This is a genomic window from Nocardioides aestuarii, from assembly GCF_039527245.1.
GTDB classification, from domain to species: Bacteria; Actinomycetota; Actinomycetes; order Propionibacteriales; family Nocardioidaceae; genus Nocardioides; species Nocardioides aestuarii.
The window spans coordinates 487,682-543,998 of record NZ_BAAAJT010000002.1 but is presented as its reverse complement, the minus strand read 5'-3'; the positions used below and the strand labels follow the sequence as shown (position 1 = coordinate 543,998).

Annotated in this window: 58 protein-coding genes (2 of these 58 cut by a window edge); 49 read left to right on the top strand and 9 right to left on the bottom strand. The window is 71.7% G+C overall.

Annotated elements, in window-relative coordinates:
• Positions 1-678, bottom strand: partial view of an IclR family transcriptional regulator gene (locus ABD091_RS02760; RefSeq protein WP_343915600.1) — the 5' portion only. Its footprint begins 48 nt before the window's first position; the window shows 678 of its 726 coding nt (coding positions 1-678); it begins with the start codon at positions 676-678; the stop codon falls past the left edge of the window.
• A 77-nt stretch (positions 679-755) separates the two neighbouring features.
• Here ABD091_RS02760 and leuC point away from each other — a divergent pair, with 77 nt between their 5' ends.
• The 3 genes from leuC to ABD091_RS02745 all read left to right on the top strand — a co-directional run bounded on the left by leuC (position 756) and on the right by ABD091_RS02745 (position 3,647).
• Entirely contained in the window at positions 756-2,162 is a 1,407-nt protein-coding gene (gene leuC, locus ABD091_RS02755) for a 3-isopropylmalate dehydratase large subunit (protein WP_343915599.1), read from the top strand.
• Between the two features lies 1 nt (position 2,163).
• The gene (gene leuD / locus ABD091_RS02750; protein WP_343915598.1) at positions 2,164-2,763 is read left to right on the top strand and encodes a 3-isopropylmalate dehydratase small subunit; all 600 of its coding nucleotides are present in this window, start codon (positions 2,164-2,166) and stop codon (positions 2,761-2,763) included.
• A 209-nt stretch (positions 2,764-2,972) separates the two neighbouring features.
• The gene (locus ABD091_RS02745; RefSeq protein ID WP_465264491.1) at positions 2,973-3,647 is read left to right on the top strand and encodes an HU family DNA-binding protein; all 675 of its coding nucleotides are present in this window, start codon (positions 2,973-2,975) and stop codon (positions 3,645-3,647) included.
• Positions 3,648-3,701: 54 nt separating this feature from the next.
• On the opposite strand, the gene cofC is transcribed toward ABD091_RS02745, so the two are convergent.
• Complete coding sequence (gene cofC / locus ABD091_RS02740; protein ID WP_343915596.1) at positions 3,702-4,319, bottom strand: 2-phospho-L-lactate guanylyltransferase; 618 nt, start codon at positions 4,317-4,319, stop codon at positions 3,702-3,704.
• 97 nt (positions 4,320-4,416) lie between these two features.
• On the opposite strand from cofC, the gene ABD091_RS02735 reads away from it, so the two are divergent.
• Positions 4,417-5,175, top strand: a complete 759-nt coding sequence (locus tag ABD091_RS02735; RefSeq protein ID WP_343915595.1) for a lysophospholipid acyltransferase family protein — start codon at positions 4,417-4,419, stop codon at positions 5,173-5,175.
• A complete protein-coding gene (locus tag ABD091_RS02730; protein ID WP_343915594.1) occupies positions 5,172-6,179 on the top strand; it encodes an NAD(P)H-dependent glycerol-3-phosphate dehydrogenase in 1,008 nt (335 codons plus the stop codon). The genes ABD091_RS02735 and ABD091_RS02730 overlap by 4 nt, the downstream gene beginning before the upstream one ends.
• Before the next feature lie 20 nt (positions 6,180-6,199).
• On the opposite strand, the gene ABD091_RS02725 is transcribed toward ABD091_RS02730, so the two are convergent.
• A complete protein-coding gene (locus tag ABD091_RS02725; protein ID WP_343915593.1) occupies positions 6,200-7,273 on the bottom strand; it encodes a trans-sulfuration enzyme family protein in 1,074 nt (357 codons plus the stop codon).
• 33 nt (positions 7,274-7,306) lie between these two features.
• Between ABD091_RS02725 and ABD091_RS02720 the strand changes: the two genes are divergently transcribed.
• Positions 7,307-8,431, top strand: a complete 1,125-nt coding sequence (locus ABD091_RS02720) for a D-alanine--D-alanine ligase family protein (RefSeq protein ID WP_343915592.1) — start codon at positions 7,307-7,309, stop codon at positions 8,429-8,431.
• A gap of 94 nt (positions 8,432-8,525) precedes the next feature.
• On the opposite strand, the gene ABD091_RS02715 is transcribed toward ABD091_RS02720, so the two are convergent.
• Both ABD091_RS02715 and ABD091_RS02710 read right to left on the bottom strand, forming a co-directional pair.
• On the bottom strand, positions 8,526-9,032 hold the full coding sequence (locus ABD091_RS02715) for a DUF3515 domain-containing protein (RefSeq protein ID WP_343915591.1): 507 nt from the start codon (positions 9,030-9,032) through the stop codon (positions 8,526-8,528).
• A gap of 11 nt (positions 9,033-9,043) precedes the next feature.
• Entirely contained in the window at positions 9,044-9,280 is a 237-nt protein-coding gene (locus tag ABD091_RS02710) for an Lrp/AsnC family transcriptional regulator (RefSeq protein WP_135080071.1), read from the bottom strand.
• A gap of 138 nt (positions 9,281-9,418) precedes the next feature.
• Here ABD091_RS02710 and ABD091_RS02705 point away from each other — a divergent pair, with 138 nt between their 5' ends.
• Complete coding sequence (locus tag ABD091_RS02705; protein ID WP_343915590.1) at positions 9,419-10,366, top strand: thiamine-phosphate kinase; 948 nt, start codon at positions 9,419-9,421, stop codon at positions 10,364-10,366.
• A gap of 60 nt (positions 10,367-10,426) precedes the next feature.
• On the opposite strand, the gene rpmB is transcribed toward ABD091_RS02705, so the two are convergent.
• Entirely contained in the window at positions 10,427-10,612 is a 186-nt protein-coding gene (rpmB, locus tag ABD091_RS02700) for a 50S ribosomal protein L28 (protein ID WP_011756723.1), read from the bottom strand.
• A 173-nt stretch (positions 10,613-10,785) separates the two neighbouring features.
• Here rpmB and ABD091_RS02695 point away from each other — a divergent pair, with 173 nt between their 5' ends.
• From ABD091_RS02695 to ABD091_RS02645, 11 genes are all read left to right on the top strand, one after another.
• Entirely contained in the window at positions 10,786-12,414 is a 1,629-nt protein-coding gene (locus ABD091_RS02695; RefSeq protein WP_343915589.1) for a DAK2 domain-containing protein, read from the top strand.
• Between the two features lie 4 nt (positions 12,415-12,418).
• Positions 12,419-14,635, top strand: coding sequence for an ATP-dependent DNA helicase RecG (locus tag ABD091_RS02690; protein ID WP_343915588.1), 2,217 nt, complete (start codon positions 12,419-12,421; stop codon positions 14,633-14,635).
• Between the two features lie 46 nt (positions 14,636-14,681).
• The gene (gene rsmD, locus ABD091_RS02685; RefSeq protein WP_343915587.1) at positions 14,682-15,287 is read left to right on the top strand and encodes a 16S rRNA (guanine(966)-N(2))-methyltransferase RsmD; all 606 of its coding nucleotides are present in this window, start codon (positions 14,682-14,684) and stop codon (positions 15,285-15,287) included.
• A 4-nt stretch (positions 15,288-15,291) separates the two neighbouring features.
• On the top strand, positions 15,292-15,780 hold the full coding sequence (gene coaD, locus ABD091_RS02680) for a pantetheine-phosphate adenylyltransferase (RefSeq protein WP_343915586.1): 489 nt from the start codon (positions 15,292-15,294) through the stop codon (positions 15,778-15,780).
• Positions 15,781-15,854: 74 nt separating this feature from the next.
• Positions 15,855-16,430 (top strand): YceD family protein, encoded by a 576-nt coding sequence (locus ABD091_RS02675; protein ID WP_343920875.1) that lies wholly within the window; start codon positions 15,855-15,857, stop codon positions 16,428-16,430.
• 89 nt (positions 16,431-16,519) lie between these two features.
• Positions 16,520-16,705, top strand: a complete 186-nt coding sequence (rpmF, locus tag ABD091_RS02670) for a 50S ribosomal protein L32 (protein ID WP_110181743.1) — start codon at positions 16,520-16,522, stop codon at positions 16,703-16,705.
• A 16-nt stretch (positions 16,706-16,721) separates the two neighbouring features.
• Positions 16,722-17,450, top strand: coding sequence for a ribonuclease III (gene rnc / locus ABD091_RS02665; RefSeq protein WP_343915585.1), 729 nt, complete (start codon positions 16,722-16,724; stop codon positions 17,448-17,450).
• A 19-nt stretch (positions 17,451-17,469) separates the two neighbouring features.
• Positions 17,470-18,351 carry a bifunctional DNA-formamidopyrimidine glycosylase/DNA-(apurinic or apyrimidinic site) lyase gene (mutM, locus tag ABD091_RS02660; protein WP_343915584.1) on the top strand — a complete coding sequence of 294 codons (882 nt, stop codon included), beginning with the start codon at positions 17,470-17,472 and terminating at the stop codon, positions 18,349-18,351.
• A gap of 93 nt (positions 18,352-18,444) precedes the next feature.
• The gene (locus tag ABD091_RS02655; protein ID WP_343915583.1) at positions 18,445-18,642 is read left to right on the top strand and encodes a hypothetical protein; all 198 of its coding nucleotides are present in this window, start codon (positions 18,445-18,447) and stop codon (positions 18,640-18,642) included.
• 51 nt (positions 18,643-18,693) lie between these two features.
• Positions 18,694-20,196, top strand: a complete 1,503-nt coding sequence (locus tag ABD091_RS02650) for an LVIVD repeat-containing protein (RefSeq protein WP_343915582.1) — start codon at positions 18,694-18,696, stop codon at positions 20,194-20,196.
• Positions 20,197-20,231: 35 nt separating this feature from the next.
• A complete protein-coding gene (locus tag ABD091_RS02645; protein WP_343915581.1) occupies positions 20,232-21,470 on the top strand; it encodes an MFS transporter in 1,239 nt (412 codons plus the stop codon).
• Positions 21,471-21,474: 4 nt separating this feature from the next.
• Here the strand turns inward: ABD091_RS02645 and ABD091_RS02640 are convergent, their stop codons facing one another.
• On the bottom strand, positions 21,475-21,951 hold the full coding sequence (locus ABD091_RS02640; RefSeq protein ID WP_343915580.1) for an SRPBCC family protein: 477 nt from the start codon (positions 21,949-21,951) through the stop codon (positions 21,475-21,477).
• A gap of 124 nt (positions 21,952-22,075) precedes the next feature.
• Between ABD091_RS02640 and smc the strand changes: the two genes are divergently transcribed.
• From smc to ABD091_RS02590, 10 genes are all read left to right on the top strand, one after another.
• Positions 22,076-25,627, top strand: coding sequence for a chromosome segregation protein SMC (smc, locus tag ABD091_RS02635; protein ID WP_343915579.1), 3,552 nt, complete (start codon positions 22,076-22,078; stop codon positions 25,625-25,627).
• Between the two features lie 10 nt (positions 25,628-25,637).
• Complete coding sequence (locus ABD091_RS02630) at positions 25,638-26,084, top strand: acyl-CoA thioesterase (RefSeq protein ID WP_343915578.1); 447 nt, start codon at positions 25,638-25,640, stop codon at positions 26,082-26,084.
• Between the two features lie 53 nt (positions 26,085-26,137).
• Positions 26,138-26,344 (top strand): hypothetical protein, encoded by a 207-nt coding sequence (locus tag ABD091_RS02625; protein ID WP_343915577.1) that lies wholly within the window; start codon positions 26,138-26,140, stop codon positions 26,342-26,344.
• Positions 26,345-26,440: 96 nt separating this feature from the next.
• Positions 26,441-27,574 carry a signal recognition particle-docking protein FtsY gene (gene ftsY / locus ABD091_RS02620; protein ID WP_343915576.1) on the top strand — a complete coding sequence of 378 codons (1,134 nt, stop codon included), beginning with the start codon at positions 26,441-26,443 and terminating at the stop codon, positions 27,572-27,574.
• A 182-nt stretch (positions 27,575-27,756) separates the two neighbouring features.
• Positions 27,757-29,079 (top strand): ammonium transporter, encoded by a 1,323-nt coding sequence (locus ABD091_RS02615; RefSeq protein ID WP_343915575.1) that lies wholly within the window; start codon positions 27,757-27,759, stop codon positions 29,077-29,079.
• Entirely contained in the window at positions 29,076-29,414 is a 339-nt protein-coding gene (locus ABD091_RS02610; protein ID WP_343915574.1) for a P-II family nitrogen regulator, read from the top strand. The genes ABD091_RS02615 and ABD091_RS02610 overlap by 4 nt, the downstream gene beginning before the upstream one ends.
• A 21-nt stretch (positions 29,415-29,435) precedes the next feature.
• Entirely contained in the window at positions 29,436-31,655 is a 2,220-nt protein-coding gene (locus ABD091_RS02605; protein ID WP_343915573.1) for a [protein-PII] uridylyltransferase, read from the top strand.
• 64 nt (positions 31,656-31,719) lie between these two features.
• Positions 31,720-33,297 carry a signal recognition particle protein gene (gene ffh, locus ABD091_RS02600; protein WP_343915572.1) on the top strand — a complete coding sequence of 526 codons (1,578 nt, stop codon included), beginning with the start codon at positions 31,720-31,722 and terminating at the stop codon, positions 33,295-33,297.
• Positions 33,294-33,656 (top strand): PIN domain-containing protein, encoded by a 363-nt coding sequence (locus tag ABD091_RS02595; RefSeq protein ID WP_343915571.1) that lies wholly within the window; start codon positions 33,294-33,296, stop codon positions 33,654-33,656. Before ffh ends, ABD091_RS02595 begins: the two co-directional genes overlap by 4 nt.
• A gap of 117 nt (positions 33,657-33,773) precedes the next feature.
• Positions 33,774-34,844 (top strand): amidohydrolase family protein, encoded by a 1,071-nt coding sequence (locus ABD091_RS02590; protein ID WP_343915570.1) that lies wholly within the window; start codon positions 33,774-33,776, stop codon positions 34,842-34,844.
• Positions 34,845-34,851: 7 nt separating this feature from the next.
• Here ABD091_RS02590 and ABD091_RS02585 read toward each other — a convergent pair whose 3' ends face one another.
• The gene (locus ABD091_RS02585) at positions 34,852-35,412 is read right to left on the bottom strand and encodes a hypothetical protein (RefSeq protein WP_343915569.1); all 561 of its coding nucleotides are present in this window, start codon (positions 35,410-35,412) and stop codon (positions 34,852-34,854) included.
• Positions 35,413-35,618: 206 nt separating this feature from the next.
• Here ABD091_RS02585 and rpsP point away from each other — a divergent pair, with 206 nt between their 5' ends.
• The 20 genes from rpsP (at position 35,619) to ABD091_RS02485 (ending at position 54,191) form a co-directional block, all read left to right on the top strand.
• Positions 35,619-36,140, top strand: coding sequence for a 30S ribosomal protein S16 (gene rpsP, locus ABD091_RS02580; protein ID WP_343915568.1), 522 nt, complete (start codon positions 35,619-35,621; stop codon positions 36,138-36,140).
• A gap of 4 nt (positions 36,141-36,144) precedes the next feature.
• Positions 36,145-36,387 (top strand): RNA-binding protein, encoded by a 243-nt coding sequence (locus ABD091_RS02575; protein ID WP_343915567.1) that lies wholly within the window; start codon positions 36,145-36,147, stop codon positions 36,385-36,387.
• Positions 36,388-36,512: 125 nt separating this feature from the next.
• Complete coding sequence (gene rimM / locus ABD091_RS02570) at positions 36,513-37,064, top strand: ribosome maturation factor RimM (protein WP_343915566.1); 552 nt, start codon at positions 36,513-36,515, stop codon at positions 37,062-37,064.
• A 168-nt stretch (positions 37,065-37,232) separates the two neighbouring features.
• On the top strand, positions 37,233-38,813 hold the full coding sequence (locus tag ABD091_RS02565) for a peptide ABC transporter substrate-binding protein (protein WP_343915565.1): 1,581 nt from the start codon (positions 37,233-37,235) through the stop codon (positions 38,811-38,813).
• Positions 38,814-38,939: 126 nt separating this feature from the next.
• Positions 38,940-39,944: an ABC transporter permease gene (locus ABD091_RS02560; RefSeq protein WP_343915564.1), complete on the top strand. Its 1,005-nt coding sequence runs from the start codon at positions 38,940-38,942 to the stop codon at positions 39,942-39,944.
• Complete coding sequence (locus ABD091_RS02555) at positions 39,937-40,863, top strand: ABC transporter permease (RefSeq protein ID WP_343915563.1); 927 nt, start codon at positions 39,937-39,939, stop codon at positions 40,861-40,863. Before ABD091_RS02560 ends, ABD091_RS02555 begins: the two co-directional genes overlap by 8 nt.
• Before the next feature lie 8 nt (positions 40,864-40,871).
• Complete coding sequence (locus ABD091_RS02550; RefSeq protein WP_343915562.1) at positions 40,872-41,936, top strand: ABC transporter ATP-binding protein; 1,065 nt, start codon at positions 40,872-40,874, stop codon at positions 41,934-41,936.
• The gene (locus tag ABD091_RS02545; RefSeq protein WP_343915561.1) at positions 41,933-43,000 is read left to right on the top strand and encodes an ABC transporter ATP-binding protein; all 1,068 of its coding nucleotides are present in this window, start codon (positions 41,933-41,935) and stop codon (positions 42,998-43,000) included. Before ABD091_RS02550 ends, ABD091_RS02545 begins: the two co-directional genes overlap by 4 nt.
• 2 nt (positions 43,001-43,002) lie before the next feature.
• Positions 43,003-44,043: a Kelch repeat-containing protein gene (locus ABD091_RS02540; protein WP_343915560.1), complete on the top strand. Its 1,041-nt coding sequence runs from the start codon at positions 43,003-43,005 to the stop codon at positions 44,041-44,043.
• Positions 44,043-45,134, top strand: coding sequence for a tRNA (guanosine(37)-N1)-methyltransferase TrmD (trmD, locus tag ABD091_RS02535; protein ID WP_343915559.1), 1,092 nt, complete (start codon positions 44,043-44,045; stop codon positions 45,132-45,134). The genes ABD091_RS02540 and trmD overlap by 1 nt, the downstream gene beginning before the upstream one ends.
• Positions 45,135-45,338: 204 nt before the next feature.
• Positions 45,339-45,689 carry a 50S ribosomal protein L19 gene (rplS, locus tag ABD091_RS02530; protein WP_343915558.1) on the top strand — a complete coding sequence of 117 codons (351 nt, stop codon included), beginning with the start codon at positions 45,339-45,341 and terminating at the stop codon, positions 45,687-45,689.
• Positions 45,690-45,726: 37 nt separating this feature from the next.
• Positions 45,727-46,527: a signal peptidase I gene (gene lepB, locus ABD091_RS02525; RefSeq protein ID WP_343915557.1), complete on the top strand. Its 801-nt coding sequence runs from the start codon at positions 45,727-45,729 to the stop codon at positions 46,525-46,527.
• A 2-nt stretch (positions 46,528-46,529) separates the two neighbouring features.
• Entirely contained in the window at positions 46,530-47,228 is a 699-nt protein-coding gene (locus ABD091_RS02520; protein ID WP_343915556.1) for a ribonuclease HII, read from the top strand.
• Positions 47,225-47,533, top strand: a complete 309-nt coding sequence (locus ABD091_RS02515; RefSeq protein WP_343915555.1) for a DUF2469 domain-containing protein — start codon at positions 47,225-47,227, stop codon at positions 47,531-47,533. Before ABD091_RS02520 ends, ABD091_RS02515 begins: the two co-directional genes overlap by 4 nt.
• 119 nt (positions 47,534-47,652) lie before the next feature.
• Complete coding sequence (locus tag ABD091_RS02510) at positions 47,653-48,111, top strand: TadE/TadG family type IV pilus assembly protein (protein ID WP_343915554.1); 459 nt, start codon at positions 47,653-47,655, stop codon at positions 48,109-48,111.
• Between the two features lie 14 nt (positions 48,112-48,125).
• Positions 48,126-50,003: a TadE/TadG family type IV pilus assembly protein gene (locus ABD091_RS02505; protein WP_343915553.1), complete on the top strand. Its 1,878-nt coding sequence runs from the start codon at positions 48,126-48,128 to the stop codon at positions 50,001-50,003.
• 113 nt (positions 50,004-50,116) lie between these two features.
• Positions 50,117-50,494, top strand: a complete 378-nt coding sequence (locus ABD091_RS02500) for a YraN family protein (RefSeq protein WP_343915552.1) — start codon at positions 50,117-50,119, stop codon at positions 50,492-50,494.
• Entirely contained in the window at positions 50,494-52,086 is a 1,593-nt protein-coding gene (locus ABD091_RS02495; RefSeq protein WP_343915551.1) for a YifB family Mg chelatase-like AAA ATPase, read from the top strand. The genes ABD091_RS02500 and ABD091_RS02495 overlap by 1 nt, the downstream gene beginning before the upstream one ends.
• The gene (gene dprA / locus ABD091_RS02490; RefSeq protein ID WP_343915550.1) at positions 52,083-53,237 is read left to right on the top strand and encodes a DNA-processing protein DprA; all 1,155 of its coding nucleotides are present in this window, start codon (positions 52,083-52,085) and stop codon (positions 53,235-53,237) included. Before ABD091_RS02495 ends, dprA begins: the two co-directional genes overlap by 4 nt.
• A 9-nt stretch (positions 53,238-53,246) precedes the next feature.
• Entirely contained in the window at positions 53,247-54,191 is a 945-nt protein-coding gene (locus ABD091_RS02485; protein ID WP_343915549.1) for a tyrosine recombinase XerC, read from the top strand.
• 1 nt (position 54,192) lies between these two features.
• On the opposite strand, the gene ABD091_RS02480 is transcribed toward ABD091_RS02485, so the two are convergent.
• A complete protein-coding gene (locus ABD091_RS02480) occupies positions 54,193-54,753 on the bottom strand; it encodes a M23 family metallopeptidase (protein WP_343915548.1) in 561 nt (186 codons plus the stop codon).
• Positions 54,754-55,163: 410 nt separating this feature from the next.
• On the opposite strand from ABD091_RS02480, the gene rpsB reads away from it, so the two are divergent.
• Positions 55,164-56,317, top strand: the 5' portion of a protein-coding gene (gene rpsB / locus ABD091_RS02475) for a 30S ribosomal protein S2, sunset domain variant (RefSeq protein WP_343915547.1). It continues 25 nt past the right edge of the window; only the first 1,154 of its 1,179 coding nucleotides appear in the window; its start codon is at positions 55,164-55,166; the stop codon falls past the right edge of the window.

The window sequence follows — 56,317 nt, the reverse complement described above, 5'->3', positions numbered from 1 at the left end:
CGCGGCGAGGACGGCGGGGGCGTGCATCCGGCCGGGTTGACGGGAGAGTCGCTCGAGCGGACCCGACACCGAGACCGCGGCGATGATCTTGCCGCCGGGGGAGCGGACGGGAGCCGAGACCGACGCGACGCCCTGCTCGCGCTCACCGACCGACTGGGACCAGCCGCGCCGGCGGATGCCCGAGAGGGCGGCAGCGGAGAAGGCCGCGTTCTGGAGGCCGCGCTGCATGCGGTCGGGGTCCTCCCACGCCAGCAGCACCTGGGCGGCCGAGCCGGCGTTCATCGTCAGCTGGGTGCCGACCGGGATCGTGTCGCGCAGGCCCGACGGCCGTTCGGCGGCGGCGACGCAGATGCGGTGGTCGCCCTGGCGTCGCCACAGCTGGGCGGACTCGCCCGTGATGTCGCGCAGCCGCGCGAGCACCGGACCCGCCGTGGCGAGCAGCCGGTCCTCGCCCGCGGCCGCCGAGAGCTCGGCGAGGCGTGGCCCGAGCACGAAGCGGCCCTGCAAGTCGCGGGCGACGAGGCGGTGGTGCTCGAGGGCGACGGCGAGGCGGTGGGCGGTCGGTCGGGCGAGGCCGGTGCTGGCGACCAGGCCGGCGAGGGTGGCCGGTCCGGACTCGAGGGCGGTGAGGACGAGGGCGGCCTTGTCGAGGACGCCGACTCCACTTGACGTGTCCATATGGCAATACTGCCGTCTCGAATGATGGATGGCAAGGCGTAGAGTGTCGCGAACCCGTTGACGAGGAGGAGTGAGTGATGGCCAGGACCCTGGCGGAGAAGGTGTGGGACGAGCACGTCGTCCGGTCGCAACCGGGCGAGCCGGACCTGCTGTTCATCGACCTCCACCTCATCCACGAGGTCACCAGCCCGCAGGCCTTCGACGGGCTGCGTCTCGCCGGCCGCGCCGTACGCCGCCCCGACCTCACCCTCGCCACCGAGGACCACAACGTCCCCACGGTCGACTGGGACAAGCCGATCGCCGACCCGGTGAGTCGCACCCAGGTCGAGACGCTGCGCCGGAACGCCGAGGAGTTCGGCGTGAGGCTCCACCCGCTCGGCGACGTCGAGCAGGGCATCGTGCACGTCGTCGGCCCGCAGCTCGGGCTGACCCAGCCCGGCATGACGATCGTCTGCGGCGACTCCCACACCAGCACCCACGGGGCCTTCGGTGCCATCGCCTTCGGCATCGGCACCTCCGAGGTCGAGCACGTGCTCGCGACCCAGACGCTGCCGCAGGCGAAGCCGCGGACCATGGCGGTGACCGTCAACGGCTCGCTGCCGGCCGGCGTCACCGCCAAGGACCTCGTCCTCACCCTGATCGCGCACACCGGCACCGGGGGCGGCCAGGGCTACATCGTCGAGTATCGCGGCCCCGCCATCGAGGAGCTCTCGATGGAGGGCCGCATGACCGTCTGCAACATGTCGATCGAGTGGGGCGCCAAGGCCGGCCTCATCGCACCCGACCAGACGACCTTCGACTACATCGACGGCCGACCGGGAGCGCCGAAGGGCGACGACTGGGACGCGGCGGTCGAGCACTGGAAGAGCCTGCGCACCGACGACGACGCCGAGTTCGACAAGGAGATCGTCCTCGACGCCGCGGAGATGACGCCGTTCGTCACCTGGGGCACCAACCCTGGCCAGGGGGTGCCGCTCGGCGCGCACGTCCCTGCCCCGGCGGACTTCGACGACGCGGACGACGCCCTCGCGGCCGAGAAGGCGCTGACCTACATGGGTCTCGAGGCCGGTACGCCGATGCGCGAGATCGCCGTCGACACCGTGTTCGTGGGCTCGTGCACCAACGGCCGCATCGAGGACCTCCGGCTCGCGGCCGAGGTCGTCAAGGGCCGCAAGGTCGCCGACGGCACGCGGCTGCTGGTCGTGCCCGGCTCGGTCCGGGTGCGGCTCCAGGCCGAGGACGAGGGCCTCGACGTGATCTTCAAGGAGGCGGGCGGCGAGTGGCGTGGCGCCGGCTGCTCGATGTGCCTCGGCATGAACCCCGACCAGCTCGCACCTCAGGAGCGCAGCGCCTCCACGTCCAACCGCAACTTCGAGGGCCGGCAGGGCGTCGGCGGCCGCACCCACCTGGTGTCGGTCCCCGTCGCGGCGGCCACGGCGATCCGCGGCACCCTGTCGTCGCCCGTCGACCTGGAGGAGAACTGAGATGGACGCGTTCACCAGCCACACCGGCGTCGGCGTGCCCCTGCGCCGCAGCAACGTCGACACCGACCAGATCATCCCGGCCTCCTACCTCAAGCGGGTGACGCGGACCGGGTTCGAGGACGGGCTCTTCGCGGCCTGGCGCAAGGACCCCGCGTTCGTGCTCAACACCGTGCCCTACGACGCGGGCTCGGTCCTGGTGGCCGGTCCCGACTTCGGCACCGGCTCCTCGCGCGAGCACGCCGTGTGGGCCCTGCAGAACTACGGCTTCAAGGCTGTCATCTCGCCGCGTTTCGCCGACATCTTCCGCGGCAACTCCGGCAAGGCCGGGCTGGTCGCGGCGCAGGTCGACGAGAAGGTCGTCCAGCGACTCTGGGACCTGCTCGAGCGCGAGCCCGGCACCGAGGTGACCGTCGATCTCGAGGCCCGGACGGTCGTGGCGGGCGAGGGCCCCGACCGGGTCGAGGACAGCTTCGACATCGACGACTACACGCGGTGGCGCCTGCTCGAGGGCCTCGACGACATCGGCATCACGCTGTCCCACGAGGACGACATCGCGGCCTACGAGGCGCAGCGACCGCGATGGAAGCCGGTCACCGCCTGAGGAGCGCCTCACACCGCGAAACCCCCTACGTCGTAGGGGGTTTCGTCGTCTCGGGCCACCTGGAAGGGGTCTGGACCGCTCATGCGAGGACGCGAAAAACCTCTGCGGATCGCGGCGTGGTGATTGTGAGGCGCGCCACTAGTCCCTAGTTTGCAGGGGAGTGGAGGGGTCAAGTGCCCCGCCTACAAGCGTTCATTGAAGGGAAGACAGTGAACAAGTCACAGCTCATCGACAAGCTTTCGGCGCGTTTCGAGGGGAACAAGAAGCAGGCCGCGCACGCCCTGGAGTCCGTCCTCGACACCATCACCCGCGAGGTCGCTCGCGGCGAGAAGGTCGCCATCACGGGCTTCGGCTCGTTCGAGCGGAAGGTGCGCAAGGCCGGCACGGCCCGCAACCCCTCGACCGGCGAGACCATCCGGACGAAGAAGAAGAACGTCCCGAAGTTCACGCCCGGCCAGGACCTGAAGAACGTCGTCTCCGGGGCCAAGAAGCTGCCGAAGCTGACGGTCTCGGCGGCGTCGCCGGCGGCGAAGAAGGTGGCGGCGCCGGCCAAGAAGGCCGCCGCCGCTGCGAAGTCCGCGACCAAGAAGGCGCCGGCGAAGAAGGCGCCGGCGAAGAAGGCTCCGGCGGCGAAGAAGTCGGCACCCGCCAAGAAGGCGCCGGCGAAGAAGACGACGACGGCGAAGAAGGCGCCGGCCAAGAAGGCTCCGGCGGCGAAGAAGTCGGCACCCGCCAAGAAGGCGCCGGCGAAGAAGACGACGACCGCCAAGAAGGCCCCCGCCAAGAAGACGGCGGCCAAGAAGGCGCCGGCGAAGAAGACGACGACCGCCAAGAAGGCCCCTGCCAAGAAGGCGCCGGCCAAGAAGGCCGCCAAGAAGTCCTGACCGCCCGTCGACAGGGACCGTCCGGCTCCGGACGGTCCCTGTCGCACGTCCGGATCAGGGCAGCAGCGCCACCGCGTCCGCGGTGAAGGCGCCGACGCCGAGCCGGAGCGCTGCCGCCAGCGCGTGCTCGTCGTCGACGTCGCGTCGCAGGGTCGCCAGGTCACCGGTGACCTCGAGGGCGCCAGCTGCAAGGTGCACCGCCCGGGACTCGACGCCGAACTGCGGCGCGAACGCGTCGTAGGGCGCCGCGTAGGTCGTCGTGCCGTGCCCGTCGGCGTCGGCCACGAACCAGCTGCCGTCGGCGCCGCCCTCGTCCAGGGCGGCTGCGAGGTCCGCGGGACGCAGGCAGGGGAGGTCGGCGCAGAGGGCGACCGGGAGCCCGTCGGGGTGCCGGAGCCTCGTTGACCGCGCCGCCGCCACGAGGGAGCCGTTGAGACCGTGAGCGTCCGGCTCGGTGGCCAACCCGTGCCGCCTCGCGTGGGCGGTCACCTCGGGATCGGCGGTCACGACGACCACCTCGGCGACGCCCGGCGTACGCCGCGCCGCGGCGACGGTGTCGCGAGCGAAGGCTGCGGCGAGCCCGGGCCGGAGGTGGTCGGGCACCTGCAGCCGGGACTTGCCGAGGGCCGGCGACTTCACCGGGACCAGGACCACGAACGGGGGGCGTTTCATCGCCGACGATCCTGCCATCCGAGGGAGTAGCCTTCTGCGAGCCTCCGGCCTGCGGACCGGGGCGGACCACGCGGACGACGACGACGAGGGATGGCCAGTGCCGGTACGCAAGCTGCAGCAGAAACGTGGCTGGACCTTCAACGTCGCCGTCCCGATCGTGAAGCCGACGCTGCTCGCCGTGACCGACCGGGAGTGGGTCGACGGTGAGAAGATCCCGGCGACCGGCGGGTGCATCGTCGCGTTCAACCACATCTCCCACGTCGACCCGCTGCTGTCCGCCCACTTCCTCTACGACCACGGCCGCCTCCCGCGTTACCTGGCGAAGTCGGGGCTCTTCAAGAACCGGTTCCTCGGCGGGTTCCTGCGCTCGGCCGGCCAGATCCCCGTGGAGCGGCTCAGCCGCAACGCGGTCGGTGCCTTCGACGCCGCCGTCGAGGCGGTCCGTGCGGGTGAGTGCGTCGTCGTCTACCCCGAGGGAACGCTGACCCGCGACCCGGCGCTGTGGCCGATGACCGGCAAGTCGGGCGCCGCGCGCATCGCCCTCGAGACAGGCTGCCCGGTGATCCCGGTCGGTCAGTGGGGCGCCCAGGAGCTGCTCCCGCCCTACACCGCGAAGCCGAGGCTGTTCCCGCGCACGACGATCCGGATGCGGGCGGGCGACCCCGTCGACCTGTCCGACCTGCTGACGGCGCCGCGCAACACCGCCACCATCAACGCCGCCACCGACCGGATCATGGATGCCATCACGGGGCTGGTCGCCGGGCTGCGCGGCGAGGAGCCGCCCGCCGAGCGCTACGACCCGCGCACCTCCGGCGTACGCCAGACCGGCAACCCCCACAAGAAGGAGCGCCCGTGAGCCCCAGCAGCAAGGTCGCGGTCTTCGGTGCGGGCTCGTGGGGGACGGCGTTCTCCATCGTGCTCGCCGACGCCGGCAACGACGTGACGATCTGGGGTCGACGCGAGGAGGTCTGCGAGTCGATCCGCGAACGCCACGAGAACCCGGACTACCTCCCCGACGTGAAGCTCCCCGAGGCGATCACGGCCACCCACGACCCCGAGCGGGCCGTGCACGACGCCGACGCCATCGTCTTCGCCGTGCCCTCGCAGAGCTTCCGCGAGAACCTCACCGAGTGGGCGCCGGTCCTCCCCGAGGTCCCGATGATCTCGTTGATGAAGGGCGTCGAGCTCGGCAGCCTCAAGCGGATGAGCGAGGTGATCGCCGAGGTGACGGGCGCCGGCGACGACCGGATCGCGGTCGTCAGCGGGCCCAACCTCTCGCGTGAGATCGCCAACCGCGAGCCGGCCGCCTCGGTCGTCGCCTGCGCCGACGAGTCCGTCGCCCGCCGGATCCAGGACATGTGCCACTCCACGGCGTTCCGGCCCTACACGTCGGTCGACGTGCTCGGATGCGAGCTCGGCGGTGCCTACAAGAACGTCGTGGGCATCGCGGTCGGCATGGCCGTCGGCCTCGGTTTCGGCGACAACACGACCGCGTCGGTGATCACTCGCGGCCTCGCCGAGACCGCCCGACTCGCCACTGCGCTGGGTGCCAACCCGCTGACGCTGATGGGTCTCGCAGGCCTGGGCGACCTCGTCGCCACCTGCTCCTCGCCGCTCTCGCGCAACCGCACCTTCGGCGAGAAGCTCGGTCGAGGGATGACCACCGACGACATCTACGCCTCCACCCGCCAGGTCGCCGAGGGTGCGAAGTCGTGCGCCTCGCTCCACGCCCTCGCGAAGCACACCGGGGTCGACGCGCCGATCGCCGAGCACGTCGAGGAGGTCGTGGCCGGCCGCAGCACTGCCGCCGACATGATGCAGGCCTTCATCGACCGCGACACGAAGGCCGAGACCGACTGACGGCCACCTCCCGGTGCCGGTCAGCCGACGACGCCGTCGAGCGCCTTCCTGAGGTCGTCCCAGAGGTCGTCGACGTCCTCGATGCCCACGCTCATCCGGACCAGCCCCTCGGGGATGGTGGCGGCCTCGGTCTTCCAGCGGCGCCGCCTCTCGAAGGTCGACTCGACGCCGCCCAACGAGGTGGCGTGCACCCACAGGGCCGTCTTGCGGACCAGCAGGTCGGCCGCCACGGCCCCCTGCGCCAGCACGATCGCCACGATCGCGCCGAACCCGGGATAGCGGACCTCGCCGACGGCGGGGTGCTCCCCGAGCCGACGGACGAGCTCCTGGGCGTTGGCCTGGGCGCGCTCCACCCGGAGGTGGAGGGTGCGCAGGCCCCGCAGCGCCAGCCACGCCTCCATCGTCCCGGGGGTGGCGCCCACGAGGTCGCGGCGGCCCTTGAGCACCTGCTGCAGCTGGTCGTCGCGCGTGACGATCGCCCCGAGCAGGGCGTCGCTGTGGCCGGCGAGGAACTTCGTCGCGGAGTGGACCACGAGGTCGGCGCCGAGGTCGAGGGGTGTCTGCAGCAGGGGAGTGGCGAAGGTGTTGTCGACGACCACGTAGGCGCCCGCGTCGTGGGCGGCGGCGGTGATGGTCTCGATGTCGGCGATCTCCAGGGCCGGGTTGGTCGGGGACTCCAGCCACACGAGGGCGGCGTCGTCGCACGCGGCGACGACGGCCGCGGTGTCGGTGACGTCGACCAGGCTGACGACCAGGCGTCCGCGTGACTCGAGGTCGGCCAGCTGCATGATGCTGCCCTGGTAGGCGTGGCGCGGCGCCACCACCTTGGCGCCCTGCCCGACGAGGTCGAGCACGGTCGACACGGCCGCGAGGCCCGAGGAGAACGCCAGGCAGCTGCCGCCCTCGAGTGCACCGAGCGCGTCCTCGAAGGCCTGCCAGGTCGGGTTGCCGTAGCGGCCGTACTCGAGGTCGCCTCCCGCGACGTACGTCGACGCCATGACCAGCGGCTGGTTCAGCGGCTGGTCCGGGTCGTGCGGCGGCCGGCCCGCCGTGACGGCGAGGGTCGAGGGCTTGAGGGTCGGGTCCTCACTCATGACCGGAACCCTAGGCCGATAGGTTGGGGCCCGATGACCGCACCCACCCCGCACAGACCCCGCGTCGCCGTCGTGTTCGGCGGCCGCTCGAGCGAGCACGGCGTCTCGTGCGTGACCGCCGGCAGCGTGCTGGCCGCCATCGACCCCGAGAAGTACGACGTGGTGCCGGTCGGCATCGCCACCGACGGCCGGTGGGTGCTCGAGTCCGGCGACACCCAGCGGCTCGCGATCTCCGGCCGCGAGCTGCCCCACGTCGACGGCGAGCGTGCCGCCGTGGCGCTGCTGCGCGACCAGGGCGCCACCGACCTCGTGGTGGCCGATCCCGGATCCGTGCCCGAGGTGATCGGCGCGGTCGACGTCGTCTTCCCGCTCCTCCACGGTCCGTGGGGCGAGGACGGGACCCTCCAGGGGATGCTCGAGATGGCGGGCGTGCGCTACGTCGGGGCCGGCGTCCTCGCCAGCGCGGTCGGGATGGACAAGGCCTACCTCAAGGTGGTCCTGCGCGACGCCGGTCTCCCGGTCCTCCCGGGCGTCGTCGTCACCGCCCGGGAGTGGGAGCGGGACCCGGCCGGTTGCCGCGATCGCGTCGCTGCGCTGGGCTACCCCGTCTTCGCCAAGCCCGCCCGCGGCGGCTCCAGCTTCGGCATCAGCAAGGTCCACGACGCGTCCGAGCTCGACGCGGCGATCGCCCTCGCCCAGGAGCACGATCCCAAGGTGCTCCTCGAGGCTGCCGCCCCGATCGGCTCCCGCGAGGTCGAGTGCGGCGTCCTCGAGGCGTTCGACGGGGGGTGCGACACCTCCGTCCCGGCCGAGATCACCGTGACCGGCGACCACGAGTTCTACGACTTCGAGGCGAAGTACCTCCCCGAGGAGGCCACCCGGCTCGACATCCCCGCCGACGTCCCCGAGGCGACGGCCGTGAGGCTGCGTGAGCTGTCCGCCCGCGCGTTCGAGGCGGTCTCCTGCGAGGGCCTGGCGCGGGTGGACTTCTTCGTGCTGCCCGACGGCGAGCTGGTGATCAACGAGCTCAACACGATGCCGGGCTTCACGCCGCTCTCGATGTATCCCCAGATGTGGGCCGCCACCGGCCTCGACTACCCGGCGCTGGTCGACCGGCTGGTCCAGCTCGCGCTGCGGCGTACGACGGGCCTGCGCTAGCCCTGAGCAGCGCCGACCTCAGGCGTGGGCCCGCGCGTGCGCCTGAGACCTACCGGCAGGTCGTTCTGACGCACACGGGGCATGATGCGCTGCCTCACCGGCAGCGTTGCTCGAGGGAGAGCTCGGCCGAGACCAGCCGGCCGATCGTCCCGATCACGGCCTGGAAGCCGTCGGGCCGGTAGCCGCCCGGGAGCGCGACCTCGACCCGCGGCCGGAACCCGACGGCCGTCATGGTGACGTCGGCCGCCTCGTCGTCGGACTCCAGGACGGAGTCGGGCACGAACCACCCCGTGCCGTTCGCCTCGATGCAGGTGGAGGTGTCGGTGAAGTCGTCCGGGAGCGGGACGTCGCAGGTCAGCACGATCGCGGGGTCGCCCCAGGCCGCGACCCGGCCGTCGCCGCCGGTCACCTCCCGGCGCTCCTCGCCGGCGAGGGTGTCGGGGAGCGACCCCATCAGCCCGGCGCAGGCCGTCGCGTCCTCCGCGGGGGCGGGCGGCGAGGCGGCGTACGGTCCGTCGGCGCAGCCGGCGAGCAGCAGGCCCGGGACCAGGCACAGCACGACGCCCCGTGACCACTCGGTCACGGGGCGTCGCAGCGACACGCGTGGGTGTCTCAGATGTGGACGACCGGGCAGGTCAGGGTGCGGGTGATGCCGTCGAGGTTCTGGACCTTCGACACCACGAGCTTCCCGAGCTCGTCGACGTTGCGCGCCTCGGCCCGGACGATGACGTCGTAGGGACCGGTCACGTCCTCGGCGAGGGTCACGCCCTTGACCTGGGCGATCTCGCGCGCGACCTCGGCCGCCTTGCCCACGTCGGTCTGGATCAGGATGTACGCCTGGACGACCATCGGAACTCCTCGTCTTCGAGTGACTGCTGGGGGGTGGTGCCGGGTCAACCTATCGCGAGGGTCACACGTGCCGGAAGGTGCCCGTGGGACAACCCCCGCACGACGGATGCGTCGGCGCGGGGTGGTGTGATGGCACCTATGGCCCTTCCCCCTGACGCCACCGTCGCCGACGTCGGCGAGTTCGCGCTCATCGATGCCCTCGCGCCGATCTTCGAGCAGGGCGAGCACGTCCTCGTCGGGCCCGGGGACGACGCCGCCGTCCTGCGCGTCCGCAACGGCCACGTGGTGGTCTCCACGGACCTGATGGTCGAGGGGCGTCACTTCCGTCGCGACTGGGCCGAGGCGAGCGACGTCGGCCACCGCGCCGCCGCCCAGAACCTCTCCGACATCAACGCCATGGGTGGGCGCGCCACCTCGCTCACCGTCGGGCTCGCCTGCCCGCCCGACCTGCCGGCCCAGTGGGCGCTCGACTTCGCCCGCGGATTCGCCGAGGAGTGCGCGACGGTCGGTGCGAGCGTGGTCGGCGGCGACCTCACGCGCGCCGACCAGGTGATGATCGCGGTGACCGTCATCGGCAGCTGCACGGTCTCTCCCGTCCTGCGCAGCGGTGCCGAGCCCGGTGACGTCCTCGCGCTCACCGGACGCCAGGGCTGGGCCGCCGGCGGCCTCGCCGTGCTGGGGCGCGGCTTCCGGTCGCCGCGGGTGCTGGTCGAGGCCTACCGCCGCCCCGAACCGCCCTACGCCGCGGGCTCGGTCGCGGCCGAGGCGGGCGCGACCGCGATGATCGACGTCTCCGACGGCCTGCTCGCCGAGGCGCGCCACCTCGCCGAGGCCTCGGGCGTCGCGATCGACGTACGCCGTGACGCGTTCGAGGTGCCCGAGCCGCTCGTCGCCGTGGGAGGTGCGCTGGGTGCCGACCCGCTGGGCTTCATCCTCGGCGGGGGCGACGACCACGCCCTGCTCGCGACGTTCCCGGAGGGTGCGGTGCCCGCGGGGTGGCAGGTGGTCGGCACGGTGACGGCGGGGAGCGGCGTCACCGTCGACGGCGCCGACTACGAGGGACCGACGGGGTGGACCCACTTCTGACAAGCGCGAAGGCCGCCACCCCGGAGGGTGGCGGCCTTCGACGAAGCCTGGTCGTTCAGGTCAGCGGGTGACCTTGCCGGCCTTGAGGCAGCCGGTGCAGACGTTGAGGCGCTTCGGGGTGCCGTTGACGGTCGCACGTACCCGCTGGATGTTGGGGTCGAAGCGACGCTTCGTGATCTTGCGCGACCACGGACGGTTGTTGCCGAAGCCGGGCTTCTTGGCGCAGATGTCACAGACGGCAGCCACCGGAACTCCTGAAACTCGTGAACGTGTAGAGACAGCCCGCCGAGCGGGCAACCGGAAGAGCGTATCCGATCGCGGTCCGGCGCAGCGAATCGTCGGGAGCAGCCACTAACCTGTCCCCTCCACAGCATGCACGACCGCGGGCGCGACGCGTGAACCACCACCGAAGGCAGGCGATGAAGGCACCGACCGGGGGCACGATCACGCTCGACGTGGTGCTGCGTTTCGTCGACGTCGCCACCGACGCGCTGGCCGAGGCCCGCGAGGAGATCGACGCCCTCAACGTGTTCCCGGTGCCCGACGGCGACACCGGCACCAACATGTACCTCACTGTGTCCTCGGCGCGCGACGCCGTGCGCGAGGCGGCCGACGGGGGAGACCTCGTCACGGCGCTGTCGGCGTTCGGTCGCGGTGCCCTGCTCGGCGCCCGCGGCAACTCGGGGGTGATCCTCAGCCAGATGCTCGGCGCCATCGCCGCCCGGATCGCCCGCGCCACCCCGCAGGAGCGCAACGCGGTCGTGATGGCCGAGGCGCTGCGCGAGGCCACGGACGCCAGCTACGCGGCGGTCGGCACACCGGTCGAGGGCACCATGCTCACCGTCGCGAGGGCGGCCTCCGACGCTGCTCTCCGGGAGGCCGAGCGCCCGGGGACCCGGGCACGTGAGGTCTTCACGACCGCGGCCGCGGCCGCGCGCGAGGCCCTCGCCCGCACACCGGACCAGCTGCCCGCACTGCGCGACGCCGGCGTGATCGACGCCGGCGGTCGAGGCGTCAGTGTCGTGCTCGACGCCGCCGAGACCGTCCTGACAGGTCGGCGCCCGAGCCCCGCCACCGCGCCGACCCACCGACGGATCCCGGTGCCGGTGCCGACCGACGAGCTCAGCGAGGACGGGCCCGCCTACGAGGTGATGTTCCTCCTCGACGCCGACGACGCCGCGATCCCGCCGCTGCGCGAGACCCTCGCGGGACTCGGCGACTCGCTCGTGGTGGTCGGCGGGGAGGGGCTCTGGAACGTGCACGTCCACGTCGACGACGTGGGGGCCGCGATCGAGGCTGGCATCGACGCGGGTCGGCCCCACCGGGTCCGCGTCACCCACTTCGCCGAGCAGGTGGCGACCGCGCGGACGACGACGGTGCGCACGGGCCGGGGTGTCGTGGCGGTCGCGGCCGGCGACGGGCTGGCCGCGCTCTTCGCCGAGGCGGGCGCCGAGGTCGTGCAGGGAGGGCCGGGGCGCCGCCCGTCCACCCGCGACGTGCTCGACGCGATCCTCGCGACGGGTGCCGGCGAGGTCGTGGTGCTGCCGAACGACCAGGACTCGGTGCGCGTCGCCCAGATCGCCGCCGGCACCGCCGAGTCCGACGCGGGGGTGCGCGCCGTCGTGGTGCCCACCCAGGCCCAGGTCCAGGGGTTGGCGGCGATCGCCGTCCACGACCCGGGCCGCAGCTTCGAGCACGACGTGCTCGAGATGACCGCCACGGCGCGGCACGCCCGTCACGGCGCCGTGACGATCGCCGCCAGGCAGGCCATCACGATGGCCGGCCCCTGCGAGCCCGGCGACGTGCTGGGGGTGGTCGCGGGTGACTTCGCGGTGGTCGGTGACGACCTCTACGCCGTCACGTGCGACGTCCTCGAGCGGCTCGTCGGCGGCGGCGGGGAGCTGGTCACGATCGTCCGGGGCACGCAGTGCCCGGGCGACCTGGCAGAGCGCGCGGCGGCCTTCGTCGAGGCGGGGCACCCGGCCGTCGACGTCGTCGTCTACGACGGGGGGCAGGACCGCTACCCGCTGCTGGTGGGGGTGGAGTGAGCCGGTGATCACCCCTGACAGCCCGGTCGACGCGGTGTTCGGCAAGTCGACCAACAAGCGCAAGCTCGTCCGGGAGGGCCTCGGCATCGAGACCGTGGAGGAGCTGCTCCACCACTTCCCGCGTCGCTACGTCACGACCTCCGAGGTCAGCGACGCCGACCCCGTCGAGGGTGAGGACATCACCGTCGTCGGCCGGGTCACCTCGTGCGAGGTGAAGTCGTTCCAGGACCGGCGCACCAGGCGCCTGAGCCAGCGGGTCCAGGTCCGGATCGCCACGGGCGGCCCGAGCTTCACGATGTCCTTCTTCACCCCCTACCACGGGGCCGCGGAGAAGGAGGCCGCCCGCATGCAGCCCGGTCGCTACGGCATGTTCGTCGGCAAGGCGAAGCGGTTCAACGGCACCTGGCAGATCGCCGGGCCCCACTCGGTCATGTTCGACGAGGCCGGCGACGGCGGCCTCGCCGACAGCCTCAAGGGCCTGCTCCCGGTCTACCCCCTGACCGCCAAGCTCTACTCGTTCGACGTCCAGAAGGTCGTGCAGACGACCCTCGACCTGGTCGAGGACGTGCCGGACGTCCTCCCCGAACCCCTGCGCCGCGAGCTCGGGCTGCTCGACGTGATGACGGCGCTGCGCTGGATCCACGGACCCGACGACTACCAGCAGGTGGGCGCGGCCCAGAAGCGGTTCCGGTTCCAGGAGGCGCTCGTCGCCCAGCTCGTGCTCGCCCGCCGGCGCTCGGCCCACGCCGCCCGGGGCGCGCGGCCGCGGACCGGCGGCGGCGGTCTGCTGGCTGCCTTCGACGCGCGTCTGCCGTTCGAGCTGACGGCCGGCCAGCGCGAGGTGGGCGTGCAGGTCGAGCGCGACCTCGCCCAGCCCCACCCGATGAACCGGCTGCTCCAGGGCGAGGTCGGCTCCGGCAAGACGCTGGTGGCCCTGCGCGCGATGCTGCGCGTGGTCGACAGCGGGGGACAGGCCGCCCTGCTGGCGCCGACCGAGGTGCTCGCCCAGCAGCACCACCGCTCGATCACCACGATGCTCGGCGACCTCGCGGGAGGCGGCATGCTGGGCGGTGCGGCCGAGGCCACCCGCGTGGTGCTGCTGACCGGCTCGATGAACACCGCCCAGCGACGGGACGCGCTGCTGGCCATGGCCAGCGGGGAGGCCGGCCTGGTGATCGGCACCCACGCCCTCCTGGAGCAGCGGGTGCAGCTCGCCGACCTCGGCCTGGTGGTCGTCGACGAGCAGCACCGGTTCGGTGTCGAGCAGCGTGCGGCGCTGACCGACAAGGCCGGCTCACCGCCCCACGTCCTGGTCATGACCGCGACGCCCATTCCGCGCACCGTGGCGATGACGGTCTTCGGCGACCTCGAGACCTCGGTCCTCGCCGAGCTGCCGGCCGGGCGGGCACCGATCCAGACGAGCGTCGTCCCCGTGGCCGAGCAGCCCTCCTGGCTGGACCGGGCGTGGGAGCGGGTCCGCGAGGAGGTCCAGGCGGGCCACCAGGCCTACGTCGTGTGCCCGCGCATCACCGGCGACGAGCCCGAGCAGGGGGAGCGCGACCAGCTCGACCTCGACGACGAGGGCGAGGTCGTGGCCGCGGAGAAGAAGAAGCTGACGGCCGTCGAGGAGCTGCTCCCGATGCTCGCCGAGGGCCCCCTGGCCGGGCTGCGCCTCGGGCTGCTCCACGGCAGGCTCCCGCCCGAGGAGAAGGACCGGGCGATGCAGGCCTTCGCCGCCGGCGACCTCGACGTGCTGGTGTCGACCACCGTGATCGAGGTCGGCGTCGACGTCGCCAACGCGACGACGATGGTGCTCATGGACGCCGAGCGCTTCGGCGTCTCCCAGCTCCACCAGCTGCGCGGTCGCGTGGGGCGTGGTGGGCTGCCGGGCCTGTGCCTGCTCGTGACCGGTGCCGAGGCCGGCACCCCCGCCCGTGACCGGCTCACCGCCGTCGCCGCGACCACCGACGGCTTCGAGCTGAGCCGGGTCGACCTCGAGCAGCGTCGCGAGGGCGACGTCCTCGGCCGGTCCCAGAGCGGATTCCGTTCGGGACTCAAGTCGCTGCGCGTCCTGCGCGACGAGAAGACGATCGTGGAGGCGCGGTCGGTGGCCGAACGGCTCCTGGCCGACGATCCGACGCTCGAGAGCGCTCCGTTGCTGGCGGACGCAGTGGCGCGGCTGGAGCATTCGCGGCAGTCTGACTTCATGGAGAAGGCATGACCGCCTCCATCCGAGCGTCGAGGCGCGGACGGGAGAACCCCCGCCCATGACGCGGATCATCGGGGGAGCTGCCGGAGGCCGACGGCTGCAGACCAGTCGCGGCTCGACCACGCGACCCACCAGCGACCGGGTGCGCGAGGCCCTCTTCTCGACCATCGAGTCGTGGTGCGGCTCGCTGTCCGGACTCCGGTTCCTCGACCTCTACGCCGGGTCCGGAGCGGTCGGTCTGGAGGCGTGGTCGCGGGGCGCCGGGGTCGTGACGCTCGTGGAGTCCGATCGGCGCGCGGCGTCCCTGATCCGTGACAACGCCCGCACCGTCGGTGCCCGGACGGCGGCCGAGGTCGTGGGGTCGTCCGTGTCCACGACGCTGCGGCGGGTCCCGCGGGCGCCCTACGACGTGGTCTTCCTCGACCCGCCCTACCCGATGTCCGTCGGCGAGGTCGACCAGGCGCTCTCCGACCTCGACGGGCAGGGCTGGCTGGTCCCCGGCGCGATGGTGGTGGTCGAGCGGTCGGCCCGCACTGACGCCCCGAGCTTCCCCGACGGCTTCACCGACGTCCGTGAGCGCCGCTACGGCGAGACCACCCTCTGGTACGGTCACGCCGCCCCGTCGGCCGCGGCCCGCCCGGCGGCCCCCGTCCCCGAGGAGTAGCGCCGTGCGCCGTGCCGTCTGTCCCGGCTCCTTCGACCCGGTGACCCACGGTCACCTCGACGTCATCGGCCGCGCCGCCCGGCTCTTCGACGAGGTCGTCGTGGCGGTCGGGGTCAACCCGTCGAAGAACCGGCTGTTCACGCCCGACGAGCGCCTCGCGATGCTCCGTCGGGCCTGCGGGGAGTGGGACAACGTGCGGGTGGCGGGATTCACCGGCCTCCTCACCGACTTCTGCGCCGCCGAGGGCGTCCACGCCATCGTCAAGGGGCTCCGCGCGGTCAGTGACTTCGACTACGAGCTCCAGATGGCCCAGATGAACGCCTCGCTCACCGACGTCGAGACGGTCTTCATGCCGACCAGCCCCGAGTGGTCGTTCCTCGCCTCCAGCCTCGTCAAGGAGGTCGCGCGATTCGGGGGCGACGTCTCCGGGCTGGTGCCCGACTTCGTCCACGACGCGCTGACCAGCCGATTTGCCGAGGACCCGGGCGCCTGACGCAGTTTGGTGCGCCCACCGGGGGACCGTTACGATTCTCGGGTTCTGTCGTTCCGGACCCGGAAGTGATTCTCCTGAAAAGCCTGGACCCGAGAGCGCCGCTCGTGCTCGACACCCGCGAGCTCGGCCGCCGCCCGGGGTCCCAGCATCAGAAGACGCGGACGGTGCCGGCTCCGGCAGAGCTGGGCATCGAGGTCCTGCGTGTCCCCGAAGGCTCTGAGGTCGAGCTCGACCTGAGGCTGGAGGCGGTCATGGAGGGGGTGCTGGTCACGGGCACGGCCACGGCCGCGCTCGAGGGCGAGTGCGTGCGGTGCCTGGAGCCGATCTCCGACGACGTCGAGGTCACGTTCCAGGAGCTGTACGTCTACGACGACCAGCGCCACGTCCCGACCGATGAGGCGGAGGACGACGGTGTCAGCCGGCTCGAGGACGACCTGGTCGACCTCGAGCCACTGCTGCGGGACGCGGTGGTGCTCGCACTGCCGTTCCAGCCGCTGTGCGAGGACGACTGTCCCGGGTTGTGCCCCGAGTGCGGGGCCCGGCTCAAGGACGACCCCGACCACGCCCACGAGGCTGCGATCGACCCGCGGTGGGCCGGCCTGGCCGCCCTGACCGAGGAGCCCCAGACCGACCAGCAGGACCCCCGGTAGCACCCCGAGACACCCCAGACTGATCCGACCGGCACCCCGGTCGGCACGGCACCACGGCCGGACCACGGCCCAGTACGAGGAGAAGAGACATGGCTGTTCCGAAGCGGAAGATGTCGCGCAGCAACACGCGCCACCGTCGCTCGCAGTGGAAGGCCGTCGCGCCGACCCTGGTCACCTGCGCCAACCCGGCCTGCGGTGCCAAGCACCTCCCGCACCGCGCCTGCGGCGAGTGCGGTCAGTACGGCGCCCGCGCCGACCGTCGTCAGGTCCTCTGACGTCTCCAGACGCACGGTGACCACCGAGGTGACCGACTACGCCGAGCTGCGCGCAGCGCTCGGGGATCCTGTCCTGGACCCCGAGCTGCTGGAGCGCGCGCTCACCCACCGGTCCTACGCCTACGAGAACGGCGGGCTGCCGACCAACGAGCGGCTGGAGTTCCTCGGCGACGCCGTCCTCGGCGTCGTCGTGACCGAGACGCTCTACGTCACCCACCCCGACCTGTCCGAGGGGCGGCTGGCGAAGCTGCGGGCCGCGGTCGTCAACGCCCGGGCCCTGGCCGGCGTGGGGCGCGAGATCGGACTCGGCCAGCACGTCAAGCTCGGCCGCGGCGAGCAGTCGACCGGCGGCCGCAACAAGGCCTCGATCCTCTCCGACACGGTCGAGGCCGTGCTCGGCGCGATCCACCTGTCCGGCGGCTTCGAGGTCTCCGCGGTCGTCGTCCACCGCCTGTTCGACCCGCTGATCGAGGCGGCCTCGGCGATGGGTGCCGGCCTCGACTGGAAGACCTCGCTCCAGGAGCTCTCGGCCGAGCACGGCCTCGGCGTCCCGGAGTACGTCATCGAGGACGAGGGCCCCGACCACATGAAGACGTTCACCGCCCAGGTGCGCGTCGGTGACTCCCTCTACGGCAACGGCGTCGGCCGCTCCAAGAAGGAGGCCGAGCAGGCCGCCGCGGAGACGGCCTACGGCGAGATCGTGGCCGGGCTCGGGGGCGCCGCCGAGTCCGAGCCGGTCGACTGACACCCGATCGGCCGACCCCGTGCCAGAGCTCCCCGAGGTCGAGGTCGTCCGTGCGGGCCTCGAGCGCCACGTCACGGGGGCGACCCTCACGTCCGTCGAGGTGCTCCACGAGCGGCCCGTACGCCGCGACCCGCGCGGTGCTGCCGGCTTCGCCGCCGCCCTGACCGGGAGGCGACTCGGCGCAGCGCGCCGCCGAGGCAAGTACTTCTGGCTGCCGCTCGAGAACGGCGACGCGCTGCTCGGCCACCTCGGCATGAGCGGCCAGATGCTGGTCCAGCCGGTCGGCTCCCCGGACGAGCGTCACCTGCGGGTGCGCTTCGGTCTGGCCGGCGCACCCCACGACGCCATCGAGCTGCGCTTCGTCGACCAGCGCATGTTCGGGGGTCTGGTCTACTCCGAGGGCGGGGCGGGCCTGCCGCCCGAGATCGCCCACATCGCGCGGGACCCGCTCGACCCGGACTTCGACGACGCCGACTTCGTACGCCGCGTGCGGCGGCGTACGGCGGGGGTCAAACGGCTGCTGCTCGACCAGGGACTCATCTCGGGGGTCGGCAACATCTATGCCGACGAGGCCCTCTGGCGGGCGCGGATCCACGGCGACCGACCGGGGGAGCGGCTGACCGCGACCCAGGTCCGGACCCTGCTCGAGGAGGCACGGGCGGTGATGACGTCGGCGCTGGCCCAGGGCGGGACGTCCTTCGACGCGCTCTACGTCAACGTCAACGGGGAGTCCGGCTACTTCGACCGTTCCCTCCACGCCTACGGCCGCGAGGGCGAGCCGTGCGAGCGCTGCGCGACGCCGATCCGGCGGATCGTCTTCACCAACCGGTCGTCCTTCTTCTGCCCGGTCTGCCAGCCGGCCCCACGCCGGACACGGGGACCCCGCCGGACGGCCACCTGAGCGCCATCCCCGTCGGATTGACCCGACCGGTCTTCGGTGGGACTCTTGAAGACAGCCCAGATCCCGGGTGACACCAGTTCGGAAGGCTTCTCCATGGCCAAGGCTCTCATCGGCCACCTGCAGCACACAGACCCCCGGACCCCGGCTCGACTCGCGGCGGAGAACGCGCGGCTCCGCGCTCGGGTCTCCGAGCTCGAGGCGCTCGCGTTGCGCCTGAGCCGCGAGAACGACGCCCTGGTCGCCGACGCGGCCCACGACGTCGTGCCCGAGGCCGACCTGCAGCCTGTGTGACCCCTGCACGACCCCTGCGTGACCGGCAGCGCGCCGCCTCGTTGAGGAGTCATGCGCGCGCTACCCGCCCTCACCTCGGCCTTCCTGCTGGTGGGCGTCCTGTCGTCCACGGCACCGGCCTCGGCCCACGGTGACGACGACCGTAACCACGAGGTCCGTACCGAGCTGCTGGCGGCGGAGGACACCCCGCTGATCAGCAGCCGGGTCGCCCACCTCGCCAGCAACCCCGGGACGCTCGGCATCTCCGGCTGCTTCATGCCGACCGCTCCCCATTTCGTCACGAGCGGCCTGGAGTCCGTGACGGTCTGGGACGTCTCCGACCCCACGGCGCCCACCCGCGCCGGGGCGCTGGCCAACGCGGTGTTCGAGAACGAGGCGATGAACTGTGGCGAGCGGCGTACGGCCGACGGCACGCGGCGGTTCGTGCTCGTGGGCATCGACCTCTACCAGGCGGCTCCGACCGACCCGCTGCACGTGGCCGACTCCAACGTCGGGGGCAACGAGCTGATGCTGGTCGACGTGACCGACCCGGGCGACGTCCACGTCCTCGCACGGGTGCCGGCCACCACCTCGACCCACACCGTCGCCTGCGTCGAGGAGACGAACTGCCGCTACGCCTACAGCGCCGGCGACAGCGGGTCGGGGAGCTTCTCGGTCTTCGACCTGCGCGACCTCGACCACCCGCGGGAGGTCGACGGCGACCGCGACGAGCCCGGCATCCAGCCCTACCGCTCGCCGACGGCGGGCCACAAGTGGAACTTCGACGCCGACGGCATCGGCACCCACACCGGCTTCGACGGCTCCTCGATGTGGGACGTCGACCGGCCGCGCAGGCCACGCCTGCTCGCCACCACCGGCCGGGCGGGGAAGGGAGCGGCCTGGGGCTTCAACGACTTCATCCACCACAACTCCTTCCGTCCCAACGCCGACGCCTTCCGGCCCGGCGTGAAGCCCTCCCTGGCCCACGGCAACGTCCTGCTGGTCACCGAGGAGGACTACGAGCAGACCGACTGCGCCCTCGCCGGCTCCTTCCAGACGTGGTGGGTCAAGCGGCTCGACGGGGGTCGCGGCGGGATCGTCCCGCTGGACAAGGTCGAGCTCGCCGACCTCGGCAACTTCCCGCTGCCGCGCGGGGCCTTCTGCTCCGCCCACTGGTTCGACTACCGCGCCGGCGGCATCGTGGCTGCCGGTTTCTACGGGGGCGGCATGCAGCTGCTCGACGTCCGCGACCCGCGGCGGATCCGGTCCTACGGCTATGCCCACTGGTTCGCGAGCGAGGTCTGGGACGCGATGTGGGTGCCGGACTACGACGCTCGCGGCCGCCAGACCGGCCAGGACACCAACGTCGTCTACTCCGTCGACCTGGTCCGCGGAGTCGACGTCTACAGCGTCGACGTCCCCGGGAAGGTCGGCCTCGAGCCGACCGGAGGTGGCGTGCCGACGGGCACCCTGGGTGAGCGGGTGGCCGGGGGAGCGGTGCCCGCCGGCCTCGTCGGTGGGGCGCTCGTGCTGACCCTCGCCGTACGCCGCCGCGGGCGCCGTCGCTCGACATGACGGGCGGGGTCAGGGGCGCGTAGCCTCCCGACCTCGTGGGGATCCTCGACCGGCTCGTGCCGCCTCGGCTGGGCCGGGAGTTCCGCAAGCTGCTCGGTGCGTTCTACATCGGCCAGCTCGGCGACGGGATCGCCCTGGCCGCCGGGCCGCTGCTCGTGGCCTCGCAGACCGACAGTGCCGTGCTCGTCGCGCTCGCGGCGGCGCTCCAGCGGGTGCCGTGGCTGCTCTTCGGGCTGCACGCCGGGGCGATCGCGGACCGGCTCGACCGGATGCGGGTGGTCGTCGCGGCCAACACGGTCCGGATCGGTGTCCTCGCCGTGCTCGTGGGCTCGATCGCGACCGGGCTGGTGAACGTCTGGTTGGTGCTCGGCACGATGTTCGCGCTCGGGGTCGCCGAGGTCTTCGCCGACTCCGCCCACGCGACGCTGCTGCCGATGCTGGTCGAGAAGCCCGACCTCGGTGCCGCGAACGCCCGCACGATGGGCGGCTTCCTCGTCATCAACCAGCTCGCGGGCGCACCCGTCGGCGCGCTCCTCTACGGCCTCGGCGCGGCGGTGCCGTTCGGCGCCCAGGCGCTCACCCTCGCGCTCGCCGTGGTCCTGGTCCGGCGGGTCTGCCTTCCGCCCATGCCCGCCCGCGGCACGGACACCCACGTCCTGCAGGACGTCCGCGAGGGCCTGGCCTGGCTGTGGCGCAACCCGGCCGTGCGCACGCTGGCGCTCACCATCCTGCTGTTCAACGTCACCTGGGGAGCGGCGTGGGGCGTCCTGGTCCTCTACGCCACCGACCTGCTCGGCATGAGCGAGGTCGGGTTCGGCCTGATGACCACCATGACCGCGATCGGCGGGATCATCTCCACGCTCTCCTACGACCGGATCGAGCGGCGCTTCTCCCTCGCGGCGGTGATGAAGACCTGCCTGGTCTCCGAGACCCTGATGCACCTGGTGCTCGCCGTCAACCGGTCGCAGGTCGTCGCCCTCGTGGTGATGTTCCTCTTCGGCGCCTACGCCTTCGTGTGGGGGACGCTGTCCAACGCGGTGCGACAGCGGGTCACCCCGACCGAGTTCCAGGGCCGGGTGGGTTCGGTCTACCGCGTCGGCCTCTTCGGCGGCCTCGTCGTCGGCCAGCTGCTCGGCGGCGCGATCGCGGACGTGTCGGGGCTGGCGGCGCCGTACTGGTTCGCCTTCGCCGGCTCCGCGCTGGTGCTGGCCCTGCTGTGGCGACAGCTGCCGCTCGTCGTCCACGCCGACGAGGAGGCGCTGGCCGGGTCGTGAGGCCTCAGCCGGCCGCCTCGCAGACGTCGCGGGTCCGGTGCACACCCTCCTGCATGGACGTCTCGACCGCTCCGCGCTCGGCGGCCGTCAGACGCCAGCGGCGGGCCTCCTCCCAGAACCGGTGCTCGTAGAGCGTGCGACCGTCCGGCAGCCGCTGGAGGTTGAACTCCGAGCCCCCTCGGGGTCGTTCCAGCACCGTGTAGGGGTCCTCCCGCACGCAGGACACCCACTCGGTGCGCGCGAAGTGAGGAGGATCCTCCTCCACCACGGCGAACTCGCACCGGTAGCGCACGTCGTCCCAGACGAGGACCTGGACCTGGACCTCGTGCCCGCCGGGACCTGCCGGCATCCGGGTCCAGGCCTCGACGCAGCGCGGGTCCAGCGTCGGCGCATTCTCCGACGGCCGGATCACCGCCCACACGCGCTCGGGCGGGCCATCGATCTTGATCCGGGCCACGTGGTGGAAGCGGCGCAGGAACACGGGAGCCAGTATGTGTCCTCCCGCGACCGCCGTCAGGCGGACGGTAGGGTGAGCCGCACTGAGCTTCCCCGACCCACCTCAGTGCCACCCGCATGAGCCTGCGACACCGGTGAGGAGCCCTGCGTTGTACCTGAAGAGCCTGACCCTCAAGGGGTTCAAGTCCTTCGCCTCCTCCACGACGCTCCAGCTGGAGCCGGGCATCACCTGCATCGTGGGACCCAACGGATCGGGCAAGTCCAACGTCGTCGACGCCCTCGCCTGGGTCATGGGCGAGGCCAGCGCGAAGTCGCTGCGCGGCGGGAAGATGGACGACGTCATCTTCGCCGGCACCTCCGGACGCCCGCCGCTGGGCCGCGCCGAGGTCGTCCTGACCATCGACAACTCCGACGGCGCGCTGCCGATCGAGTACGCCGAGGTGACGATCAGCCGCACCATGTTCCGCTCGGGCGGGTCGGAGTACGCCATCAACGGCACCGGCTGCCGGCTCCTCGACGTCCAGGAGCTGCTGTCCGACTCGGGCATCGGTCGCGAGATGCACGTGATCGTGGGCCAGGGCCAGCTCGACACCATCCTCCACGCGACGCCGGAGGACCGCCGCGGATTCATCGAGGAGGCCGCCGGGGTCCTCAAGCACCGCAAGCGCAAGGAGAAGGCGCTCCGCAAGCTCGACTCGACCGAGGGCAACCTCAACCGACTCAACGACCTGCTCAGCGAGATCCGCCGCCAGCTCAAGCCGCTGGGCCGCCAGGCCGAGGTGGCGCGCAAGGCCCAGAGCGTCCAGATGGACGTCCGCGACGCCCGCGCGCGCCTGCTCGCCGACGACCTCGTGACCGCCCGCGGCTCCCTGGAGAGGGAGCTCGCCGACGAGACGGTGCTCGTCGAGCGTCGGGCCGAGGTCGAGACGGCCATCGAGGACGCCCAGAAGTCCGAGGCGCGGCTCGAGGGCGGTCTCCGCGAGTCGCTGCCCGCGCTCTCGGCCGCCCAGGACACCTGGTTCGCCCTGTCCGGGCTGCGCGAGCGCATGCGGGGCACCCAGTCGCTCGCCGCGGAGCGGGTGCGCAACTCCCGGTCCGTCGAGGAACAGGGGGAGTCCGGGGGGCGCGACCCTGAGCAGCTCGACGCCGAGGCCGCCCAGGTCCGCGAGCAGGAGCAGCGCATCGCCGCCGAGGTGGGCGAGCGTCGTACGGCGCTCGAGCAGGCCGTCTCCGGGCGCCGCGCCGCCGAGGACGCCGCGGCCGAGGAGGAGCGTCGCATCGCCGGCCTCCAGCGGGCCGCTGCCGACCGGCGCGAGGGTCTGGCCAGGCTCCACGGCCAGGTCAACACGGTCCGGTCGCGTGCCGCTGCCGCCGACGACGAGATCGGTCGCCTCGAGCAGGCCAAGGAGGAGGCCGAGGCCCGGGCAGCCCGTGCCCAGAAGGACTTCACCGCGCTCGAGACCCGGGTCGCCGGCCTCGACGCCGGCGAGGAGGGACTCGACGCCGAGCACGAGGCGGCGAGCGCCGAGCTCGACGACCTCGAGGAGCGGCTCGCCAAGCTGCGCGACGAGGTCCAGCAGGCCGACCGCGACCGCGCGACGCTCCAGGCCCGCAAGGACGCGCTCGAGATCGGCCTCAACCGCAAGGACGGTGCCGGTGCCCTGCTCGCCGCGAGCGACGACGTGTCCGGGCTCCTCGGCTCCGTGGCCGCACTGCTGTCGGTGCGCACGGGCTTCGAGGCTGCGGTCGCGAGCGCGCTGGGGGCCGCCGCCGACGCCGTCGTCGTGGCCGACGCCGACTCGGCGATCGGTGCGCTCGGCCACCTCAAGACCGACGACCTCGGTCGCGCCGGCCTGCTGCTGGGCGGCGCGCCGCTGTCGGACCGCGAGTGGCCCGGCCTTCCGGCGAGGGCGACCTACGCCCTCGACGTGGTCGAGGCCCCGGCCGAGCTGCGCGGCGCGCTGACGCGACTGCTCCACAAGGTGGCCGTGGTCGACGACCTGCCGGCCGCCCGCCGGCTCGTCGGCGAGGCTCCCGACGTCACCGCGGTGACCCGCGAGGGTGACGTGCTGGGCGCCCACTTCGCGTCCGGCGGCTCCAGCAGCCAGCCCAGCCTGCTCGAGATCCAGGCGGCCGTCGACGAGGCCGGCGAGCAGCTGGCCGAGGCGACCGCGACCGCCGAGCGGCTCGGCTTCGACATCTCCCGGATCGAGGCCGAGCGGCTCGCCGCCCAGCAGCGGGTCGACGTGGCGCTCGCGAAGCTCCACGAGTCCGACGCCACCCTGGCCGCCGTCGCCGAGGAGCTCGGCCAGTACGGGTCCCAGGCCCGGGCCGCGCGAGGGGAGGCGGAGCGGCTCGTCGCCGCGATCGCCCGGGCGCGTGAGGCGCGCGAGGCCGACGCGGCCGGCCTCGCCGAGCTCGAGCAGCGGCTCGCGACGGCGGAGGACGCCCCCGACGAGGAGCCGGACACCTCGGCGCGCGAGGAGCTGGCCGAGGCGGCGCGCACGGCGCGGCAGCGCGAGACGGAGGCGCGGCTGTCCCTGCGCACCTCCGAGGAACGTGCACGAGCGCTCCATGGGCGGGCTGACCAGCTGGCCCGCGCTGCCGAGGCCGAGCGGGAGTCCCGGGCCCGGGCCGCCGAACGACGGGAGCGGCTGCTTCGTGAGGGACGCGCCGCCGAGGCCGTCGGCGTGGCCGTGGGCGTCGTGCTCCAGCGGCTCGAGGTCTCGCTCCACCGCGCCGCGGAGGAGCGGGCCGCGGTGGAGGCCGGACGCCAGGAGCAGGAGCAGCAGCTGCTCGCGGTCCGCGGGCGGATGCGCGACCTCGCCCGGCAGCACGACGAGCTGGTCAGCTCGGTCCACCGCGACGAGATGGCGCGCGCCCAGCAGCGGATGCGCATCGAGCAGCTCGAGGAGCGCGCCCTCGACGAGCTGGGGCTCGACCCCGACAACCTCGTGTCCGACTACGGTCCCGACCAGCTGGTGCCGTTCACCGGCGAGGTGGCCGAGGGGGAGGAGACGCCCGAGCCGACCCCGTTCGTCCGTGAGGAGCAGCAGAAGCGGCTGCGCTCCGCCGAGCGGTCGCTCTCGATGCTCGGCCGGGTCAACCCGCTGGCGCTCGAGGAGTTCTCCGCGATGGAGGAGCGCCACAAGTTCCTCACCGAGCAGCTCGAGGACCTCAAGAAGACTCGCAAGGACCTGCTCGACATCGTGCGCGAGGTCGACGCCCGGGTCGAGGAGGTCTTCACCGCGGCCTACGCCGACGTGAGCAAGGCCTTCGACGCGACCTTCGCCAGGCTCTTCCCGGGCGGTGAGGGCCGGCTGGTGCTGACCGCCCCCGACGACATGCTCGCCACCGGCATCGAGGTCGAGGCGCGGCCGCCCGGCAAGAAGGTCAAGCGGCTCTCGTTGCTCTCGGGCGGCGAGCGTTCGCTCGTCGCGGTCGCCTTCCTGGTCGCGCTGTTCAAGGCGCGTCCCTCGCCCTTCTACATCCTCGACGAGGTCGAGGCGGCGCTCGACGACACCAACCTCGGCCGGCTGCTGGAGATCTACGAGGAGCTCCGCGAGAACTCGCAGCTGCTCGTGATCACCCACCAGAAGCGCACGATGGAGGTCGGTGACGCGCTCTACGGCGTGACGATGCGCGGCGACGGGGTCTCGACGGTGATCAGCCAGCGGTTGCGCGACGCGCAGCCTGCCTGAACGGGTCGGGATGAACGAGCGATCGCCGCGGCCCACCCGCGCCGACTACGTCCACTGGGAGCAGGTCACGACCCGCTGGGCCGACATCGACGTCTACGGGCACATGAACAACGCCCGCTACTTCGAGATCATCGACACAGTGGTCAACAACCACCTCGCCAGCGCCACCGGCATCGACATCCGGGAGTTGGACGCCATCGGCGTGGTCGCCGAGGTGGGGTGCCGCTACTTCGCCGAGGTCGGCTATCCCGAGCCGGTCGACGTGGGCGTGGTCGTCGACCGGGTCGGCCGCTCGTCGGTCGTCTACCGGGTGGGGTTGTTCCAGGGCGCCGGTGACGAGGCCGCCGCCGAGGGCCGCTTCGTCCACGTCTACGTCGACAACACCGACCCGGGCCGCCCCACGGTCGAGATGCCGGTCGCCGTCCGCGACGCCGTCACCCCGCTGCTCCGCAGCTGAGGCGCGGCGCGCCGACTGGGAGGGTCCGGACCGGCTGTGGCACGGTGGCCGGCGTGACCTTCATCGTGATCAGCATGGTCGTCATCGTGGCCGTCGCCGGCCTGGTGGTGGCCTTCACTGCCTTCCCCCACCGCGGCGAGGAGATGCCCGGGGTCCCGTGGCTCGGCGAGGCGATGGACCGTGCCGCCGGTGTGCTCCCGACCCTCGACGACGGCGAGCAGGACGAGACCCGCAGCCTGGTCGGCAGGCTCAGCGACTGACGAGCCGCCACGCGCCCGCCTTGCCGCGGGCGTGGTGACGGAGCCGTAGCCGGCACGGTTCGTCCGGCGGACGCCGCGGCTGGTTGGATGGGCGTCATGGGTGAGTGGCTCTACCTCGTCATCGCGATCGCCGTCGCCGGCGTCGCGCTCCTCGTCGGACTGCTGGCGCGCGGACGGTCCGGGCGCTCGGTCCCGCCTGCCGGCGGCACCGACGTCGTCGCGCCGCCGTCGACGGCTCCCGAGGACCTCGATGCCGCGCCCGCCGAGGCGGCGCCGGCGCCGGCGCCGACCGCCCCCGCGCTGGACAAGCCGGAGGGAACCGCCTCGCGGATGCAGCGGCTGCGTGCCCGGCTCGCGGGCTCGCAGGGCGGATTCGGCCGTGGACTGCTGGCCCTGCTCTCGCGCGACAAGCTCGACGAGGACACCTGGGAGTCCATCGAGGACACCCTGCTCACCGCCGACGTCGGGGTCGCTCCGACCCAGCAGGTGGTCGACAACCTGCGCACCCGGTTGCGGGTCGAGGGTGGGGAGTCGCCCGACCCGCGGACGGTGCTGCGCGAGGAGCTCGTCGAGCTCGTCGGCCCCGACCTCGACCGTCGGCTGCGGATCACCGGTGAGGACGGTCGGCCCGGCGTGGTCCTCGTCGTCGGCGTCAACGGCTCCGGCAAGACGACCACGGTCGGCAAGATCGCCCGGATCCTGGTCGCTGAGGACAAGTCGGTTGTGCTGGGCGCCGCCGACACCTTCCGCGCCGCCGCGGTCGACCAGCTCGCGACCTGGGGCGAGCGCGTCGGCGTCGAGGTGGTCCGCGGGCCCGAGGGGGGCGACCCGGCGTCGGTAGCCTTCGACGCCGTGAAGTCGGGCGTCGACCGGGGAGTCGACACCGTCATCGTCGACACCGCCGGGCGGCTCCAGAACAAGGCCGGGCTCATGGACGAGCTCGGCAAGGTCAAGCGGGTCATCGAGAAGCAGGCGCCGGTCACCGAGGTGCTCCTGGTCCTCGACGCCACCACCGGCCAGAACGGCCTGATCCAGGCGCGGGTCTTCTCCGAGGTCGTCGACGTCACCGGCATCGTCCTGACCAAGCTGGACGGCTCGGCGAAGGGCGGCATCGTCGTGGCCGTGCAACGCGAGCTCGGCGTCCCCGTGAAGCTGGTCGGCCTGGGCGAGGGCCCCGACGACCTGGCGCCCTTCGACGCGGGCGCCTTCGTCGACGCGCTGCTGGGCTGAACCCCGCCGTCGTTTAACACGCCCGTAACACGAGGGCAGGACTCGTTGCATGCCCGCAACACGTCCCGCCGCACGACGAAACCTCCGCTCGTCAGGGTTCTCGGCATCGGGGTGGACCTCTGGCCGACAGCGTGGTCGGCGGGGAGGCCACCCTTCCCTGTTCCGAAATCCATGGAGGTCCTGTGGACGGCTATAACGCCTTCATGCTGGTGGCGACGCTGCTGGTGCTGATGATGACCACTCCAGCGCTGGCGCTCTTCTACGGCGGCATGACGCGGTCCAAGTCCGTGCTCAACATGATGATGATGTCCTACGTGGCCATGGCGATCGTCGGCATCGTCTGGGTCCTGTGGGGCTACTCGATGGTGTTCGGCGGTGACGGCACCTTCTTCGCCTCGCCCTTCACCAACTTCGGTCTGAACGACCTCGGCTACGACGGCTACACGTTCATGATGTTCCAGCTGACGTTCGCGGTCATCACGACCGCGCTGATCAGCGGCGCCATCGCCGACCGTGTGAAGTTCTCGGCCTGGGTCGTCTTCGTCCCGCTGTGGGCGACGCTGTCCTACTTCCCGCTCGCGCACATGGTGTTCAGCTGCACCGACGACTCCCTGATCTGCGGCGTGATCGGCGCCCAGGACTACGCCGGCGGCACGGCGGTCCACATCAACGCCGGTGTCGCGGGCCTCGTGCTCGCGCTGGTGGTCGGCAAGCGCCTCGGCTGGCCAAAGGACAAGACCCGCCCGCACAACCTGACGCTGACCATGCTCGGCGCCGCCCTGCTCTGGGTCGGCTGGTACGGCTTCAACGTCGGATCGCTGATCTTCGTCGACGACTTCGACGCCAGCGACCAGTTCCTCGCCGAGACCGGCCTCACCTTCGCCAACACGACGCTGGCGACCATGGCCGCCATCATCGGCTGGCTCCTGGTCGAGAAGGTGCTGCACGGCAAGGCGACCACGCTGGGCGCCGCCTCCGGCATCGTCGCCGGCCTGGTCGCGATCACCCCCGCGGCCGGCGCGGTCAACATCGTCGGCGCACTCGCCATCGGCCTCGTCGCCGGCGCGGTGTGTGCGTGGGCCGTCAGCCTGAAGTTCAAGCTCGGCTTCGACGACTCCCTCGACGTGGTGGGCGTCCACCTCGTCGGTGGCATCATCGGCACCGTGATGATCGGTCTGGTCTCCGTCACCGCGCCGGCCGGCTCCAACGTCGCCGGCGGTGCCGTCGACGGCCTGTTCTACGGCGGCGGCCTCGAGTCGCTCGTCGCCCAGGTCCTCGGCGTGCTCGTGGCCATCGCCTGGTCCGGGATCGCCACCCTCGTCATCGCCCTGGCCATCAAGTTCACCATCGGTTGGCGCGTCAGCGACGAGGCGGAGATCGACGGCATCGACCTCGCCGAGCACGGCGAGAGCGCCTACGACCTGCACACCGGGATCGGCGGCGGCGTGAAGTCCGGCGTCGTGGCGGGTGCCACGGGCGCAGCCCGGGAAGGAGTGAAGGCATGAAGCTCGTCACCGCGGTGATCAAGCCGCACAAGTGGGAGGACGTCCGCGAGGCGCTGGAGACCTTCGGCGTCACCGGCATGACCGTCAGCGAGGTCAGCGGCTACGGCCGCCAGAAGGGCCACACCGAGGTCTACCGCGGCGCGGAGTACGACATCGCCCTCGTCCCGAAGATCCGGATCGAGATCGTGGTCGACGACGCCGACGTCGACGACGTCGTCGGGATCGTCGTGAAGACCGCGCAGACCGGGCGGATCGGCGACGGCAAGGTGTGGACCACCCCGGTCGACTCCGTGGTCCGCGTCCGCACCGGCGAGCAGGACGACGCCGCGCTGTAGGCGCGGCACACAGACACCCCGATGACGGAGAGCGACCGGACGGATCGCACCACCGCCGCAGACACGCTCTGCAGCGCAGCGTTCGAGAAGTCCGGCGCTCCCGTCACCGGGGTGTCGCTCGTCGCGGTCGGCGGCTACGGCCGCGGCGAGCTCGCGCCGTACTCCGACCTCGACGTCGTCCTCGTCCACGACGAGGTGACCGATCCCGGCCGGGCCGCCGAGGAGGTCTGGTACCCGTTGTGGGACAGCGGGACCAGGCTCGACCACTCCGTGCGGTCGTTCCCGGAGATGGTCGAGGCCGCACGCGGCGACCTGAAGGTCGCCCTCGGGTTGCTCGACGCCCGCCACCTGGTCGGCGACGCGGGCCTGACGATGCGCCTGCGCACGACGATGCTGACCGCGTGGCGGCGCGACGCCCGGTCCCGCCTTCCCGAGCTGCGCGAGATGGTGCGGTCCCGCCACGAGATGCTCGGCGAGCTGGCCCACCTCTCCGTGCCCGACGTCAAGGAGGCCGGGGGAGGGTTGCGGGACGCGACGGTGCTCAAGGCGCTGGTCGCCTCCTGGCTCGTCGACGTCCCCCACGCCGAGCTCGAGCAGGCGCGTCACGCGCTGCTCGACGTCCGCGACGTCCTCCACGAGGTCGTGGGCCGGGGCACCGACCGGATCGCCCCCGAGACGTGGCAGCCCCTGGCGAGCGCCCTCGCGCTGCCCGACGAGAGGGCGGCCCAGGTGCACGTCCGCGAGCTGGGCCGGCGCATCCACCACCTCTCGCGCCTGACGTGGCGGCGCGCCGACGCGCTGCTCGCGCCGCCCTCGAGCCGCCGTGGCGCCCGGACGCCCGACCTCGTCCGCATCGCCGACGGGCTCGCGCTCTCCCGCGGCGAGGTCGTCCTCCACGCGCGGGCCCGCCCGGAGGAGGACCACCTGCTCCTGCTGCGCGCCGCGGCCGAGGCCGCCGAGCGTGACGCCGTGCTGGCGCCGGCCACTGCGGAGCGTCTGGTCCGCGACGGTGCCGCGCTGCCCGACCCGTGGCCCGACAGCGCCCGCCAGCTGCTGGTGAGGCTGCTCGCGTCAGGGCGCGGGCTGCTGCCGGTCTGGGAGACGCTCGAGGACGCCGGTGCCCTCGACGTGCTGCTGCCGGAGTGGCAGCGGATCCGGCTGCTGCCCCACGCCTCGCCGATCCACCGGTTCACCGTCGACCGGCACGTCGTCGAGACCTGCATCGAGGCGGCCGGCATGATCCGCCACGTTGCCCGGCCCGACGTCCTGATGGTCGCTGCCCTCCTCCACGACATCGGGAAGGGCGGCCTGACCGAGCACAGCATCGCGGGCGAGCCGATCGCCCGGGAGGTCGCGACCCGCCTCGGGTTCGAGCCCGACGCCGTCGACAGGATCGCGACCCTCGTGCGCTGGCACCTGCTCCTGGCCGAGACGGCCACCACGCGCGACCCCGAGGACCCCGCGACCGTCGCGCTGCTCGTGGACCGGCTGGGTGACGCGGAGAACGTGACCCTTCTCCGATCGTTGACGGAGGCGGACGCCCGCGCCGCGGCGCCCCAGGCCTGGTCGAGCTGGCGCGCCGGCCTGATCGGCGGGCTCGCTCGCCGGGTGATGGCGTCGCTGGAGGACCGGGTGCCGCCGCCCGAGAGCCCGGCCACGCTGCCGGCGCGGCTGCCCGGGGAGGGTGAGGTCGAGATCCTCGTCGAGCAGGAGAGCGACGGCGCCCGCATCACCGTCGTCGCGCCCGACCGGGTCGGGCTGCTCGCCGAGGTGGCGGGGATGTTCGCCCTCCAACGGGCGTCGGTGCGCGCCGCGCGTGCCTTCGCGGAGGGCGACCACGCCGTCTCCGTCTGGTACGTCGCCGACGAGGTCGTGCAGCCCGCCGTCCTCCGCTCGCGCTTCGAGGCGATCGTCGACGGCCGGGTCGACCCGACCGCGCGGCTCAGCCGGGGCCGCATCGGCGCACTCGACCCGAGCGTCACGATCCGACCGGAGGCGTCCCGACAGGCCACCGTGCTCGAGGTCCGGGCGGCGGACCGCCCCGGGGTGCTCCACCTCGCGCTCGCGGCGCTCGCGCGCCTCGACGTCACGGTCCGTTCGGCCCACGTCGACACCCTGGGACCGCAGGCGGTCGACGTCTTCTACCTCCAGGAGGCCAGCGCTGGTGCGCTGTCCGAGCCGCGGGCCGCCGAGGCCGCGCACGCCGTACGCGCGGTGCTCACGCCCGCCGACGACGGCTGATCGACCATCGCGGGCTAGGGTTAGGTGCTGTTCACCCCTCGTCCACCAGCGCCAGGAAAGCCACGTGTTCGCCACTCTCTCCGACCGGCTCGCCGACACCTTCAAGAACCTCCGGGGCAAGGGTCGGCTCTCCGAGGCCGACATCGACGCCACCGCCCGCGAGATCCGGATCGCCCTGCTCGAGGCCGACGTCGCGCTCCCCGTGGTCAAGGAGTTCGTCGCTGCGGTCAAGGAGCGTGCCCGCGGCGAGGAGGTCAGCCAGGCGCTGAACCCCGCCCAGCAGATCGTCAAGATCGTCGACGAGGAGCTCGTCGAGATCCTCGGCGGCGAGACCCGGCGGCTGCGCTACGCCAAGACCGGCCCGACCGTCATCATGCTGGCCGGCCTCCAGGGTGCCGGCAAGACGACGCTCGCGGCCAAGCTGGCGCTGTGGCTCAAGGAGCAGGGCAAGACCCCCCTGCTGGTCGCGGCCGACCTCCAGCGGCCCAACGCCGTCAACCAGCTCCAGGTCAACGGCGAGCGGGTCGGCGTGCCGGTCTTCGCCCCTGAGCCCGGCAACGGCGTGGGTGACCCGGTCGGCGTCGCGCGCGCGTCGGTCGAGGAGGCGAAGCGCAAGCTCCACGACGTCGTCATCGTCGACACCGCCGGACGTCTCGGCGTCGACGCCGAGCTGATGCAGCAGGCCGCCGACATCAGGGACGCCGTGACCCCCGACGAGGTGCTCTTCGTCGTCGACGCGATGATCGGCCAGGACGCCGTCACGACGGCGCAGGCGTTCCTCGACGGCGTGGGCTACGACGGCGTCGTCCTCACCAAGCTCGACGGTGACGCGCGCGGTGGTGCCGCGCTCTCGATCGCCAAGGTCACCGGCAAGCCGGTCATGTTCGCCTCCGCCGGCGAGAAGATGACCGACTTCGACCTCTTCCACCCCGACCGGATGGCCTCGCGCATCCTCGACATGGGCGACATGCTCACCCTGATCGAGCAGGCCGAGAAGACCTTCGACCAGGAGCAGGCGCTCAAGGCGGCCGAGAAGCTCGCCGGCGGCAAGGGCGACTTCACCCTGGACGACTTCCTCGAGCAGATGCAGCAGGTGCGCAAGCTCGGCTCGCTGTCGAAGATCATGGGGATGCTCCCCGGCATGGGGCAGTTCCGCGACCAGCTCGAGAACTTCGACGAGCGCGAGATCGACCGCATCCAGGCGATCATCCAGTCGATGACCCCGGCCGAGCGGGCCGACCCCAAGCTCATCGACGGCTCGCGACGCGCCCGGATCGCCAAGGGGTCGGGCCGCCAGGTCTCCGACGTCAACCAGCTCGTCGACCGCTTCTTCGAGGCGCGCAAGATGATGCAGCAGCTCGCCCGAGGCGGCGGCATGCCCGGGATGCCCGGGATGGGTGGGATGCCGGGCCTTCCCGGCCCCGGCAAGCGCGCCAAGGGGAAGCAGCAGGCCAAGAAGGGCAAGGGCAAGCGCGTCTCCGGCAATCCGGCGAAGGCAGCCCAGCAGAAGCAGGCCGAGCAGGAGCGGGCCGCGTCCGGCGGCGGCAACCCCTTCGGCGCCCCGGCCGGCGACGAGGTCGACTACGAGAAGGCCGCGGCCGCCCTCGACCTGCCGAAGGACTTCTCGAAGTACCTCAAGTGACGACCGTCCTCGTCGTCGACGCCGCCAACGTCGTCGGCGCCCGCCCCGACGGCTGGTGGAAGGACCGCGCCGGGGCGGCCCAGCGCCTCCACGACGACCTGCTCCACGCCGACGTGCCGCACGACGAGATCGTGCTGGTGCTGGAGGGGCAGGCCAAGAACGGGGTCGCGGCCGGGGGCCCGAGGTCGCTGCGGGTCGTCCATGCCCACCAGGACGGCGACTCCGAGATCCGGCGCCAGGCCGAACGTGCCGCCGCCGCCGGCAAGCAGGTGACGGTCGTGACCGCCGACCGTGCCCTCGCCGCCAACGTCCAACCCGCCCAGGTCCTCAGCCCGACCTGGTTGCTCGATCGCATGTAACGCCGGGTTATGACCTCTTCCACTGCGGCATACCCCAGTGGAAGAGGTCATAACCCGGCGTTACATGCACCGCGCCGCACCCGCTCCGGCGGTCGCGGGCCCGGCTAGGGTCGGGCCATGTCCGCGCTGAGGTTCCACGGTCCGGTCCTGCCCGACGGGGAGGTGCGCGACCTGTACGTCGTCGACGGCCGTGTCACCTACGAACGTCAGGCCGGTGCCGAGACGGTGGCCGAGGGGTGGGTGGTGCCCGGCCTGGTCGACGCGCACAACCATCTCGGGCTCGAGGACCACGGGGCGGTCTCCGACGCCGAGACGGAGCAGCAGGCGCTCGACGACCGCGCGACCGGGGCGCTGCTCCTGCGTGACTGCGGGTCACCCGCCGACACCCGGTGGGTCCACGAGCGCGAGGACCTGCCGCGGCTGATCCGGGCGGGCCGCCACGTGGCCCGCACGAAGCGTTACATCCGCAACTACGCCCACGAGGTCGAGCCCGACCAGCTGGCCGAGACCGTCGCCCGCGAGGCCCGCGGCGGCGACGGCTGGGTCAAGCTCGTCGGCGACTGGATCTCGCGCGACGACGGTGACCTGATGCCGTCGTTCCCGCCCGAGGCGTTCGCGGCCGCGATCGAGGCCGCCCATGCCAACGGTGCGAAGGTGACGGCCCACTGCTTCGGTCGCGACGTGCTCCAGGGCCTGCTCGAGGCCGGCATCGACTGCATCGAGCACGGCACCGGGCTGTCCGTCGACCAGGTCGAGACGATGGCCGAGCGCAGGGTGGCGCTCGTGCCCACCGTCATGCAGACCGACAAGTTCCCCGAGTTCTCGGCAGCAGGCCGCAACAAGTTCCCCGACTACGCCGCGACCATGGACGAGCTCCACGCGCGCCGACGCGAGGCGCTGATGTCGGCGTACGAAGCCGGGGTGGCGCTCTACGTCGGCAGCGACGGCGGGGGAGCGGCGCGTCACGGCCACCTGGCCGGAGAGGTGCAGGCGATGCACGAGCTGGGACTGCCGGCCGACTACGTGCTGGGTGCCGCCTCGTGGCGGGGCCGTGAGTGGCTGGGCTGGTCCGGGCTCGACGAGGGAGCAGAGGCCGACCTCGTCGTCTACGACGCCGACCCCCGCGCCGACCTGTCGGTGCTGTGGCGGCCGATGCGGGTCGTGCTCCGCGGGCAGGTCGTGGCCTGAGCCCGGCTCAGGCCGCCGGTCGGGCGGGCCGGCCGGCGGTGAGGACGGCGGTGACGATCAGCACGACCAGGCCGGCGCCGCCGAGGGCGATGGGCACCAGGATCCCGACCAGCAGCCCGACGACGAAGGTGTCTCCCGACGGGAGCTGGCCGATCCGCACCTCTCCGGTCATGCCCCCGCCGTCGCACGTGACGGTCAGGTCGCCGTCACCGGTGTCGAAGCGCGCGACGGCCAGCCACTCGTTGACCGTGAACTCTCCGGTGACCCGCTGCAGCCGGAGGTCCGCTCCGCCGCCGTCGGTCATGGAGCAGGTGGCCGACGAGCCCTGGGGCGTGAACAGTGCGCGCTCCTCACCGGCGGCCACGCTGACCTGGTGCGGCTGACCGTCGGCGGCCAGCACGGCGTCCTCCCGGAACAGCGGGGCCAGCACCGTGAACAGCGAGGCCACGAAGACGACGGGGGCGAGGACCAGCAGGGCTCCGCCGATCACCCACCAGCGCGGCTTGGGGCGGTACTGGGTGGAGGTTGGCCCGCCGGGATACCCCGCAGGCGGTGGAGGCTGCGTCATGCGCCAGAGTGTGCCCTGCGGCCGCGGCCCGCACCGGTCACGGCGATTACCCGGCCGCGTCGGGCTCTGGCACAATGACCGGCTGAGTCGTGCGACCACCGGACCCTCTCATCCGGCGGCCGTACCGCCCATGGAGAGCGTGAGCCGGAAACCCCACCCGTCACCGCGCCCTCACCACACACCACTTACGAGGAGACACCACAGACGTGTCCGTCAAGATCCGTTTGAAGCGCCTGGGCAAGGTCCGGGTGCCGCAGTACCGCATCGTCGTCGTCGACTCGCGCAAGAAGCGCGACGGTCGCGTGATCGAGGAGATCGGCAAGTACCACCCGAAGGAGGACCCGTCCTACATCGACGTCACCTCCGACCGGGCGCAGTACTGGCTGGGCGTCGGCGCGCAGCCGAGCGACGCCGTCGAGGCGATCCTCAAGATCACCGGCGACTGGCAGAAGTTCAAGGGCCTGCCGGGCACCGAGGGCACCCTCAAGGTGGCCGAGCCCAAGCGTGACAAGCTCGAGGTCTTCAACGAGGCCCTCAAGGACGCCGCCAAGGAGCCCAAGGGCGCCGCGGTGACCAAGAAGGCCGAGAAGAAGACCGAGGAGAAGGCCGAGGAGAAGGCCGAGGAGCCCCGCGAGGTCCCCGCCTCGGAGACCCCGGAGGGCGCCGCCACGGAGGCCGAGGCCTCCGAGGAGGTCACCGCCGAGGACGCCGGCAAGAGCGAGGCCTGAGCCCGTGCTCGCCGAGGCGCTGGAGCACCTCGTCCGGGGGGTCGTCGACCACCCCGACGACGTCTCCGTGCGTGACAAGCAGCTGCGGCGCGGCTCGATCCTCGAGGTCCGGGTCCACCCCGACGACCTCGGCAAGGTGATCGGCCGCTCCGGGCGGACCGCCACGGCGTTCCGCACCGTCGTCTCGGCCCTCGCGGGCCGGGGAGGCGCGCGGGTCGACTTCGTCGACACCGACCGGAGGCGCTAGCCGCAGGTCGGCGACAGGACCGACCGTCGCCGCTAGGGCACCAGCAGCAGACACCCGACCGGGCGTCACCCCTCACGGGGTGGCGCCCGGTCGTGCGTCCCAGGGAAGTGTCTAGGCTCCTCACCGTGGCAGATCAGATCGAGGTCGTGGTCGGGCGCGTCGGCAAGCCCCACGGCATCCGCGGCGAGGTCACCGTCGAGGTGCGTAGCGACGAGCCGGAGCGTCGGTTCACGCCGGGTGCCCGGCTGCGCGTCGAGGCGCCACGGGGGTCGGTGGCGCCGTACGCCACCCTGACCGTCACCCGCACCCGCTGGCACCAGGGGCGGATGCTGGCCGTGTTCGAGGAGCTCGCGGACCGCAACGCGGCCGAGGCGGCGCGCGGCGTCGTCCTCCACGTGACGGTGGACGCCTCCGAGCGGCCGGAGGACCCGGAGGAGTACTACGACCACCAGCTGGTCGGCCTGCGGGTCGTCGACCTCGAGGGGCGGGAGCTCGGCGAGGTCTCCGCGCTCGTGCACGGAGGTGCGCAGGACCTGCTCAGCGTGCGCACGCCCGACCGTCGCGAGGCGCTCGTGCCCTTCGTGTCGGCCCTGGTCCCGGAGGTGGACCTGACCGCCCGACGCGTCGTCGTGGCCGACCGTCCTGGCCTCGTCACCCCGCTCCCCGAGGACTCCTGAGGGCCATCACAACGGCTCTGCGGCGACGTGGACACGTTCCGGTAACGATGAGCGGCGGTGCTTGCCACCCACTGTGACGCAGTACATGGTTGGCGGCGCTAAGCGTTTCAACGCGCACATTCTCAAGGAGGACCAATGAAGGTCAGGACGCCTTTGCGTGCGACCGCCGTGGCAGCGGCGCTCGTGCTGGGGCTTGCCGCCTGTGGTGGCGGCAGCAGCGAGGAGGAGACTCCCGCCGGTGGCAGCGAGCCGACCGGCCAGGCCGGCGGCGAGTACATCGCCGAGGTCACGGAGCCCTCGTTCCTCGCGCCCGGGTCGAACTGCTACGAGTCCGAGTGCTCGGCCATCCTCGACATGATCAACGACCCGCTGGTCTCGACCGACGCCGAGACCGGCGAGCTGGTCTTCGACGGCCTCGCGGAGTCCATCGAGCCCAACGAGGACCAGTCGGTCTGGACCGTGACCCTCAAGGAGGGCCGGACCTGGCACAACGGCGAGCCCGTGACCGCCGAGAACTTCGCCAACGCCTGGAACTACAGCCAGGACCCGAAGAACGCCCAGGCGACCGCCGGCTTCATGTCGCGGATCCAGGGCGCCGGCGAGGGCAAGACCATGAGCGGCATGAAGGTCGTCGACGACCGGACCTTCGAGGTCACCCTCAACGGTCCGTTCTCCGCCTTCGGTGCGCAGATGTCCTACGCCCCGGCCTTCGCTCCGATCTCGGACGAGTGCCTCGACGACATCAAGGGCTGCAACGAGCAGCCTGTCGGCACCGGCCCCTACCAGATGGACGGCCCGTGGCAGCACGACCAGGCCATCACCGTCGCCAAGTGGGGCGACTACGCGGGTGACCAGCCGGCCCAGGCCGACAAGGTGACCTTCCAGATGTTCACCAACCCGACCGCGGCCTACCGCGACTTCCAGAACGGTGGCCTCGACGTCATCAGCCTGGCCCCCGAGGTCTACCTCGAGGCCAAGGGCACCCTTGGCGACTCCATCATCGAGGAGCCCACCTCCACGCTGACCTACATGGGCTTCCCGACCGCGCAGGCCCCGTTCGACGACCCGGCCGTGCGCCAGGCCATCTCGATGTCGATCGACCGCCAGCTGATCGTCGACCAGGTCCTCAACGGCCTGGCCTACCCCTCCACCGACATCGTCACCCCGCCGATCCCCGGCTCGCGTGACGACGCCTGTGGCTACTGCGTCTACGACCCGGAGCAGGCCAAGCAGATCCTGGACGACGCCGGTGTCGACCTGTCCGGCGAGACCATCCAGTTCTACTTCAACGCCGACGCCGGTCACGACGCGTGGGTCGAGGCGGCTGCCCGCCAGGTCCAGGACAACCTCGGTGTCGACTACAAGCTGCAGTCGACCGAGTGGGCCCAGTACCTCGAGCTGCTCGACGCGCAGGACTTCACCGGTCCGTTCCGCCTCGGCTGGGGCCAGGACTACCCGTCGCCGGAGAACTACCTGCGCCCGATCGTGGGCACCGGTGGTGACTCCAACTACACCGGTTACTCCAACTCCGAGGTCGACGACCTGCTCGTCCAGGGTGACGAGGCCGGTACTCCGGAGGAGGGCATCGAGTTCTACCAGCAGGCGGGCGACGTCGCGCTGGAGGACATGCCGATCATCCCGATGTGGAGCGGCGCGACGGCGATCGCGTTCTCCGACGAGGTCACCGACGTGGCGTACGACCCGGCGGCTGCCGAGATCAACTTCTCGTCGATCTCCGTCGTCCAGTGACCTCCGGGTGGGGTCCCTGACCTCACCGTGAGGTAACGTCCACTGGCAACCTGAGCGGGGGCCGGGCCCTAGGGCTCGGCCCCCGACTCATGGGTTGCGCGCATTGAGTGACCGAAAGGGACGCACATGGGGCGCTACGTAGCCCGAAGACTCATCCAGTTCATCCCCGTGATCCTGGGGACGCTCTTCCTGCTCCACATCCTCACCACCGTCACGATCCAGGTCGTCGGCGACCCGGTGCGGGCGCTGTTCGGCGAGAACGCGCCGCCCGCGGAGATCATCCAGCAGCTCCAGGTCCAGTACGGGCTCGACGATCCGTGTCTCCAGCAGACCGGCAACCCGTGCTTCGGCCTGTTCGTCGACCGCCTCGGCCAGTACATGCAGGGCGACTTCGGCACCAACTACCGCGGCCGGTCGGTGAGCGAGCTGTTCCTCGAGCGTGTCGGGATCACGCTGCGGATGCAGTTCATCGCCCTGGCCTTCGAGATCGTGGTCGGCATCTTCATCGGCGTCCTGGCGGGTCTGCGCAAGGACAAGTTCATCGACAACCTGGTGCGCATCACGACCTCGGTCCTGATCGCGGTGCCGGTCTTCGTGGCGGGCTCGCTCGCCGTCCTCTTCATCGGCCTCAAGATCGGGCTGCCGCTGCGCGAGAGCGAGTGGGCGCCGGAGTGGTTGGGACAGATGTTCCAGGTCGGCTACAACCCCGAGTACCCCTGGCTCAGCCTCTTCCTGCCGGGCATCGTGCTCGGCTCGTTCTCGCTGGCCGCCATCGCGCGCCTGACGCGCACCAGCCTGATCGAGAACCTGCGGTCCGACTACGTGCGCACCGCACGGGCGAAGGGGCTCACCACGCGCCGCGTCGTGGCCATCCACACCCTGCGCAACTCGCTCATCCCTGTCGTGACCTACATCGGCATCGACCTCGGCCTGCTGCTCGGCGGGTCGCTGGTGACCGAGGGCATCTTCAACGTGCCCGGCATCGGCCTGCTCACCTTCCAGGCCATCCAGTCCAACGACACCCCTGTCATCCTGGGAGTCGTCACCGTGCTGACGATCGTCTTCCTGATCTCCAGCCTGCTGGTCGACCTCCTCTACGCCGCTCTCGACCCGAGGATCCGCTATGAGTGACATCAGCGCGGCCAGCGCCGCCTCGACCAACGTCGACTCCTCGGGACCCGAGGGCTCCGGGAGCAACCGGACGCTGTGGGGCGACGTCCGCTACGAGCTCTTCCGCAGCCCGGTGTTCTGGATCTCCAGCGTCCTGGTCTTCGTGATCCTGCTGATGTCGTTCTTCCCGTGGATCTTCGCCTCCACCTCGCCCAACGAGGCCGGTGCGTGCGAGCTGATCAACGCCCGGGTCAAGCCGACCTGGGACAAGCCGTTCGGCTACACCGCGGCCGGCTGCGACATGTGGTCCTCGCTCGTGTGGGGCACCGGGAAGTCGGTGAACGTCGCGATCCTGACGACCATCGGGACCGTGATCCTGGGCGTGGTGAGCGGCACCGCCGCCGGCTGGTTCGGCGGTCTGACCGACACCATCATCAGCCGCGTGACCGACATCTTCTTCGGCCTCCCGTTCCTGCTCGGCGCGATCGTCTTCCTGGCGATCTTCCCGACCCGCAACATCTGGACGATCTCGCTGGTGCTGATCCTGCTCGGCTGGACGTCGCTGACGCGCGTGATGCGCGGCAGCGTGCTCGCGACGAAGCAGAAGGACTTCGTCGACGCCGCCCGCGCGCTGGGTGCCAGCGACCTGTTCATCATCCGCAAGCACGTGCTGTCCAACAGCATCGCGCCGGTGATCGTCCTGGCGACGATCGGCCTGGGCTCCTACATCGGGGCCGAGGCCACGCTGACGTTCCTCGGCGTCGGCTACCAGCGACCGACCGTGTCGTGGGGCCTGCTGGTCAACGAGGGCCAGAACCTCGTGTTCGCCGGCTTCTCCCACCTGCTCATCTACCCGTGTGCGTTCATCGTCGTCACCGTGCTGGCCTTCATCCTGCTCGGCGACGTGCTGCGTGACGCCCTCGACCCCCGAAGCCGCTGAGGTGAGGCATGTCTGACACCACCACCCGTTCGCGGACCGACGTCTCCAGCGGTCCGTCGAAGTCGCCGCTCAGCGGCGTCGCGTTCGATCCCTCCGCCCCGCTGCTCGAGGTCGAGGACCTCCAGGTGGAGTTCCACACCAGAGACGGCGTCGCCAAGGCCGTCAACGGCGTCAGCTTCTCCGTCGGGGAGGGCGAGACGCTCGGCATCCTCGGAGAGTCCGGCTGTGGCAAGTCCGTGACCGCGCAGGCGATCATGGGCATCCTCGACACCCCGCCCGCGCGGGTCGCCGGGGGCCAGGTCCGGTTCCGCGGCGTCGACCTCCTCGCGATGGAGGAGAAGACCCGCCGGCACGTGCGGGCCAACAAGATCGCCATGATCTTCCAGGACGCCCTGTCCTCCCTCAACCCCGTCTTCACGGTGGGCTGGCAGCTCAGCGAGCTGTTCCGGGTCCACCAGGGGGCGAGCCGCAAGGAGGCGAAGGCGAAGGCCGTCGAGATGCTGGAGATGGTCGGGATCCCGGCCGCCAAGCAGCGCGTCGACGACTTCCCCCACCAGTTCTCGGGCGGCATGCGCCAGCGCGTGATGATCGCGATGGCGCTGGCCCTCAAGCCCGACGTGATCATCGCCGACGAGCCGACGACGGCCCTCGACGTCACAGTCCAGGCCCAGGTCATGCAGCTGCTCGCCGACCTCCAGCAGGAGATGAAGCTCGGCCTGATCCTGATCACCCACGACATGGGCGTGGTCGCCGACGTCGCCGACAAGATCTGCGTGATGTACGCCGGCAACGCGGTCGAGCAGGCCGACGTCTACCAGACCTACGAGAACCCGGCCCACCCCTACACGAAGGCACTGCTGGAGTCGATCCCGCGCGTGGACCAGAAGGGGCAGGAGCTCACGGTCATCAAGGGTCTGCCGCCGGTGCTGACCAACCAGCCTCCTGGCTGCGCGTTCCACCCGCGCTGCACATTCGCCAAGGACAAGTGCAAGGAGGAGAAGCCGAGCCTCTACCCCGTGCCCGGCGGACGCTCCAGCGCGTGCCACTACTGGGAGGAGGTCGTCGCCAAGTGAGCACCGACGCGACGCAGGCCCACGACTCGACCACGACGGACAGCCGCGAGACCGTCCTCGAGGTCCGTGACGTCAAGAAGCACTTCCCGCTCACCCAGGGCATCGTGTTCCAGCGGACGGTGGGGCACGTGAAGGCGGTCGACGGCGTCTCCTTCGACCTCCGCAAGGGCGAGACCCTCGGCATCGTCGGCGAGTCCGGCTGCGGAAAGACGACCCTCGGCCGCCTGCTGATGGGTCTCGAGACCGCCACCGACGGCTCGATCAAGCTGCTCGGCCAGGAGATGGTCGGCCTCAACCCCGGTGAGCTGCGTCGGATGCGGCGTGACATCCAGATCGTGCTGCAGGACCCCTACTCCTCGCTCGACCCCCGCATGACGGTCGGCGACATCGTGGGGGAGCCGTTCGACATCCACCCCGACGCCCTGAAGGGCCGCGACCGGCGCAAGGTCGTGCAGGAGCTGATCGAGGTGGTCGGCCTCAACCCCGACCACATCAACCGCTTCCCCCACCAGTTCTCCGGAGGCCAGCGCCAGCGCATCGGCATCGCGCGGTCGCTGTCGCTGCGGCCCAAGGTGCTGGTGTGCGACGAGCCCGTCTCGGCGCTCGACGTCTCGGTCCAGGCGCAGGTCGTCAACCTGTTCGAGCAGCTGCAGGACGAGTTCGGGCTGTCCTACGTCTTCATCGCCCACGACCTGTCGGTGGTGCGCCACATCTCCGACCGGGTCATGGTGATGTATCTCGGCAAGGCGGTCGAGCTCGGCAACGAGCAGCAGATCTACTCCGGACCGACCCACCCCTACACCCAGGCGCTGCTCTCGGCCGTGCCCGTGCCGGACCCCCGGCTCAAGGGGCACCGCGACCAGATCGTGCTGCAGGGCGACGTGCCGAGCCCAGCCAACCCGCCGTCCGGGTGCAGGTTCCGCACCCGGTGCTGGAAGGCCGAGGACATCTGCGCGTCGGAGGAGCCGCTCCTCCAGATCCGCGAGTCCAGCGACCACCTCTCGGCGTGCCACTTCGCCGCTGCTCGCGACGTCATCCACGCCAGCGAGGTCGAGGACTCCTGACGGTGCCCACCACCGGTCGTGCCCGTCGGGGGCGCACCCTGGTGACGACGCTGGCGCTCGCGCTGGCGGTCACCGGGTGCGCCACCGGCGGGGAACCGTCCCCCGCGCCCGACCCGACCGGCCCCGAGCCGACCTCGACCATCGCACCCTCCGACAGCGACGGCATCACCACCACCTCCGACGTCTACCCGACGTGGGAGCCCATCAACGGACTGGCCGTGCCGCGCGACGACTTCGGCACGGCCGTCATCGGCGACGACATCTGGGCGCTCGGCGGCATGACGGGCGAGCGTGGCAACCGGCTGCTGTCCATCGAGGTCCTCGACACGACCTCAGGCGAGTGGTCGACCTCCGACATCGAGATGCCGGTCGGGGTCGCGTCGTTCGAGACGGTGGCCATCGGCCGGCGGATCTACGCCTTCGGTGGCTTCGACGCGACCAGCCAGGCGATGGACTTCGCTGCCGTGCTCGACACCGACACGGGCACGTGGCGCGACCTGCCCCCGCTGCCCCACGCGCGCTACGCCCACACGGCGACGCTGCACGACGGCAAGGTCTACGTCATCGGCGGCCGCGACCTCGACGGCGAGATCGCCGACGTCGACGTGTTCGACCCACGGACCGAGCAGTGGGACACCCTCGACACCCCGATGCCGAAGCGACGCGCGCGCGACTCCCACAAGACCGTGTCGACCCCCCGGGGCCTGGTCGTGGCCGGCGGCCAGAGCGACTTCGAGGACAGCGCCCTGGTCGACCTGTTCGACCCGGAGACCGGTCGGTGGCGCACGCTGCCGGACCTGCCGGAGCCGATGTCACGTGCCGGGCTCGCCCTGGCCGACGGCAAGCTCTGGATCACCCTCCACGAGTCGGCCTACGTGATGGACGCCGACGAGCTGAAGACCTGGGAGGAGGGCAACGCCCTCACCCTGTCGCGCCACGGCATGGGCGTGGTCGTCCACGACGGCTACATCTACAACATCGGCGGCTGTGCGCTGAACCCGTTGCGCGACGTACGGACCAGCGACCGGCTCGCCCTCGGCTGATGCGCGTCGACGTCGTCTCGATCTTCCCCGACTACCTCGCGCCTCTCGACCTCTCGCTCGCGGGCAGGGCCAGGGCTGCGGGGCTGCTCGAGGTGCGCGTCCACGACCTGCGTGACTGGACCCACGACCGCCACCGGACCGTCGACGACACCCCCGCGGGTGGCGGCGCCGGCATGGTGATGAAGCCCGAGCCGTGGGGCGAGGCCCTCGACGAGGTGCTGGGGGAGCGGAGCACGCTGGTGGTGCCGACCCCGGCGGGTCGCCCGTTCGACCAGGCGACCGCGCGCGAGCTGGCGACGCGGGAGCACCTGGTCTTCGCCTGCGGCCGTTATGAAGGCATCGACCAGCGCGTCGTCGACCACTACGCGAGCCGCGTCGAGGTGCGCGAGGTCTCGATCGGCGACTACGTCCTCAACGGCGGGGAGGTGGCCGCCCTGGTCGTGGTCGAGGCCGTGGCCCGGCTGCTGCCCGGCTTCATGGGCAACGCCGAGTCGCTGGCCGAGGAGTCCCACGAGGACGGGTTGCTGGAGTATCCCGTCTACACGAAGCCGGCGTCGTGGCGCGGCCACGACGTCCCGCCCGTCCTCCAGAGCGGTGACCACGGCGCCATCGCGGCCTGGCGCCATGACGCGGCGCTGCGGCGGACCGCCGAGCGTCGTCCCGACCTGGCGCACCCCGCACGGCTGGTCGGTCACGGGGGCGTCGAGCTGGTGGTGGCCCCCGGCGAGCCGGCTGATGCCGGGGAGCTGCTGACGCTGGAGTGGGCGTGCCTGCCGGAGGGCGAACGGCCGGAGGCCGATCCCGCGTCGTGCCTCACCGTGCGGGCGGGGGGCCGGCTCGTCGCCGCCGCACCGGCGGCCCTCGACGGTGCCGACTGGCGCATCGGCCCGCTGCTCGTGGCGCCCGACGTCCGCGGTGCCGGGCTCGAGGAGCTGCTGGTGGCCGAGGGGGTCGCGCGCGCTCCGGCCGGCGCGACGGCGTACGCCGTGGGGCTGGAGGGCCTCGGCCCCGACCGTGGGAAGCGCCTGGTCAGGACGCTGCGCAAGGAGGGCTGGCGCCCCGAGGGCCGCCTGCTCCGGCGCAGGCGCTGATTTCCGCCTCACCCGCTGCTCTGGCAGACTTGTCGCTTGGTCCAGTCGGCCAAACCCGGATCTCCCGAGGGTGCACGTCACCCGGCAGGGGATCTGCGTCGGAGCTCCTGCCACAGGGGGAGCCGGCGCCGCCGGTCGGAGAGCTGGACCACCCGTGTGATCCCTTCATACCGCGGCTGACCTGTGGCACCCGTGAGGAGAGACATGAGCAACGTCATCAGCGAGCTCGGCAACGCCATCAAGCGCGACGACGTCCCCGACTTCCGCGCCGGCGACACCGTCAACGTCCACGTCAAGGTCGTCGAGGGCAACCGGTCCCGCGTCCAGCAGTTCCAGGGCGTCGTCATCCGCGTCCACGGCTCCGGCGTCGGCCGCACCTTCACCGTCCGCAAGGTCTCCTTCGGCGTCGGCGTCGAGCGCACCTTCCCGCTGCACTCCCCGATCTTCGAGAAGATCGAGGTCGTCACCCGTGGTGACGTGCGGCGCGCGAAGCTCTACTACCTGCGCAACCTCCGCGGCAAGAAGGCCAAGATCAAGGAGCGCCGCGAGGCCTGAGGCGTCGACCAGACGTTCACTGGTTACCCTTCACAGCGTGACTTCCGACGACCGCGGTCCCCGCTCCTCCACCACCGAGGAAGCGCAGGGACCGCGGTCGTCGCACGTCCGGGACCAGAAGGAGTCGGGGGAGAAGAAGCACCTCCCGCTGTGGCAGGAGACGATCCTGCTGCTCGGGCTCGCACTCGTGCTGGCGGTCGTGATCAAGGCGTTCTTCGTCCAGGCGTTCTACATCCCGTCGGAGTCGATGGAGCCCGGGCTCATCAAGAACGACCGGATCCTGGTCGAGAAGCCGTCCTACTGGTTCAGCGGGGAGCCGCAGCGCGGGGACGTCGTGGTCTTCGCCGACCCGGGCGGGTGGCTCTCCGGGGCCGACGCCGTCGGACCTGACAGCCCGGTCGCGAAGGTGATGGGCAAGATCGGCCTCTACCCGCAGGGCGGTCACCTCGTGAAGCGGGTCGTCGGCGTCGGGGGCGACACGATCACCTGCTGCGACAAGCAGGGTCGCCTGTCGGTCAACGGCGTCGCCCTCGACGAGAATCCCTACATCCGCGAGCAGGGCATCCAGTGCGCCGGACCCCGAGGCGTCCCGGCCTGCGACTGGGAGGTCGGGCCGGTCCCCGAGGGCAGCCTGTTCGTGATGGGCGACAACCGCGGCCAGTCCGCCGACTCGACCGCCCACATGTGTCGGCCCGACGAGACCGACTGTGTCCCCGGCGACGAGTTCGTCCCCGTCGACCTCGTGGTCGGGAAGGTCTTCGTCCTGATCTGGCCCGCGTCCCGCTTCGACTGGATCGGTCGTCCCGACTCGTTCGCGGACGTGCCCGACGCCTCCTGACCGTGTCCACCCTGCCCCGCGGCCTCACCGTCCGGCGCGATGCCGGGCTCTACGGCTACGAGCGCGCGCTGCGTCGGGTCGGGCTCGACCCGATCGCCGGGGTGGACGAGGCGGGCCGCGGAGCGTGCGCCGGGCCGCTGGTGGCCGGCGCCGTGATCCTGCCGGCCGGGAAGGCCGGCATCGTGCCGGGCCTGGCCGACTCCAAGCTGTTGACCGAGAGGGCCCGGGAACGCTGCTACGACCAGGTCGTACGCCGCGCGCTGGCCTGGTCCGTCGTCGTGCTCCCTGCGGCCGAGTGCGACCGGCTCGGCATGCACGTGGCCAACGTGGAGGCGCTGCGACGGGCCGTGGCGCTGCTGGAGCTGCCGGCGGCGTACGTCCTCACGGACGGGTTTCCTGTCGACGGGCTCGGGACACCCGGGCTCGCTGTCTGGAAGGGCGACCGGGTGGCCGCCTGCATCGCCGCCGCGAGCGTGATCGCGAAGGTCACCCGGGACCGGATCATGCGGGGGATGCACGACGAGTTCCCGGCCTACGACTTCGCGACCCACAAGGGCTACATCACCGACGACCACACCGCCGCGCTCACCCGCCTCGGTCCCTGCCCCGAGCACCGGATGCGGTTCGTGAACGTGCGGCGGGCCGCGGGCCTCGAACCACCCTTGCCGGGGCAGAATGACCTGGTGGAGGAGATGTCATGAGCGCCGAGGACCTCGAGAAGTACGAGACCGAGATGGAGCTGACGCTCTACCGGGAGTACCGCGACGTCGTCGGCATCTTCAAGTACGTCGTCGAGACCGACCGGCGCTTCTATCTCTGCAACCAGGTCGACGTGAAGGCGCGCACCGAGTCGGGCGACGTCTTCTTCGAGGTGTCGATGAGCGACGCCTGGGTCTGGGACATGTATCGCCCCGCCCGCTTCGCCAAGAACGTGAAGGTCCTGACCTTCAAGGACGTCAACGTCGAGGAGCTCTCGCCCTCCGACATCGACCCGCCCAAGGGCTGATGCAGAGGTCTGGTCACATCTGACTAGACCGTGTGTGTCATCTTTCGATTTTGCCCTGAGCGGCTCTCGTTCGCCACTAGCATTCAGGTGCTGGAGTGGGTCCAGTGTCGAACGAGGGAGTGACCGTGCTGCTACGACGACGTGCCGACCGAGGTGCTTCGGCGGTCGAGTTCGCCCTCGTGCTGCCGTTCCTCCTGCTCCTCGTGTTCGGCCTGATCCAGTACGGCCTCTACTTCTGGGCGCTCCAGGGTGGTTCGGACCTCGCCCGTGGGGCTGCGCGGCTGTCGGCCGTCGGCAACGCCAACGACTGCACCACCCTCACCAACTCGGTCACCGGCACGCCAGCAGCGGCACCCGGCTATGCAAGCACCGTGCCAACAGTCACCAGGACCTACACCGATGCTGAGACGCCGAACGCGGTCCTGGGTCAGTGGGAGCCGGGGGACAAGGTCACCGTGACGGTGACGTTCACCGCGATCGACATGAAATTCCCCGTGCCCTTCATCCAGGGTGGCACGGTCAGCCAAAGGGTCGATGCCCGCGTGGAGCGCATCGACGGCCAACCAACGAATTGCTGACGCCGATGAAGAGAATGACCAGATCCCTGCTACGCCGCGACGATCGCGGTGCCGTCGCCATCATGGTGGCGCTTCTCGCGGGCGTGCTCATCATCGTCTCCGCGCTCTCCGTCGACCTGGGCAACGCGTGGTCGCGGGGACGAATCGTGCAGAAGCAGGCAGATATCAGCGCCCTCGCCGCAGGCAGCCTGCTGCCGCTGTCGTCGACCGACGCGCGGACGGACAACAACAGCAAGTCCGACTTCGCCGCGCTCGCGGTGACCTATCTCAACGACAACGTGGCGGCAGGGCAGGACGTGGCCGTCGCCTCTGAGCTCCTCGACGACGACTACAGCAACGGCGAGCTTGAGTTCTTCACCGACGACGGGACGGCGTGCGACAACGAGTGCACGCAGCTCACGCTGACGCCCCCGCAGGCCTACGTCGACTTCGGTCTGGCCGGGGCGGTGTCGCCGGGCACCAACGTGACCCGCAGCGCGACCGTCCGTGCCTTCTCGGAGCTGCCGCCCAAGGAGAAGATCGTCCCCTTCTGGCTGCCGTCCGGGTGCGGCTACGGCCCGGTGGACGCCGACACGACCCAGGGCCACGGACCCAACCCCCGCCCGGCTCCGGCGTGGGCCGCCAAGGCACCGATGGCCGCGGCGGCCGCGGCCCCGATCCCGATCAGCCCGGTCGGGACCCACACGCTCAGCAATCCGTCCCTCACCTACACGATCGCCTACAACGCCAGCCTCGAGTTCCAGCACCTGAAGATCACGAACGTCACGAACACCACGACGAAGGCGACCATCCGGGCGATCGCACCGAACGGCGAGTCGTTCACCGAGTACGCCTCCGCCGACGTCAAGAGCAACGCGAGCCAGTTCAACGTGGCCAACTTCACGGTGGCCACCGAGCTCTCGGCCACGCCAGGCGAGTGGAAGCTCTATGCGCTCATCACCGACGACGGCGTCGTGAAGTACTCGTCCAACTACATCTCCATCACCGTCGGGCCGAACCCCGCCAGCCCGACGGCCACGACCTCGTCGCCGACCGGCACGGGGACCGCCACCGGCACCGGCACGGGCACCGGCACCGCCACGGGGACCACCTCGGCCACGGCCACGTCGACGACCACCAGCATTCCGGTCGGTTGTGTCGGGCAGGACCGCGGCAACTTCGGCCAGCTCAACAGCGTCCGGGCCGTGTCGGGGGAGAACAACAACAGCGTCCGGCTCGCCTACAACCTCGCCAAGGGACTCGACCACCTGCCGATCCCCTACGTGTTCGCCGACATCCAGAAGGAGTGCGCGGACAAGAACGGCAACAACAAGCTGCCGCTGGGCCAGCTCGACAACGTCTCGCGTGCCGGCAACAACTGCATCATCGCTGAAGAGGGCAACGACGGGCCGCAGATCTACAAGGGCCTCATCAGCGGCATCGGTAGTGCTCCCGGCCGCCTCGACGTCGTGAACGGCGCCACCAAGACCGGCTGCAACGGCGGGGCGAACCGCAGCATCGGCACCTACACCATCAACAACGACGTGCTGTCGTGCTACCTCACCGGTGGCGCCACCCTCACCGACCTGACCGCCGAGACCGGCGTCGAGGACAACATGCTCGACGACGCGGTCAAGGACTCGCCGCGGTTCTGCTGGCTGCCGGTCGTCGTGGCGACCGACCGCGCCCAGAAGGGCTACCAGCCGCTCGTCGAGTACCTCCCGGCCTTCATCACCGACGAGAGCACGACGACCGCGGCGACGAGCAACAACGGCCTCGAGATCAACGGCAACTCGGTGTCGAAGCTCCGGATGTTCGTCTTCAACCCAGAGGCGCTCGGACCGGACCAGCAGTCGCCCGACATCGACTACGACCCCGTGCTCGGCGTCGCGAACGTCCGTCTGGTGGGCTGACGAGCCACTGGTCGTCCACAGGACGACCTCGGGGGCGGCCGTCCACAGGCGGTCGCTACCCGAAGGCCGAGGGTCCTCGCAGGACGCAACGCTGATCTCCGAGGAGGTCAGCGATGACGACGACGAACGAGGCGGTCACCCACAACCAGGCGCTGGGTGCCTACGGCGAGCGGGTGGCGGCGCGCCACCTGGTCGAGTCCGGGATGGTGCTGCTCGACCGCAACTGGCGCTGCGACGAGGGTGAGGTCGACCTGGTCCTGCGCGACGGCGCCGCCCTGGTGGTGTGCGAGGTCAAGACCCGCACCAGCACGGCCCACGGCCACCCTCACGAGGCGATCACCGACGACAAGCTCGCCCGCTTGATGCGGCTGGGGGAGCGGTGGGCCGACGCCCACCACCTCCACCCACCCGAGACGCGGGTCGACCTGGTGGCCGTCCTACGTCCCCGCAGGGGTGCGCCGCTGGTCGAGCACGTGCGGGGGCTGGTCTGATGGCCGTCGCCTCGACTCCCACCATCGTGCTCGACGGCGCGGTGGGCCACCTCGTCGACGTGCAGGTCGACGTCTCCGCCGGCCAGGCCACGCTGACCCTGGTCGGGCGGACCGACCAGTCGATCAACGAGGCGCCCCACCGCTGCCGGATGGCCATCCACAACACCGGCCTCCACTGGCCGACCACCAAGCGTGTCACGATCCTGTTCTCGCCGAGCGACCTGCCCAAGCGTGGCACCCACGTCGACCTGGCTGTCGCCCTGGCCGTGCTCAAGGCCGACGGCCAGCTCCGTCCCGCCGACGTCAGCGGGTCCGTCTTCATCGGGGAGCTGACGCTGACCGGCGGGCTCCGTGCGGTCCCCGGGGTGCTGCCGATGACCCTGGCGGCGTCCCAACGCGGCATCCGCCGGGTGTTCGTGCCGGAGCCGCAGGCCCACGAGGCCTCGATGGTGCCGGGCATCGAGGTGATCGGGGTCCGGTCGTTGGCCCAGGTGATCGCCGAGATCACCGGCGAGACCGTCCCGGAGGCCCCGCCCGTGGCTCCGATGTCCGGCAACCGGCTGCTCAGCTGGCGGGGCGAGCAGCGGCTCGACGAGGTCGACATGGCCGACGTCCTCGGCCTCCAGGAAGCGAGGTACGCCGTGGAGGTGGCGGCGGCCGGCGGTCACCACCTGTTGCTGTCGGGCCCCAAGGGCTGCGGGAAGACGACCCTCGCGGAACGGGTTCCTACGATCCTCCCCGACCTCAGCCTGCGGGAGTCGCTCGAGCTGACCGCGCTCCACTCGCTGGCCGGTGCTCTCCAGGACGGTGACGGGCTGATCCGGCGGCCGCCGTTCTCTGCGCCCCACCACGACGCCAGCAAGACCAGCATCGTCGGGGGAGGGACGGGCAAGGTCCGACCCGGCGAGATCAGCCGTGCCCACTGTGGGGTGCTCCTGCTCGACGAGTTCCCGCTGCTCCGGACCGACGTCATCGACGCGCTGCGCCAGCCCCTCGAGAGCGGCGAGGTCACCATCGCCCGCGGCGACGACGTCGTCACCTACCCCGCCCGCGGCCTGGTCGTCTTCGCAGCCAACCCGTGCCCGTGCGGGGAGTACACCGCGGACGTCCAGTCCAGCCGGTGCTCCTGCAAGGAGACCCAGCGGCGTGACTATCGCGACCGGGTCCGCGGACCGATCTCCGACAGGATCGACATCACCCGCCACCTGCTGCCGCTCAAGCCCCACGACGCGGCCGACCCCACCCGCCCGCCGGAGTCGTCGGCGGTCGTCCGGGGACGTGTGGCCGCGGCCCGGGAACGTCAGGCGCTGCGCTTTCGCGAGCGGTCGTGGGCGCTCAACGGACAGGTGCCGGGCCCGGTGCTCCTCAAGGAGTGGCCGCTCGGCCACCACGAGCAGCGCGTCATCGACGACGTCATGTACCGCGGCGGCCTCAGCCGCCGCGGCGCCACCCGTGTCCACCGGATCGCCTGGACCATCGCCGACCTCCGCGGGGTGGACTCGCCCGGCGTCGAGGACGTCGACACGGCGCTCCGGCTGCGGACCGGTGAGCCGTTGCTGTCCAGCGCGCTCCGGGCGGAGGTCGCCTCGTGACCGACGACCGCGCGGCGCGCGCTGCCCTCAGCCGCCTGGTCGAGCCCGGCAGCGCTCGAGCGGCCAGACTCATCGCCCACATGGGTGCGCCCGAGCTCTACCGACAGCTCAGGCACGAGCGGATCGACCAGGGACTCTCCGCCGACGCTGCCGGCCGCATGGTCGAGGTCGCTCCCGAGCGTGACCTCGAGCGCGCTGCGTCGCGGGGGATCCGGTTCGTCGTCCCCGGCGACGACGAGTGGCCGGACCAGCTCGACGACCTCGAGGCCTCCGAGGGCGTGGGCGACATGCGCGGACGGCCGTTCGGGCTCTGGGTCCGGGGCCCGGTCCGGCTCGACTCGCTGGCACGCTCGGTCGCCGTGGTCGGGTCGAGATCAGCGACGACCTACGGCGAGGACGTGGCGCGCGGCATCGCAGCAGAGCTCGCGCGCGACGACCGTCCTGTCGTCTCGGGCGCTGCGTTCGGCATCGACCAGGCTGCCCACCGCGGGGCGCTGGCCATGCGCGGCGAGTCGGTCGCCGTGCTGGCGTGCGGGGTGGACCGGGCCTACCCGGCAGCCCACCGCGACCTGCTCGACCACCACGCGACCCACGGCGCCATCGTGTCCGAGCTGCCTCCGGGCTGCGCCCCGATGAGGATGCGCTTCCTGGCGCGCAACCGACTGATCGCCGCCCTGACCTGCGGCACCGTCCTCGTCGAGGCGGCCATCCGCAGCGGGGCGCTCAACACCGCCGCGTGGGCCGACTCGTTGTCCCGGCCCCTGATGGGTGTCCCGGGCCCGGTCAGCAGTGCTCAGTCACAGGGGGTGCACCACTGGATCCGGATCGGTGCCGCGTCACTCGTCACCGGGGCTGCCGACGTGCTCGAGGTCGTCGGCAGCAGCGGCGAGCACGCCCGCGACGAGCCGCGGGCGCCGTCGCGGCCACGGGACCGGCTGTCCCGCACGCACCAGCGGGTGCTGGACGCCGTCCCGGTGCACCGTGCCGCGGACCTCGTGGCCGTGGCGCGGACGGCGGGACTCGCCGTCGACGACACCCGTGGCGCACTGGCCGAGCTGCTGCGTCACGGATTCGTCGAGCAGCTCCCCACGGGATGGCGGCTCGGCGAGGCCGCGCGGCAGGTCCCCGACGAACCCCTGTGGGCGACCTAGCATCGACCCATGCCCGAGGAGCCGCAGGAGCGTGATCGTGAGCTGCCGGAGCAGCTCACGACCGCCCTCGCCGACTACGAGCGCCACCTCGTGTCGGAGCGTGACCTCTCCGCCCACACCGTGCGGGCCTACCTCGGCGACCTGACCACGCTGTTCGACCACGCCGAGCGGCTCGGGGTGGAGCGTCTCGCCGATCTCGACCTGCGCACCCTGCGGAGCTGGCTCGCCAACCAGCAGACACGGGGGAGCTCGCGCACGACGCTCGCGCGGCGGGCGACGGCGGCCCGGGTCTTCACGGCCTGGCTGGCCCGCACCGGCCGGGTGGCGGTCGACCCCGGTGCGAGCCTGAAGTCACCGAAGGCACGGACGACGCTTCCCGGCGTGCTCCGGGCCGACGAGGCCCGGGCGCTCCTCGAGGCGGCCGCGGAGCTCGCCGACGACGGCAGTCCGGTCGGCGCCCGCGACGTGGCGATGCTCGAGCTGCTCTACGCGACGGGCATCCGCGTGGGTGAGCTGGTCGGTCTCGACGTCGACGACCTCGACCGCGACCGCCAGGTCGTGCGTGTGCTCGGCAAGGGTCGCAAGGAGCGCAGCGCGCCCTACGGCGCACCGGCCGCGCAGGCGCTCGCGCGCTGGCTCGAGACCGGACGACCGGCGCTGGCGCGGAGCGGGTCGGGCGCTGCCCTGTTCCTCGGCGCCCGGGGCGGACGGATCGACCAGCGTGCGGTGCGCACGCTGGTCCACCAGCGGCTCGCGGACGTCCCCGGCGCGCCCGACCTCGGTCCCCACGGGCTGCGCCACACCGCGGCAACCCACCTCCTCGAGGGGGGCGCGGACCTGCGGTCGGTGCAGGAGCTGCTCGGTCACGCGTCGCTCGCCACCACCCAGCTCTACACCCACGTCACGACCGACCGCCTGCGTCGCGCCTACCAGCAGGCGCACCCACGCGCCTGAGTCACCACCAGCGACGGGCAGCCCAGGTCTCCGCCAGCGGCTGCCAGGACGCCACCGAGGGAGGGCCGGCCGTGATCGGCGGCAACCCGTCCAGGGGCAGCAGCCGTACCGGCCCACCACCGACGAGCAGCAGCGGATCGAGGTAGTCGTCCCCGCGGAGCCACCCCCAGTGGAGGCAGACCCGCGGCAGGCAGTGGGAGCCGGGCAGGGTGAGCGCCCCGATCGGGTCGCCGGCGGCGACCTCGCTCCCGCGGCTGAGCTCCGTCGTCACCGGCTCGTAGGTCGTGCGGGTGTCGCCGTGGTCGACCACGACGACCGGCCGGCCGGCGATCATGCCCGCGAAGCCGATCGTCCCCGGCATCGCTGCGCGGACGGGCTGGCCCGCCACGCCGGCGAGGTCGACGCCGCGGTGGCCGGCGCCGTAGGCCGACTCCGGCGGGTCGTACGCCGCCACGACCTGCGGCTGGGGCCGCAACGGCCAGACCCCGACCGGATCCGGGCTCGGAGCCGGGGGAGCGGGGAGCGTGAGGAGGGTCGTCAGCAGGCCGGTCGTGAGCAGCACGCACCCAGACTCGGCCCACCGACCTGCGCGATCCAGCAGCTCCGGGCATCCTGTGGACCGTGGCGCCACCGGGCCTGCTGTGGACGGCTCCTGGTCCGCTCACCTCGCGATTACGCGCCTGTCCACCGCCTGGACTACCCTGTGCGGAGCACCTCACACCCGTGAGGTGACTTCGCACGTCCACCGACCGCGACGGAGTTGATCCCTGGCTCCGGTCGCCCGCGGGCGTCGGTCCTCGGTCCCGGTCAGCCGGGTCGGACCGCGTGTGGACGTCAGGGCCGAGGGCACCCGCCCGAGGCAGCAACTGAAAACCACGATGAGCAGGCGTCGCGCCGGCTCGGCCTGCCGCAGCACGCGGTCACGAAGGTCGGGCACGACGGTGGGCCTGCTCGGAGCAACAGGAGAATTCCATGGCAGTCGTCACCATGCGCCAGCTTCTCGAGAGCGGCGTCCACTTCGGTCACCAGACCCGTCGCTGGAACCCGAAGATGAAGCGCTTCATCATGACCGAGCGCAACGGCATCTACATCATCGACCTGCAGCAGTCGCTGGCCTACATCGACCGTTGCTACGCGTTCGTCAAGGAGACCGTCGCCAAGGGCGGCACCGTGATGTTCGTCGGCACCAAGAAGCAGGCCCAGGAGGCCATCGCCGAGCAGGCGACCCGCGTCGGGATGCCCTACGTCAACCAGCGGTGGCTCGGCGGCATGCTCACCAACTTCCAGACGGTTCACCAGCGGATCAACCGCCTCAAGGAGCTCGACGAGATCGACTTCGACGACGTCGCGGGCAGCAGCCGCACGAAGAAGGAGCTGCTGCAGATGCGCCGCGAGCGCGACAAGCTCGAGAAGTCGCTGGGCGGCATCCGCGAGATGGGCCGCACCCCCTCCGCCGTCTGGATCGTCGACACCAACAAGGAGCACCTGGCTGTCGAGGAGGCCCGCAAGCTGCGGATCCCGATCATCGGCATCCTCGACTCCAACTGCGACCCCGACCTCGTCGACTACCCGATCCCGGGCAACGACGACGCGATCCGTGCCGTCGGCCTGCTGACCCGCGTGGTCGCCGACGCCGTGGCCGAGGGTCTCATCGCCCGCTCGGGCGGCAAGACCGAGGGCGACACCCAGCCGGGTGCCGAGGAGCCGCTGGCCGAGTGGGAGCGCGAGCTCCTCCAGGGCGACGCCGACAAGGCCGCCGTCGCCGCGACCGGTGGCGACGCCGACAAGCCTGCCGAGGAGACCCCGGCCGCCGAGGCCACCGGCGCCGCTGCCGAGGCTCCCGCCGCCGAGGCTGCTGCGGAGGCCGCCACGGAGCCCACCGCCGAGCCCACCGCTGAGGTGGCCGAGGGCGAGTTCGGTGCTGACTCCGCCGCGCCGTTCGAGGACGGCGAGGCCCCCGAGGGCTTCACCATCAAGGGCAACAAGACCTCGAAGAAGTTCCACGCGCCGACCAGCCCCTGGTACGACCGGACCAACGCCGAGGTGTGGTTCCGCACCGCCGAGGCCGCCGAGAAGGCCGGCTTCGTCAACGCGGAGGCCAAGGCTGACGAGAAGGCCGACGAGAA

Bases quoted from the DNA above. Each gene is read 5' to 3' on its own strand.
- ABD091_RS02515 (WP_343915555.1), top strand. From the start codon at position 47,225: ATGAGCGCCGAGGACCTCGAGAAGTACGAGACCGAGATGGAGCTGACG.
- ABD091_RS02505 (WP_343915553.1), top strand. From the start codon at position 48,126: ATGACCAGATCCCTGCTACGCCGCGACGATCGCGGTGCCGTCGCCATC.
- ABD091_RS02630 (WP_343915578.1), top strand. From the start codon at position 25,638: ATGAACGAGCGATCGCCGCGGCCCACCCGCGCCGACTACGTCCACTGG.
- ABD091_RS02555 (WP_343915563.1), top strand. From the start codon at position 39,937: ATGAGTGACATCAGCGCGGCCAGCGCCGCCTCGACCAACGTCGACTCC.
- ABD091_RS02695 (WP_343915589.1), top strand. From the start codon at position 10,786: ATGAAGGCACCGACCGGGGGCACGATCACGCTCGACGTGGTGCTGCGT.
- ABD091_RS02590 (WP_343915570.1), top strand. From the start codon at position 33,774: ATGTCCGCGCTGAGGTTCCACGGTCCGGTCCTGCCCGACGGGGAGGTG.
- ABD091_RS02705 (WP_343915590.1), top strand. From the start codon at position 9,419: ATGGCCCTTCCCCCTGACGCCACCGTCGCCGACGTCGGCGAGTTCGCG.
- ftsY (WP_343915576.1), top strand. From the start codon at position 26,441: ATGGGTGAGTGGCTCTACCTCGTCATCGCGATCGCCGTCGCCGGCGTC.
- ABD091_RS02560 (WP_343915564.1), top strand. From the start codon at position 38,940: ATGGGGCGCTACGTAGCCCGAAGACTCATCCAGTTCATCCCCGTGATC.
- rplS (WP_343915558.1), top strand. From the start codon at position 45,339: ATGAGCAACGTCATCAGCGAGCTCGGCAACGCCATCAAGCGCGACGAC.
- trmD (WP_343915559.1), top strand. From the start codon at position 44,043: ATGCGCGTCGACGTCGTCTCGATCTTCCCCGACTACCTCGCGCCTCTC.
- ABD091_RS02710 (WP_135080071.1), bottom strand. From the start codon at position 9,280: ATGGTCGTCCAGGCGTACATCCTGATCCAGACCGACGTGGGCAAGGCG.
- ABD091_RS02610 (WP_343915574.1), top strand. From the start codon at position 29,076: ATGAAGCTCGTCACCGCGGTGATCAAGCCGCACAAGTGGGAGGACGTC.
- ABD091_RS02720 (WP_343915592.1), top strand. From the start codon at position 7,307: ATGACCGCACCCACCCCGCACAGACCCCGCGTCGCCGTCGTGTTCGGC.
- ABD091_RS02585 (WP_343915569.1), bottom strand. From the start codon at position 35,412: ATGACGCAGCCTCCACCGCCTGCGGGGTATCCCGGCGGGCCAACCTCC.
- ABD091_RS02650 (WP_343915582.1), top strand. From the start codon at position 18,694: ATGCGCGCGCTACCCGCCCTCACCTCGGCCTTCCTGCTGGTGGGCGTC.
- ABD091_RS02550 (WP_343915562.1), top strand. From the start codon at position 40,872: ATGTCTGACACCACCACCCGTTCGCGGACCGACGTCTCCAGCGGTCCG.
- ABD091_RS02485 (WP_343915549.1), top strand. From the start codon at position 53,247: ATGCCCGAGGAGCCGCAGGAGCGTGATCGTGAGCTGCCGGAGCAGCTC.
- ABD091_RS02495 (WP_343915551.1), top strand. From the start codon at position 50,494: ATGGCCGTCGCCTCGACTCCCACCATCGTGCTCGACGGCGCGGTGGGC.
- rsmD (WP_343915587.1), top strand. From the start codon at position 14,682: ATGACGCGGATCATCGGGGGAGCTGCCGGAGGCCGACGGCTGCAGACC.
- leuD (WP_343915598.1), top strand. From the start codon at position 2,164: ATGGACGCGTTCACCAGCCACACCGGCGTCGGCGTGCCCCTGCGCCGC.
- cofC (WP_343915596.1), bottom strand. From the start codon at position 4,319: ATGAAACGCCCCCCGTTCGTGGTCCTGGTCCCGGTGAAGTCGCCGGCC.
- ABD091_RS02500 (WP_343915552.1), top strand. From the start codon at position 50,117: ATGACGACGACGAACGAGGCGGTCACCCACAACCAGGCGCTGGGTGCC.
- ABD091_RS02655 (WP_343915583.1), top strand. From the start codon at position 18,445: ATGGCCAAGGCTCTCATCGGCCACCTGCAGCACACAGACCCCCGGACC.
- ABD091_RS02725 (WP_343915593.1), bottom strand. From the start codon at position 7,273: ATGAGTGAGGACCCGACCCTCAAGCCCTCGACCCTCGCCGTCACGGCG.
- leuC (WP_343915599.1), top strand. From the start codon at position 756: ATGGCCAGGACCCTGGCGGAGAAGGTGTGGGACGAGCACGTCGTCCGG.
- rpmF (WP_110181743.1), top strand. From the start codon at position 16,520: ATGGCTGTTCCGAAGCGGAAGATGTCGCGCAGCAACACGCGCCACCGT.
- ABD091_RS02605 (WP_343915573.1), top strand. From the start codon at position 29,436: ATGACGGAGAGCGACCGGACGGATCGCACCACCGCCGCAGACACGCTC.